53 protein-coding genes and 1 tRNA gene (2 of these 54 only partly in view) are annotated in these 55561 nt (G+C 67.1%); 26 read left to right on the forward strand and 28 right to left on the reverse strand.

Annotation, left to right across the window (positions count from 1 at the left end; all coding sequences use genetic code 11):
• The 4 genes in view from GGC47_RS04460 to GGC47_RS04475 are tightly spaced (at most 2 nt apart) and all read left to right on the forward strand, a layout consistent with a single transcriptional unit that may run on beyond the window.
• Window positions 1-627: the 3' portion of a microcin C ABC transporter permease YejB gene (locus GGC47_RS04460; protein ID WP_038360579.1), read on the forward strand. The gene continues 462 nt to the left of window position 1, outside the view; only the last 627 of its 1089 coding nucleotides appear in the window; its start codon lies beyond the left edge, outside the window; it ends in the stop codon at window positions 625-627.
• Window positions 628-629: 2 nt separating this feature from the next.
• Complete coding sequence (locus GGC47_RS04465) at window positions 630-1805, forward strand: ABC transporter permease (protein WP_051987652.1); 1176 nt, start codon at window positions 630-632, stop codon at window positions 1803-1805.
• Window positions 1802-3430 carry an ABC transporter ATP-binding protein gene (locus tag GGC47_RS04470; RefSeq protein ID WP_142019913.1) on the forward strand — a complete coding sequence of 543 codons (1629 nt, stop codon included), beginning with the start codon at window positions 1802-1804 and terminating at the stop codon, window positions 3428-3430. Before GGC47_RS04465 ends, GGC47_RS04470 begins: the two co-directional genes overlap by 4 nt.
• A gap of 2 nt (window positions 3431-3432) precedes the next feature.
• Window positions 3433-4650: a phosphopentomutase gene (locus tag GGC47_RS04475; RefSeq protein ID WP_142019911.1), complete on the forward strand. Its 1218-nt coding sequence runs from the start codon at window positions 3433-3435 to the stop codon at window positions 4648-4650.
• A gap of 3 nt (window positions 4651-4653) precedes the next feature.
• Here the strand turns inward: GGC47_RS04475 and GGC47_RS04480 are convergent, their stop codons facing one another.
• Both GGC47_RS04480 and GGC47_RS04485 read right to left on the reverse strand, forming a co-directional pair.
• On the reverse strand, window positions 4654-6111 hold the full coding sequence (locus GGC47_RS04480) for a methyl-accepting chemotaxis protein (protein WP_142019909.1): 1458 nt from the start codon (window positions 6109-6111) through the stop codon (window positions 4654-4656).
• Window positions 6108-6482 (reverse strand): hypothetical protein, encoded by a 375-nt coding sequence (locus GGC47_RS04485; protein WP_038360571.1) that lies wholly within the window; start codon window positions 6480-6482, stop codon window positions 6108-6110. Before GGC47_RS04485 ends, GGC47_RS04480 begins: the two co-directional genes overlap by 4 nt.
• A 172-nt stretch (window positions 6483-6654) precedes the next feature.
• On the opposite strand from GGC47_RS04485, the gene GGC47_RS04490 reads away from it, so the two are divergent.
• Window positions 6655-7083 carry a TadE/TadG family type IV pilus assembly protein gene (locus tag GGC47_RS04490; RefSeq protein WP_112763049.1) on the forward strand — a complete coding sequence of 143 codons (429 nt, stop codon included), beginning with the start codon at window positions 6655-6657 and terminating at the stop codon, window positions 7081-7083.
• Between the two features lie 31 nt (window positions 7084-7114).
• Complete coding sequence (locus tag GGC47_RS04495) at window positions 7115-8836, forward strand: pilus assembly protein TadG-related protein (RefSeq protein ID WP_142019906.1); 1722 nt, start codon at window positions 7115-7117, stop codon at window positions 8834-8836.
• A 5-nt stretch (window positions 8837-8841) separates the two neighbouring features.
• On the opposite strand, the gene GGC47_RS04500 is transcribed toward GGC47_RS04495, so the two are convergent.
• The 5 genes from GGC47_RS04500 to murA form a co-directional block, all read right to left on the reverse strand.
• The gene (locus tag GGC47_RS04500) at window positions 8842-9246 is read right to left on the reverse strand and encodes an arsenate reductase/protein-tyrosine-phosphatase family protein (protein ID WP_051987823.1); all 405 of its coding nucleotides are present in this window, start codon (window positions 9244-9246) and stop codon (window positions 8842-8844) included.
• A 107-nt stretch (window positions 9247-9353) separates the two neighbouring features.
• A complete protein-coding gene (locus tag GGC47_RS04505; protein WP_038360563.1) occupies window positions 9354-9842 on the reverse strand; it encodes a UPF0262 family protein in 489 nt (162 codons plus the stop codon).
• Between the two features lie 151 nt (window positions 9843-9993).
• Complete coding sequence (gene hisD / locus GGC47_RS04510; RefSeq protein WP_112763051.1) at window positions 9994-11286, reverse strand: histidinol dehydrogenase; 1293 nt, start codon at window positions 11284-11286, stop codon at window positions 9994-9996.
• Between the two features lie 171 nt (window positions 11287-11457).
• Window positions 11458-11901 (reverse strand): DUF2948 family protein, encoded by a 444-nt coding sequence (locus GGC47_RS04515; RefSeq protein ID WP_038360557.1) that lies wholly within the window; start codon window positions 11899-11901, stop codon window positions 11458-11460.
• 59 nt (window positions 11902-11960) lie between these two features.
• The gene (gene murA / locus GGC47_RS04520; protein WP_038362174.1) at window positions 11961-13250 is read right to left on the reverse strand and encodes a UDP-N-acetylglucosamine 1-carboxyvinyltransferase; all 1290 of its coding nucleotides are present in this window, start codon (window positions 13248-13250) and stop codon (window positions 11961-11963) included.
• Between the two features lie 101 nt (window positions 13251-13351).
• On the opposite strand from murA, the gene GGC47_RS04525 reads away from it, so the two are divergent.
• The 5 genes from GGC47_RS04525 (at window position 13352) to GGC47_RS04545 (ending at window position 20425) form a co-directional block, all read left to right on the forward strand.
• Entirely contained in the window at window positions 13352-13534 is a 183-nt protein-coding gene (locus GGC47_RS04525) for a hypothetical protein (protein WP_038360554.1), read from the forward strand.
• Window positions 13535-13924: 390 nt separating this feature from the next.
• Window positions 13925-14866, forward strand: a complete 942-nt coding sequence (locus GGC47_RS04530) for an enoyl-CoA hydratase-related protein (RefSeq protein WP_038360551.1) — start codon at window positions 13925-13927, stop codon at window positions 14864-14866.
• Between the two features lie 195 nt (window positions 14867-15061).
• The gene (locus GGC47_RS04535) at window positions 15062-17392 is read left to right on the forward strand and encodes a putative bifunctional diguanylate cyclase/phosphodiesterase (RefSeq protein WP_051987649.1); all 2331 of its coding nucleotides are present in this window, start codon (window positions 15062-15064) and stop codon (window positions 17390-17392) included.
• A 107-nt stretch (window positions 17393-17499) separates the two neighbouring features.
• Complete coding sequence (locus tag GGC47_RS04540) at window positions 17500-18960, forward strand: FAD-dependent oxidoreductase (RefSeq protein WP_429067028.1); 1461 nt, start codon at window positions 17500-17502, stop codon at window positions 18958-18960.
• A gap of 10 nt (window positions 18961-18970) precedes the next feature.
• The gene (locus GGC47_RS04545; protein ID WP_429067032.1) at window positions 18971-20425 is read left to right on the forward strand and encodes a sensor histidine kinase; all 1455 of its coding nucleotides are present in this window, start codon (window positions 18971-18973) and stop codon (window positions 20423-20425) included.
• Window positions 20426-20449: 24 nt separating this feature from the next.
• On the opposite strand, the gene GGC47_RS04550 is transcribed toward GGC47_RS04545, so the two are convergent.
• The gene (locus GGC47_RS04550; protein ID WP_429067035.1) at window positions 20450-21079 is read right to left on the reverse strand and encodes a S24 family peptidase; all 630 of its coding nucleotides are present in this window, start codon (window positions 21077-21079) and stop codon (window positions 20450-20452) included.
• A 168-nt stretch (window positions 21080-21247) separates the two neighbouring features.
• On the opposite strand from GGC47_RS04550, the gene GGC47_RS04555 reads away from it, so the two are divergent.
• Together GGC47_RS04555 and GGC47_RS04560 are read left to right on the forward strand one after the other, a co-directional pair.
• Complete coding sequence (locus GGC47_RS04555; protein WP_429067037.1) at window positions 21248-21589, forward strand: DUF952 domain-containing protein; 342 nt, start codon at window positions 21248-21250, stop codon at window positions 21587-21589.
• A gap of 73 nt (window positions 21590-21662) precedes the next feature.
• Window positions 21663-22751 carry a quinone-dependent dihydroorotate dehydrogenase gene (locus tag GGC47_RS04560; protein WP_429067039.1) on the forward strand — a complete coding sequence of 363 codons (1089 nt, stop codon included), beginning with the start codon at window positions 21663-21665 and terminating at the stop codon, window positions 22749-22751.
• A 6-nt stretch (window positions 22752-22757) separates the two neighbouring features.
• Here GGC47_RS04560 and GGC47_RS04565 read toward each other — a convergent pair whose 3' ends face one another.
• The 3 genes from GGC47_RS04565 to GGC47_RS04575 all read right to left on the reverse strand — a co-directional run bounded on the left by GGC47_RS04565 (window position 22758) and on the right by GGC47_RS04575 (window position 25600).
• A complete protein-coding gene (locus GGC47_RS04565; protein WP_038360541.1) occupies window positions 22758-23012 on the reverse strand; it encodes a DUF6460 domain-containing protein in 255 nt (84 codons plus the stop codon).
• 155 nt (window positions 23013-23167) lie between these two features.
• On the reverse strand, window positions 23168-23848 hold the full coding sequence (locus GGC47_RS04570) for a response regulator (RefSeq protein WP_038360538.1): 681 nt from the start codon (window positions 23846-23848) through the stop codon (window positions 23168-23170).
• A gap of 114 nt (window positions 23849-23962) precedes the next feature.
• Window positions 23963-25600 (reverse strand): cisplatin damage response ATP-dependent DNA ligase, encoded by a 1638-nt coding sequence (locus GGC47_RS04575; RefSeq protein WP_429067043.1) that lies wholly within the window; start codon window positions 25598-25600, stop codon window positions 23963-23965.
• 113 nt (window positions 25601-25713) lie between these two features.
• Between GGC47_RS04575 and GGC47_RS04580 the strand changes: the two genes are divergently transcribed.
• Window positions 25714-26487: an SGNH/GDSL hydrolase family protein gene (locus GGC47_RS04580; protein ID WP_185747765.1), complete on the forward strand. Its 774-nt coding sequence runs from the start codon at window positions 25714-25716 to the stop codon at window positions 26485-26487.
• A gap of 22 nt (window positions 26488-26509) precedes the next feature.
• Here GGC47_RS04580 and GGC47_RS04585 read toward each other — a convergent pair whose 3' ends face one another.
• A complete protein-coding gene (locus GGC47_RS04585; protein WP_142019894.1) occupies window positions 26510-27580 on the reverse strand; it encodes a ligase-associated DNA damage response exonuclease in 1071 nt (356 codons plus the stop codon).
• Window positions 27581-27603: 23 nt separating this feature from the next.
• Between GGC47_RS04585 and GGC47_RS04590 the strand changes: the two genes are divergently transcribed.
• The 6 genes from GGC47_RS04590 (at window position 27604) to GGC47_RS04615 (ending at window position 33828) form a co-directional block, all read left to right on the forward strand.
• Entirely contained in the window at window positions 27604-28563 is a 960-nt protein-coding gene (locus GGC47_RS04590; protein ID WP_142019892.1) for a methyltransferase domain-containing protein, read from the forward strand.
• A 238-nt stretch (window positions 28564-28801) separates the two neighbouring features.
• The gene (locus GGC47_RS04595) at window positions 28802-29551 is read left to right on the forward strand and encodes an SDR family NAD(P)-dependent oxidoreductase (RefSeq protein WP_112763060.1); all 750 of its coding nucleotides are present in this window, start codon (window positions 28802-28804) and stop codon (window positions 29549-29551) included.
• Between the two features lie 77 nt (window positions 29552-29628).
• Window positions 29629-32115 carry a ligase-associated DNA damage response DEXH box helicase gene (locus GGC47_RS04600; protein ID WP_142019890.1) on the forward strand — a complete coding sequence of 829 codons (2487 nt, stop codon included), beginning with the start codon at window positions 29629-29631 and terminating at the stop codon, window positions 32113-32115.
• Between the two features lie 53 nt (window positions 32116-32168).
• On the forward strand, window positions 32169-32831 hold the full coding sequence (gene pdeM / locus GGC47_RS04605) for a ligase-associated DNA damage response endonuclease PdeM (protein WP_051987822.1): 663 nt from the start codon (window positions 32169-32171) through the stop codon (window positions 32829-32831).
• A gap of 111 nt (window positions 32832-32942) precedes the next feature.
• A tRNA-Thr gene (locus GGC47_RS04610) sits at window positions 32943-33017 on the forward strand.
• 175 nt (window positions 33018-33192) lie between these two features.
• A complete protein-coding gene (locus GGC47_RS04615; RefSeq protein WP_142019888.1) occupies window positions 33193-33828 on the forward strand; it encodes a hypothetical protein in 636 nt (211 codons plus the stop codon).
• 152 nt (window positions 33829-33980) lie between these two features.
• Here the strand turns inward: GGC47_RS04615 and GGC47_RS04620 are convergent, their stop codons facing one another.
• The 6 genes from GGC47_RS04620 to GGC47_RS04645 all read right to left on the reverse strand — a co-directional run bounded on the left by GGC47_RS04620 (window position 33981) and on the right by GGC47_RS04645 (window position 43386).
• On the reverse strand, window positions 33981-34652 hold the full coding sequence (locus GGC47_RS04620) for an AroM family protein (protein WP_142019886.1): 672 nt from the start codon (window positions 34650-34652) through the stop codon (window positions 33981-33983).
• A 61-nt stretch (window positions 34653-34713) separates the two neighbouring features.
• Window positions 34714-36381, reverse strand: coding sequence for an OPT/YSL family transporter (locus GGC47_RS04625; protein ID WP_051987644.1), 1668 nt, complete (start codon window positions 36379-36381; stop codon window positions 34714-34716).
• A gap of 54 nt (window positions 36382-36435) precedes the next feature.
• Window positions 36436-40284 carry a hydantoinase B/oxoprolinase family protein gene (locus tag GGC47_RS04630; RefSeq protein WP_142019884.1) on the reverse strand — a complete coding sequence of 1283 codons (3849 nt, stop codon included), beginning with the start codon at window positions 40282-40284 and terminating at the stop codon, window positions 36436-36438.
• Window positions 40281-41066 (reverse strand): IclR family transcriptional regulator, encoded by a 786-nt coding sequence (locus GGC47_RS04635; RefSeq protein ID WP_112763065.1) that lies wholly within the window; start codon window positions 41064-41066, stop codon window positions 40281-40283. Before GGC47_RS04635 ends, GGC47_RS04630 begins: the two co-directional genes overlap by 4 nt.
• Window positions 41067-41831: 765 nt before the next feature.
• Window positions 41832-42440 carry a helix-turn-helix transcriptional regulator gene (locus GGC47_RS04640; protein WP_162720126.1) on the reverse strand — a complete coding sequence of 203 codons (609 nt, stop codon included), beginning with the start codon at window positions 42438-42440 and terminating at the stop codon, window positions 41832-41834.
• 187 nt (window positions 42441-42627) lie between these two features.
• Window positions 42628-43386, reverse strand: a complete 759-nt coding sequence (locus GGC47_RS04645; RefSeq protein ID WP_248311121.1) for a GntR family transcriptional regulator — start codon at window positions 43384-43386, stop codon at window positions 42628-42630.
• Between the two features lie 74 nt (window positions 43387-43460).
• Between GGC47_RS04645 and GGC47_RS04650 the strand changes: the two genes are divergently transcribed.
• Complete coding sequence (locus GGC47_RS04650; protein WP_370954742.1) at window positions 43461-44405, forward strand: PfkB family carbohydrate kinase; 945 nt, start codon at window positions 43461-43463, stop codon at window positions 44403-44405.
• Between the two features lie 122 nt (window positions 44406-44527).
• Window positions 44528-45667 carry a PAS domain-containing protein gene (locus tag GGC47_RS04655; protein WP_038360509.1) on the forward strand — a complete coding sequence of 380 codons (1140 nt, stop codon included), beginning with the start codon at window positions 44528-44530 and terminating at the stop codon, window positions 45665-45667.
• Window positions 45668-45782: 115 nt separating this feature from the next.
• Here the strand turns inward: GGC47_RS04655 and GGC47_RS04660 are convergent, their stop codons facing one another.
• The 4 genes from GGC47_RS04660 to pyrF form a co-directional block, all read right to left on the reverse strand.
• Window positions 45783-46904 (reverse strand): anhydro-N-acetylmuramic acid kinase, encoded by a 1122-nt coding sequence (locus tag GGC47_RS04660; RefSeq protein ID WP_370954743.1) that lies wholly within the window; start codon window positions 46902-46904, stop codon window positions 45783-45785.
• Between the two features lie 69 nt (window positions 46905-46973).
• Window positions 46974-47282 (reverse strand): DUF1330 domain-containing protein, encoded by a 309-nt coding sequence (locus tag GGC47_RS04665; RefSeq protein WP_113254238.1) that lies wholly within the window; start codon window positions 47280-47282, stop codon window positions 46974-46976.
• A 3-nt stretch (window positions 47283-47285) separates the two neighbouring features.
• Window positions 47286-47573 (reverse strand): DUF1330 domain-containing protein, encoded by a 288-nt coding sequence (locus tag GGC47_RS04670; RefSeq protein ID WP_038360503.1) that lies wholly within the window; start codon window positions 47571-47573, stop codon window positions 47286-47288.
• Between the two features lie 37 nt (window positions 47574-47610).
• Complete coding sequence (gene pyrF / locus GGC47_RS04675; protein ID WP_038360500.1) at window positions 47611-48315, reverse strand: orotidine-5'-phosphate decarboxylase; 705 nt, start codon at window positions 48313-48315, stop codon at window positions 47611-47613.
• Between the two features lie 181 nt (window positions 48316-48496).
• On the opposite strand from pyrF, the gene GGC47_RS04680 reads away from it, so the two are divergent.
• On the forward strand, window positions 48497-49270 hold the full coding sequence (locus GGC47_RS04680; protein WP_133562534.1) for a TSUP family transporter: 774 nt from the start codon (window positions 48497-48499) through the stop codon (window positions 49268-49270).
• A gap of 65 nt (window positions 49271-49335) precedes the next feature.
• Window positions 49336-49728, forward strand: a complete 393-nt coding sequence (locus tag GGC47_RS04685) for a DUF1801 domain-containing protein (protein WP_133562536.1) — start codon at window positions 49336-49338, stop codon at window positions 49726-49728.
• Window positions 49729-49752: 24 nt separating this feature from the next.
• Here the strand turns inward: GGC47_RS04685 and GGC47_RS04690 are convergent, their stop codons facing one another.
• Genes GGC47_RS04690 through epmA form a run of 3 tightly spaced genes read right to left on the reverse strand, consistent with a single transcriptional unit; the run spans window position 49753 to window position 52563 of the window.
• Window positions 49753-50418: a DsbA family oxidoreductase gene (locus GGC47_RS04690; protein WP_142019878.1), complete on the reverse strand. Its 666-nt coding sequence runs from the start codon at window positions 50416-50418 to the stop codon at window positions 49753-49755.
• 16 nt (window positions 50419-50434) lie between these two features.
• The gene (locus GGC47_RS04695; RefSeq protein WP_142019876.1) at window positions 50435-51502 is read right to left on the reverse strand and encodes a lysine-2,3-aminomutase-like protein; all 1068 of its coding nucleotides are present in this window, start codon (window positions 51500-51502) and stop codon (window positions 50435-50437) included.
• Complete coding sequence (epmA, locus tag GGC47_RS04700) at window positions 51499-52563, reverse strand: EF-P lysine aminoacylase EpmA (protein ID WP_142019874.1); 1065 nt, start codon at window positions 52561-52563, stop codon at window positions 51499-51501. The genes GGC47_RS04695 and epmA overlap by 4 nt, the downstream gene beginning before the upstream one ends.
• A gap of 177 nt (window positions 52564-52740) precedes the next feature.
• On the opposite strand from epmA, the gene efp reads away from it, so the two are divergent.
• On the forward strand, window positions 52741-53310 hold the full coding sequence (efp, locus tag GGC47_RS04705) for an elongation factor P (protein WP_038360488.1): 570 nt from the start codon (window positions 52741-52743) through the stop codon (window positions 53308-53310).
• A 91-nt stretch (window positions 53311-53401) separates the two neighbouring features.
• Window positions 53402-53920, forward strand: a complete 519-nt coding sequence (locus tag GGC47_RS04710) for a DUF1993 domain-containing protein (RefSeq protein ID WP_112763777.1) — start codon at window positions 53402-53404, stop codon at window positions 53918-53920.
• Window positions 53921-54266: 346 nt separating this feature from the next.
• Here GGC47_RS04710 and GGC47_RS04715 read toward each other — a convergent pair whose 3' ends face one another.
• The 3 genes from GGC47_RS04715 to GGC47_RS04725 all read right to left on the reverse strand — a co-directional run.
• A complete protein-coding gene (locus GGC47_RS04715; RefSeq protein WP_038362154.1) occupies window positions 54267-54917 on the reverse strand; it encodes an MBL fold metallo-hydrolase in 651 nt (216 codons plus the stop codon).
• A 146-nt stretch (window positions 54918-55063) separates the two neighbouring features.
• Entirely contained in the window at window positions 55064-55390 is a 327-nt protein-coding gene (locus GGC47_RS04720; RefSeq protein ID WP_142019872.1) for a hypothetical protein, read from the reverse strand.
• Window positions 55387-55561 carry the end of a fumarate hydratase gene (locus GGC47_RS04725; protein WP_429067062.1) on the reverse strand. The gene runs 1442 nt beyond the window's last position, so 175 of the gene's 1617 nt are visible here — the last part of the coding sequence; its start codon lies beyond the right edge, outside the window; the stop codon is at window positions 55387-55389. Before GGC47_RS04725 ends, GGC47_RS04720 begins: the two co-directional genes overlap by 4 nt.

The following is a 55561-nucleotide window of genomic DNA, read 5'->3' on the forward strand; positions in this document are numbered from 1 at the left end:
GCGGTGAAGGAGGGCTCGCGCTTCGACACATGGACGAGCGCGGTGGTCATCGTCGGCTATGCGATCCCGAGCTTCCTCTTCGCGATCCTGCTGATCGTGCTCTTCGCCGGCGGCTCCTTCTGGCAGATCTTCCCCCTCAGAGGACTGACCTCCGACAACTGGAGCGACCTCTCCCTGATCGGCAAGGTGAAGGACTATCTCTGGCATATCTGCCTGCCGGTCACGGCGATGGCGCTCGGCGCCTTCGCGACCTCGACGCTGCTGACCAAGAACTCCTTCCTCGACGAGATCAGGAAGCAATACGTCCTGACCGCGCGGATGAAGGGCCTGACCGAGCGCGGCGTGCTCTACGGCCACGTCTTCCGCAATGCGATGCTGATCGTCATCGCGGGCTTTCCGGGCGCCTTCGTCAGCGCGCTCTTCGCCGGCTCGCTCCTGATCGAGACGATCTTCTCGCTCGACGGGCTCGGGCTTCTCTCCTTCGAGGCGATCGTCAACCGCGACTACCCGGTGGTCTTCGCCAATCTCTACATCTTCTCGCTGATCGGCCTCGTCGTGCATCTCATCACCGACCTGACCTATAGCTGGGTCGACCCCCGCATCGATTTCGAGACGCGGGAGAGCTAGGGATGAGTGACACGCTGCTCGATGTCCCGCCGCCCTCTCTCCGCAGCGACGCGCCGCTCGCGCCGGTCGAGGCGAATGAAGGCTGGCTCAAGCTGACGCCGATCAACCGGCGCCGGCTCAACAACTTCAAGGCCAACAAACGCGGCTGGTGGTCGTTCTGGCTGTTCCTGGCGCTGTTCGTGTTGTCACTCTTCGCCGAATTCATCGCCAACGACCGGCCGTTGCTCGTCCGCTACAAGGGCGAGTGGCTGTTCCCGGTCGCGGTGACCTATCCCGAGGAGAAATTCGGCGGCTTCCTCGCCACGACCGACTACCGCGATCCGGTGATCGCCAAGGAGATCGCGGCGCATGGTTTCGCGATCTGGCCGCCGATCCGCTACAGCTACAACACCAACAATCTCGACCTGCCCGTCCCCGCCCCGGCCCCGCCGACCTGGCTGCTCAAGGACGAGCAATGCAAGCCGATCGCCGAGCGCAATGGCGGGGCGACCTGCCGCGACCTCGAATGGAACTGGCTCGGCACCGACGACCAGGGCCGCGATGTCGTTGCGCGATTGATCTACGGTTTCCGCATCTCCGTGCTGTTCGGGCTGATCCTCTGCGCCTTCTCCTCGGTGATCGGCATCGCGGCCGGCGCCGTGCAGGGCTATTTCGGCGGTTGGACGGATCTGATCTTCCAGCGGCTGATCGAGATCTGGACCTCGATACCGGCGCTCTATCTGCTGATCATCGTGGCAGCGATCATCACGCCGGGCTTCTTCGTCCTGCTCGGCATCCTCCTGCTGTTCTCCTGGGTTTCGCTGGTCGGCGTCGTCCGCGCCGAATTCCTGCGGGCGCGCAATTTCGAATATGTCAGGGCGGCGCGGGCTCTGGGCTTGTCCAACCGCACGATCATGATCCGCCACCTCCTGCCCAACGCGATGGTGGCGACGCTGACCTTCCTGCCCTTCATCCTGAACGGCTCGATCACGACGCTGACCTCGCTCGACTTCCTCGGCTTCGGCCTGCCGCCAGGCTCGCCCTCGCTCGGTGAGTTGCTGGCGCAGGGCAAGGCCAATCTCCAGGCGCCCTGGCTGGGCTTGTCCGGCTTCGCCGTGATCGCGCTGATGCTGTCGCTGCTGATCTTCATCGGTGAAGCGGTCCGCGACGCCTTCGACCCGCGGAAGACCTTCGCATGACGGCCCCTCTCCTTTCCGTCGAAGAGCTCTCCGTCGCCTTCCGACAGGGTGGCAGGGACACGCTCGCGGTCGACCATGTCTCCTTCCAGGTCTCCAAGGGCGAGACGCTGGCGATCGTCGGCGAATCCGGCTCGGGCAAGTCGGTCTCGGCGCTGTCGATCCTGAAGCTCCTGAACTATCCGGCGGCGCATCACCCTTCCGGCAAGGTGCTGTTCAAGGGGCAGGACCTGATCGCGGCCGACGAGGACGCGATGCGCAAGGTGCGCGGCAACGACATCACCATGGTGTTCCAGGAGCCGATGACCTCGCTCAACCCGCTGCACAGCATCGAGAAGCAGATCGGCGAGATCCTCGAACTGCATAAGGGCCTGCGCGGCGAGAAGGCGCGCGCCCGCACGCTCGAACTGCTCGGCCTCGTCGGAATCCGCGATGCGGAAAGCCGGCTCGGCGCCTATCCCCACCAGCTCTCCGGCGGGCAGCGCCAGCGCGTGATGATCGCCATGGCGCTCGCCAACGAGCCCGATCTGCTGATCGCCGACGAGCCGACCACCGCGCTCGACGTCACCGTGCAGGCGCAGATCCTGAAGCTGCTCAAGGAGCTCCAGGGCCGGCTCGGCATGGCCATGCTGTTCATCACCCATGATCTCGGCATCGTCAGGCGCATCGCCGATCGCGTCGTGGTGATGCTGAAGGGCAAGGTCGTCGAGGAAGGTCCGGTCGCGGAGATCTTCGCCAACCCGCAGCACGCCTATACGAAGCGCCTGCTGGCGGCCGAGCCGAAGGGACGCCCCGAGCCGATCGCACCCGACGCGGCAACGCTGCTCGAAGCCGGGCCGATGAAGATCTGGTTCCCGATCAAGTCGGGTTTCCTGCGCCGCGTCACCGGTCATGTGAAGGCGGTCGACGGTATTTCCGTGAAGGTGCGCGAGGGCGAGACGCTCGGCGTCGTCGGCGAGTCCGGCTCGGGCAAGACCACGCTCGGGCTCGCGATCCTCAGGCTCATCTCCTCCGAGGGGCCGATCGTCTTCCTCGGCGACCGCATCGACGGGCTGTCGAGCAAGCAGGTTCGCCCCAAGCGCAAGGACCTGCAGGTGGTCTTCCAGGACCCCTATGGCTCGCTCTCGCCGCGCATGTCCGTGGCCGAGATCGTCGCCGAAGGGCTCGGCGTGCAGCAGCAGGGCCTTTCCTATGCGCGGCGCCGCGAGATCGTGGCGCAGGCACTCGCCGATGTCGGCCTCGACCCTGCAGCGATGGACCGCTATCCGCACGAATTCTCCGGCGGCCAGCGCCAGCGCATCGCGATTGCGCGGGCCATGGCGCTCGATCCGAAATTCGTGGTGCTGGACGAGCCGACCTCGGCGCTCGACATGTCCGTGCAGGCGCAGATCGTCGATCTGCTGCGCGGGCTGCAGGCGAAGCGCAAGCTGGGCTATCTTTTCATCAGCCATGATCTCAAGGTGGTCAGGGCGCTCTCGCACCGGCTCGTCGTGATGCAGAACGGCAAGGTCGTCGAGGAGGGCCCGGCCGAGGAGGTCTTCGCCCGGCCGCGCGAGGCCTATACGCAGGCGCTGCTCGCCGCCGCGCTCAATCTCGAGCCGGCCGGCGGCGACGCCGTCAGGGAGTGAGCATGGCGCGCGCGCTGCTCATCGTGCTGGATTCGGTCGGCTGCGGCGCAGCCGAGGACGCGGGCGCCTATGGCGATGCGGGCTCCGACACGCTTGGCCATATCGCGCAGGCCTGCGCGGAAGGACGCGGCGACCGGGAGGGGCTGCGCAGCGGGCCGCTGAACCTGCCGAACCTGTTCCGCCTCGGCCTCGCCCATGCCTGCGAGGCCTCGACGGGCCGCCCGCTCGCCGGCGTCGCCAAGCCGGCCCAGCCGCAAGGGCGCTGGGGTTACGGCGTCGAGGTCAGCCAGGGCAAGGACACCCCCTCCGGCCATTGGGAGATCGCCGGCTGCCCGGTGAGCTTCCGCTGGGGCTATTTCACCGCGCTGGAGAACTCCTTCCCGGCCGAACTGATCGCTGGAATCGTCAAGGAAGGCTCCCTGCCCGGCATCCTCGGCAACAGGCATGCCTCCGGCGTCGCGATCATCGATGAGCTCGCGGCAGAGCATATCCGGACGGGCAAGCCGATCTGCTACACCTCGGTCGACTCCGTGCTGCAGATCGCGGCGCATGAGGAGCATTTCGGTCTCGACCGGCTCTACGCTCTGTGCAGGACGGTCCGCACGCTGGTCGACCCACTCCGGATCGGCCGCGTCATCGCCCGGCCCTTCACCGGTTCGCCGGAAGAGGGCTTCACCCGCACCGGAAACCGCAAGGACTTCGCCATCCCGCCGCCGCAGGAGACGATCCTCGACCGGCTCGCGGCGCTGGCGCGGCCCATCGTCACCGTCGGCAAGATCGGCGACATCTTCGCCCACCGCGCAACCGGCGTGGAGATCAAGCCCTTCGGCAACGCCGCGATGGTCGAGGCGGCGCTCGAAGCCTGGGACGGGCTGCCCGATGGCGGCTTCTGCTTCGTCAACCTCGTCGATTTCGACACCGAGTTCGGCCATCGCCGCGACGTGCCCGGCTATGCCGCGGCGCTCGAAGCCTTCGACCGGCTGGTGCCCCATCTGGAAGCGGCGCTGCGCCCTGGCGACATCGCCGTGATCACCGCCGACCATGGCAATGATCCGACCTGGCCCGGCACGGATCATACCCGCGAGCATGTGCCGATCCTCGCCTTCGGCCCCGGTATCCCGCTCACGCCGCTCGGGCGGCGCGAGAGCTTCGCCGACATCGCCGCCAGCCTCGGAATCTGGCTCGGGATCGGGCCGGTCGGACCCGGCCGTCACTGGTAGGGATCAGGCGGCGGCGACGCTGTTGCAGAAGACCGCGACATCCTGCCGGATGGTCTGGGCCTGCCGCGCGAGACCGGCGGCCGTCTCCTGCAGATTCTCGGCCGCGCCATGCGTCTCGACCGTCATGGCCTCGAAGCCACCCGCGATGTCGGCGCTGCGCTGCGCGCCCTCGAAGGACAGACGCACCTGATAGGCGATCTCGGAGGTCGCCCGGCTCTGCTCGTCCACCGACAGCGCGATCGCATTGGCGACGCTCTCGACCTCGCCGACGGCCTCGACGATCTCGCGGATCGCCCGGAGCGAGCGCTGGGTCGCATCCTGCATCGCCCCGATATGGGCCGATACCTCGTCGGTCGCCTTCGCGGTCTGGGCGGAGAGCGTCTTGACCTCGCTGGCGACCACGGCGAAGCCGCGCCCCATCTCTCCGGCGCGCGCCGCCTCGATCGTCGCGTTCAGGGCCAGCATGCTGGTCTGGGAGGCGATGCCGCGGATGATCTCGACGACCGCGCCGACATCCTGGCTGCGTCCGGCGAGATCCTGGATCTCGCGGCTGGCATGGCGCGCCAGCTCGGCCGTGGATTTGGAGCCGTTGGCGGATTCGTCGGCATTGCGGCCGATCTCCGCGATCGAGGCCGCGAGCTCGGTACTGGCGGCCGAAAGCTGGTCGATGCTCCCCATCGTGCCCGCCGCGGCGTCGGCGACCAGCGCGGTCTGTCCACGCGCCCGGTCGGAGGTCTGCGTCAGGGCACTTGCCTTCACCTTCATGTTCTCGGCCGAATGATCGAGCATCGCCATGGCCTGCTCCATCTGGTGGCGAAAGCGCGAGACGAGCGCCTGCAGCGCCTGTGTGCGGCGCCCCATCTCCTCCGACAGCGCCTTCTCCTTTTCCGTCGCCCGCCTTTCGCGCTCGGCCACTTCCTGCGCGTGGGCGAGGCCCGCCTCGCTCTCCTGGAGCCGGCGCTGCAGGAAAACCGCGAAGGTCGCGAGGAACGCGGTTTCGATGACCACGATCACCGCATGCAGGAGAACCCGCAGAATGTTGCCGCCCTGATAGAAGACGGCGGCCGGCAGGACATATTGAAGAACCAGATGGTGCAGCGCGGTCAGGGCCGCGCCCAGAATGATCGGCCGCCAGTCGCAGAAGCCCGCCAGAAGCGCCAGCACCGCGAAATAATACATATGCATGTCCGGCTGCCACGGATGGCCGGCGAAGCTGTAGACCAGTGCGGACACCTGCCCGATCAGAACCACCACGATGGCCAGCTGCGTCACCAGCGCCATGCCCGCCACACGGTAGAGAACCGGCAGGATCGCGGCCGCGATCGCGATGATCAGGACCGGCGCGAGGCCGGACTGGCCGTGGATCCAGAAGCTGAGCATGAGCAGCGGCACATGAAGCAGCGCCAATGCGATCAGCGACAGGCCGACGCGACGCCGGACGAGCCGTAGAGACCAGTTCATTGCCGCTCTTCCGCTAAAGATTGACTGTCGAGACAGCCTGCGAGCCCCGCCAGCCGCAATGAAAACCAGGCACCGCGCGGCAATTCTCCCGAGCGGGAGCCCGGAACCGTCACCACGATGGAGCCGAGCCGCCCCGTTCGCAGCACGCGCTCGCCCGCCTCGAAACTGCGCGCCAGCGCTTCGTCTCTCGCCATCCAGAAGGGGAACACGATGGCGACGGGCTCGTCGCGGCCATCAGCGCCGGGCAAGCTCGCAAAAACGCCGATGCCGACGAACACGCTGAGCACGGCAAGCAGGAGCGCAGCTGGAGCCGTGAGCTCCTGGCTGCGGCCGTCGGCCGGGGGGATTTTCGCGGCACAGACGGCAGGCATGGGCGTGGCATTTCCGGGCGCAAGCAACACGCTCCACGCAACGGCAACCCGGTAAAATTTTACTTAAGTTCAAAATCTTTCACCAAGCAAAATCCCGCTTAAATCCGCCTGTTAAGGGTTCATAAACGCGAAAAATACAACCTATGAGAGCGATCTTTGCTGGAGCTCTTCTATGGCTGCTTCGCTAGAACGTTTGACAAGGGACGAAGGCGGGACGAGCGCCATCGAGTTCGCCTTCGTCGCGCCGGTGCTGCTGATCCTGCTCTTCGGCATCATGGGCTACGGCTACGTCTTCGGCATCTATCACAGTATTCAACAGATCGCGGCCGAGGCGGCCCGTTCTTCCGTGGCGGGGCTGAGCGATACCGAAAGGGCCCAGATCGCGAAGGACTACGTCGCGGCCAACGCCCAGGCCTATGCCTTCATCGACCCGTCGAAGGTGAAGGTCCGCACAAGCCAGACCGGGCCACAGCAGCAAAGCTTCGAGATCGCGGTCAGCTACGACATGAGCGGCACGGTCTACGACCAGCTCAGCCGGCTGGCAGCGCTGCCGCCCCCTCTGATCGAACGCCGCGCGGTGGTGCAACGCGGCGGCTACTGAATTCGTCATTTCGGGCTGGGGAGGCCTCGATATGCGCAAATTCCGGAATTTCGCAAGCGACGAGCGCGGCGCCACCGCCATCCTCTTCGCCTTCTCGCTGGTCGCCCTGCTGGGCTTCGGGGCGATGGCGGTGGATGTCGGCAGCTTCTTCTACGAAAAGCGCAGGCTGCAGACGGCAAACGACCTCGCGGCGCTGGCCGCGGCGAGCGACATCCCCCGGGCGCAGGCAGCCGCACAGGCGAGCGTGACGCAGAACGGCTTCCAGAACGGCAACATCCGGGCCATCCAGCCGGGCGTCTACACCCCCGACCCGGCCAAGGCTGCCGAAGACCGCTTCGTGTCGGGGCCGGCCGCCACGGCGAACGCCGTCAGGATCGACATGCGGATGACGACGCCGCTGTTGCTCGGGCGCGCCTTGGCCGCCTCCACCACGACGAAGCCGGAGCCCGGCGCCAAGCTGGCGCCGATCCAGGCGAGCCTCGATACGGGGGAGGTCCCGATCGGCAGCAGCGCCATCGCCTATCAGGATGCCCAGGCGTCCTTCGCGATCGGCTCGCGCCTCGTCAAGCTCGAGGGCGGCTTGCTCAACGGCCTGCTGAGCAGCCTGCTCGGCGGCGGCGTCTCGCTGTCGGTGATGGACTACGAAGCGCTGATCAAGGCGCGGGTCGATCTCTTCGATTTCTCGAAGCATCTGGCGACGCGGCTCAACCTCACCGCGGCCAGCTATGACGACGTGCTGAAGGCAAATGCGCGGCTTGGCGACGTGCTCTCCGCGATCGTCGACGCCTCGCGCGACAATGACGCACGCAGCGGCACCGCCACCGCCGCGCTGGGCAAGCTCGCCTCGGTCGCCGCCAGCGGCCTGCCGGTCGACCTGTCCCAGCTCGTCTCCTTCGGCCCGGCCGGCGACCGGCCCGCCTCGGGGCCGAAGCCGCTCGCAGCGTCCGTCTCGGCGCTCGACATCGTCTCGGCCGTGGCGCAGATCGCCAACGGCAAGCGCCAGATCGATGTCGGGCTTGCGCTCAACCTGCCGGGCATCGCCGCGATCAACCTCAAGCTCGGCATCGGCGAGCGGCCGGTCGGCAGCCCGATGGTCCGGGTCGGCCGGACGGGATCGAGTGTCCATACGGCGCAGACCCGCCTGCTGCTGACCGTCGACCTCATCGGCTCGGGTGCCGCCTCGCTCGTGCGGCTGCCGGTCTATCTGGAACTCGCCGCCGCGACCGCGAAGCTCAACGCGGTGCAGTGCTCGCCCGGCGACGTCTCGACCTCGCGCGTGACGCTGGGGGTGAGGCCGGCGCTGGTCGATGCCTGGATCGGCCAGGTCTCGATGACCGAGTTCAACAATTTCAGCACCGCGCCCAACCCGCCGGCCGCGACGCTGGTCAACGTCGCCGGTCTCGCCAAGGTCAGCGCCCGCGCCCATGTCACGATGACCAATCTCGCCGAGACGCCGGTCAATTTCAGCTATGCCGAGATCCTGCGCGGCGACAAGAAGACGACCTCGACCCAGGATTTCGTCGCGACGCTGCTCGGCCGCCTCGTCGGCGATCTCGAATTGCGGGTCGAGGCGCTGGGTCTGGGCATCGGCCTGCCCGGGCTCGACGGGCTGGTCAGCGGCATCGTCGGCAAGGCCGTGACGCCGCTCGACCAGTTGCTCAACGGCGTTCTCGGCACGCTCGGCATCGGGCTCGGCCAGGCCGATAGCTGGGTGACGGGCGTGCGCTGCGGCGGGGCGGTGCTGGTGCGGTAACGCCCTCAGCTCCTGAGCCTTTCCTTGATGCGCCGGGTCAATCCGTCACGCAGGTCACGATAGGCGTCGAGTTTCTGCTCGCGCGAGCCCTGGACGAGGGTGGGGTCCATGGTCGGCCAGTATTCGACCTCGGCTGCCAGCGTCCGGGTCAGCTCCAGAGCCCTGTGGTGAGCCTCCGGCGAGAGCGACACGATGAGGTCGAAGTTCAGACCTTCCCACTCCTCCAGCTCCTCCACCGATTTCGGCTTGTGGCGGCTGAGATCGATGCCGATCTCGTCGAGAACCTCCCGGGCGAAGCCATCGACCTCTCCCTTCCGCGCACCGGCCGACTGGACGTAGATCGACTTGCCGAAGAAATGCTTGGCCAGGGCTTCCGCCATCGGCGAGCGCACGGCGTTCATCGCGCACATGAAGAGCACGCTCTGGACCTTGCGCGGAGCGGTCCATGCATTCGGCGCATTTTCTTCAGGCGAACCGGTAGCCACTTCGCTCGAAAATGCTTTCTGCTCCAAGCGCGTCAGCCTTTCCAGTGCAGCGCATAGATCAGCGTGAACAGGCGCCGGGCGGTATCGAAGTCGATCTCCACCTTGTTCGACAAACGATCGACGAGGATGGCCGCCGCCTCGTCGTGCAGGCCGCGGCGGCCCATGTCGATCGCCTCGATCTGCTCGGGCGTCTGGGTGCGGATCGCGGCATAGTAGCTCTCGCAGATCAGCTCGTAGTCCTTGACGATGCGCCGGAACGGGCTGAGCGAGAGATGGTGCGTGACGACCGCAGACCCGTCCGACTCCTTGATGTCGAAGACGAGGCGGCGCTCGACCAGCGCGAGATGGGCGAGGTAGGGCCCGCCCTCATGACCCGGTACGTTGAAGCGGTTGCGCTCGATCAGATCGTAGATCGCGATGGCGCGCTCGTGCTCCTGATCGGGCGAGCCGCGCCCGAGCGAGGATTCATCGAGGGTGACGCCGACGAGGGACTGCTTTTCCGAAGACGGGACGGCCGACATCGCTCCTCCTGTTACGGCACGGCCCTTTCGGCAGCGCCGAAAGAATGCGCCGGTCAGATTGCAACGCGATCTGACCGGATCACGCTTTCTCTATCAAACATCGAGAGACGGATTCACCGATCGGGCCGATTCAATCCGACCGAATCCGTCTCTAGAGATTGAGCCTGATCGTCACGGAACGGCCATGCGCCTGCAAGCCCTCCGCTTCGGCCAATTGCGTGGCGGCGGGTGCGAGCCTGCGCAGCCCCTCCGGCCCGCATTTCAGCAGCGAGGTGCGCTTCATGAAATCGCCGACGCCGAGGCCGGATGAAAAGCGGGCCGAGCGGGCGGTCGGCAGCACATGGTTGGGGCCGCCGACATAATCGCCGATCGCCTCGGGCGTATGACCGCCGAGAAAGATCGCGCCGGCATTGCGGATGAGGCCGGCAAGATGCTCGGGATGTTCGGTGATGATCTCGAGATGCTCCGGCGCGAGGCGGTCGACCAGCGGCACGGCCGCCTCCAGATCGGCAACGAGCAGGATCGCGCCGAAATCCTGCCAGCTCTTTCCGGCGATCCCGGCGCGCGGCAGCGTCGCGAGCTGGGCCGCGACGGCCTTCTCCACCTCGGCGGCGAGCGCGGCATCGTCGGTCATCAGGATCGACTGGGCGGAAACGTCGTGCTCGGCCTGCGCCAGAAGATCGGCGGCGATCCAGTCGGGATTGGCGGTCCGGTCGGCGATGACGAGGACTTCGGAGGGGCCGGCGATCATGTCGATGCCGACCTGGCCGAAGACGCGGCGCTTGGCGGCCGCGACATAGGCATTGCCGGGGCCGACGATCTTGGCGACGGGCGCGATCGTTTCCGTGCCATAGGCCAGCGCCGCGACGGCCTGCGCGCCGCCGATGCGGTAGACCTCGTCGACGCCGGCGAGCCGGGCCGCTGCGAGGACGAGCGGGTTGGTCTCGCCGCGCGGCGTCGGCGCGACCATGACGATGCGCGGCACGCCGGCGACCTTGGCGGGGATCGCGTTCATCAGCACCGAGGAGGGGTAGCTCGCCGTGCCGCCCGGCACATAGAGGCCGACGGCCTCGATGGCGCTCCAGCGCCAGCCGCTCTCGACGCCCGCCTCGTCCTTCACCCAGGAGTCTTCGGGCTTCTGACGGCGGTGATAGGTCTCGATGCGCGCACGCGCCGTTTCCAGCGCTTCCAGCAGCTCCGGCGAGCAGGCCGCGACGGCGGCGTCGATCTCGGCTTCGCTGACACGCAGCGTCCGCGGCGCCAGATCGAGGGCATCGAAGCGGCTGGTATAGGCGATCAGCGCCGCATCGCCCCTGGCGCGGACCTCGGCGATGATGTCGGCGGCAACGCGATCGACCTCCTCGGAGACCTCGCGCTTGGCGGAAAGCAGTGCCGCGAAGCCCTCGGCAAAGCGCGCATCGCGGTCGTCGAGCCTGATCGGCATGGATATCCTCGCTATTGGCAGACCGGACCGCGCTTCCGGGGAAAAAGCCGAACCAGCAACCGTCATCCCAGGCGGACCGACGCGGCCGAAGCCGCTTGTCCGGGATGACGCGCGTTCTTTAGACGAAGGGTGGCGGCGATTAAAGTTGTCGCCGGAGGAAAAGCGGCGCGCTCAGGTGTCCGGATGGCCGGGCGTCGCCACCGCTTCCCAGACCGGGCCGAGATCCTTCATCTGGGCCTCGACGCATTCGACGGAGAGCCGGATTGCGGCCCCTTCCGAGAAGTGCAGCGTCACGTCGCCGGCAGGCTCCGCGCTGTGGTCGAAGGTGATCGCCAGCAGGTTCAGCACCTTGCCGGGCTCTGCTTGATCGAGCCTGGCGCTGCGGACGGCGAGCACGCGGTCGAAATGCAGGGCGGCCAGCCGGCGGCGACGCTTGCCATGCGCCGCGCCTTCCCAGTCGAAGCGGCGCGCCGCGAGGGCGAAGCGCTTCTCGGACGGCAGATAGACGATATCTGCGGTCTTCAGCACCGCATCCTGAAGATGGGCGGAGACAATGGCGAGGTCGTCGGCGTCGAGCGCGACGAGCTTCAGCGGTTCGGCGGCATCGTCAGACATGAGATTGTTCTGACGAGCCGCCTCAAGAAAATCAACAACCTAAAATCGGGAGCCCGCAATCAGCTGCTGATGCGCTCGACGACGGCGCCGCAACGGCCGAGCTTGGCCTCCAGCGCTTCGAAGCCGCGATCGAGGTGATAGACACGGTTGATCGTGGTGTCGCCCTCGGCGGCGAGACCGCCGATCACGAGCGAGACCGAGGCGCGCAGATCGGTCGCCATCACCGGCGCGCCGGTCAGCTTCCGGACGCCCTCGACATGGGCGACATCGCCGTCGAGCCGGATCCTGGCACCGAGACGGGCAAGCTCCTGCACATGCATGAAGCGGTTCTCGAAGATGGTCTCGCGGATGCGCGAGGTGCCCTTGGCCTTGGTCATCAGCGCCATGAACTGCGCCTGCAGATCGGTCGGGAAGCCGGGGAAGGGATCGGTATCGACATCGACGGCATCGATGCCGTGGCCGTTGCGGCGCACGCGGATGCCTTCGTTCGTCTCGCTGATATCGACGCCGGCCCTCACCAGCGCGTCGAGCGCCGATTGGAGCAGATCGGCGCGGGCACCCTCGAGCATGACATCGCCACCGGTCATGGCGACGGCCATGGCATAGGTGCCGGTCTCGATGCGATCCGGCAGGACGGCGTGGTGGGCGCCGCCCAGGCGTGAAACGCCGGTGACGACGATCCGCGAGGTCCCCGCCCCCTCGATCTTGGCGCCCATCTTAACGAGGCAGGCCGCGAGATCGGTGACCTCGGGCTCACGCGCCGCGTTCTCGATCACGGTCGTGCCCTCTGCGAGGACGGCGCCCATCAGCGCGGTATGCGTGCCGCCGACCGTCACCTTCGGGAAGACGATCTCGCCGCCCTTCAGCCCCTTCGGCGCCCGCGCCAGCGCATAGCCGTTCTCGATGACGATCTCGGCGCCGAGCTTCTCCAGCGCCATCAGCAGCAGGTCGACGGGGCGGGTGCCGATGGCGCAACCGCCCGGCAGCGAAATCTTGGCCTCGCCCATGCGCGCCAGGATCGGCGCGATGACCCAGAAGCTCGCCCGCATGGTCGAGACCAGCTCGTAGGGCGCGCAGGTGTCGACGATCTGGCGCGCGGTCAGCGAGATCGTCTGACCGGTCTCGGCCGACTGGCCGATGCGCTTGCCCGCGACGGTGCGGTCGACGCCGTGGTTGGAGAGGATGCGCGACAGGGCGGTGACGTCGGACAGACGCGGGACATTGGTCAGCGTCAGCGTCTCGTCCGTCAGCAGGCTCGCGATCATGAGCGGCAGGGCGGCGTTCTTGGCGCCGGAAATCGGGATGGCGCCATTGAGGCGCTGGCCGCCGGTGATGCGGATCTTGTCCATCGTCAGGTCCTGCTCGGCCGGCGGGGTCAAGGGCCCGCGGCGCGTGGAAATCGGGAAAATCAGGTCCGCGGAGTGTCGGCCTGAGCTGGCGGCGCCGGTTCATGCGCTTGCGCCTCCTCCACACGGCGAGCGCGAGCCTGCGCCTTGCGGCGCTTCAGGTTCTCGCGAAGGGCGGCGGCAAGGCGCGCCTGCTTCTCGTCGTCGGCGGTCTGGCGAGTCACGGCATCAACTCGGCATCGGTGTTTGAACGCGGGAACGCGGCGAATTCGCGGCATCATGGTTAGCCGGACAGCCGGCCGCGGACAAGCGCGGCCGCGAAGCGGGCCGTGGGACGCAGCTGTGCCATGGCGGCGCCGGTTCCGTGCCGTTCCGTGACAACGCATGGACAGCCGCGCGCTCGCTGCAATCGGGCGCGCCCGAAGGTTTCGCAGACAGCCGCAACGAAACCATTTTTAGCCCATTAATCAACAAATCTCGCAATTTTATTGCGCGAGCTTTGGCCGAGCTCCGAGGCCCGTTTTTTGCCGGGTGGACGCGACAGACGCGCATCCGAGGGAAACCATGACGATACGTAAATCGGAAATATTAATGAAATTAACCATTTCCGCCGGAATGCGTTTACAGTTTGTTAAGCTCGTTTACCCTGACTATGTCGATATTGCGGGGATTGCGTCATGCTCGAGTCCTTCACGATGAATGGAGATCATGCCGGCTCTGCGCTCATCGAGAGCTGCGAGGTGATCGACGCCATTCGTTACAAGGCGGGATTTCTGCCAGAGGTGGAAATCGCCTATGAATCGGCGATCAAAACGCTCTGGGTGACGATCCGACCCGAGCTGAAACCAGTCTTCACGCTGCAGTTGCTCGACAGCCTGGTGAAGATCCAGAGCGCGATCGTCGCGCTCTGGGGCGCGCCCGACCAGTATCACCGTGCACCGGTGCGCTTCCTCGCCTTCCGCGGAACCGGCCCCTTCTTCACGCTGGGCGGCGATCTCGACTTCTACCTGGATTGCCTGGCGAAGAACGACCGCGCGGCCCTGGCGGAATATGCGCGCCTCTCAGCCGAGGGCGCGATCTGGAACACCGGCGGCCTGAACGGGCTCGTGGTGACGCTGTCGACGATCCATGCCAAGGCGATCGGCGGCGGCATCGACGCGCCGCGCTCATGCAACGTCATGATCGCCGAGGAACAGGCCTCGTTCGTCTATCCGGAGATCAAGTTCAACCATTTTCCGATCACGGCCGTAGCGATCCTGTCGCGGCGGATGGGCCCGCGCGCGGCGGAGAAGCTGCTGATGTCCGGCGAGGAAATGAGCGCCGAGGCCTTCATGGAGGCCGGCGGGCTCGAGGCGGTCGTGCCGACCGGGACCGGCGAGGCCTGGATCCGCAAGTACTGCACCGATACCCTGCCGATCCACGCCGCCAGGACGGCTCTCTTCAGGGCCTTCAACCGCCGTGCCGGCGATCTGCGCGAGGAATTGTCCCATCTCGGCCAGATCTGGACCGACTGCATGCTGCGCCTGAGCCCGAGCGCGATCTCGAAGCTGCAGCGCATCGCGCAGACTCAGGACCGGATGCTGGCGCGCGTCTATCAGCGTCAGGCGGAAACCGCCTGACGCCTACCGCCGACTGTAAAACTTCCGACAATTCAATCGGGAGGATATATGGCGTTGCGTCATCCGCACGCCTGATCGAAGATTGGACCAGAATCTCACGAAGCATTTACTTCTACTCGCCTACAGCTTCAGATCACGTGGGACGTCCGGAAATCTCACGCATCGAGCCGCCAGAGGTGGCAAAGGCAGGAGTGAATGGCAGACGCTTTCCAGCGTTTGATCGCCACAGGACAGCGCGACCGGGGCGATGATTTCGACCTGACCGGCTATACCCTGCTGGTCAATTCCCTGTTCTCCTCGCCCGCCTCCATCATTCCCGGCGGGATCGCCGGCATCCTCACGCCCTTTCTCTGCTGGATTTCGACCGGGTCCGACATCTTCATCCAGCTGACGTTGCTGGTGGCCCTCGTCGTCGTGCTGCGCATCTCGACCGTCATCACCTATCGGCGCCGCAACCACGCGCATGACAACTATGCCCAGACGCGGCGCTGGGATCGCGACTATTTCCTCGGGGCGACGGCCTTCAGCGCCGTGCTCGGCTACAGCTGCTACGTCGCGCTCGTCCACACCGACGACCCCGCCGCTCACATCACCTCGGTGTCGTCGACGATCGCATTGGCCTCGGGCTATGTCTCGCGCAATGCCGGGCGGCCGAAATTCGTCGCGGTCCAGCTGCTGACCTTCTGCGTCCCGATGGCCATTGGCCTGATCGCGGCCAGCAATCCCTATTACAAATATATCGGCTATTTCGCCTTCCTGTACGTGGCGGCCAATATCGCGATCACCAACTCGCTCCATCGCAATCTGCTCGCGCTGAGCGACGCGACGAAGCAGTCGAAGGCGCTCGCCACCGCGCTGCATTCGCAGAACCTGACGCTGGATGCGGCGCTCAACACCATGATCGACGGGCTGGCGATGTTCGACCGCAGCCTCAAGCTCGCCGTCAGCAACGCCCCGCACAGCGCGCTCTACGGCCTGCCGGAGACGCTTGCCCTGCCCGGCACGCCGCTGACGGCGATCGCGCGCTTCCTGGTCGAGCGGCAGGTCATCAGCTCCGAGCAATTGCGCGACATCCGGTCGGCCCTGGTCACCGTGCAGTCGACGCAGCAGGCCGCCAGCCAGGAGGTCGTCACCCGTGGCGGCCTCGTGCTCGTCGTGACCTTCGCCCCGGCCGCCGAAGGCGGCATCCTGATGCTGACGGAGGACGCGACCGAGCGGAAGCGGACGGAAGCCCGCATCGAGCAGATGGCCCGCTTCGACGAATTGACCGGACTTGCGAACCGCTTCGAGTACAACCGGCATATCGACGAGGCTTTCGCGCGGCTCGAGCGGACGGGCGAGACCTTCGCGTTGCTCTATGTCGATCTCGACGGCTTCAAGCAGGTCAATGACAGCCTGGGGCACGATATCGGCGACCAGGTCCTGATGGAGACCGCCAGCCGGCTGCGCAGCGCAATCCGCAGCAACGACATGCTGGCGCGCTTCGGCGGCGACGAGTTCCTGCTCATCCTGCCCTCCGCCGACCATGCGGTGGTCACGGCCGTTGCCCAGCGCATGATCGACAGCATGACGCGCTCCTTCGACGTCGACGGGAAGACCGTCTACGTCACGGCCAGCATCGGCATCGCGATGGCGCCCGTCGACGGCGCGTCGTCGGCCGACCTGCTGCGCCACGCCGACACCGCGCTCTACAAGGCGAAATCCGCCGGCCGCAACATGCTGATGTTCTTCAACCCGGCCATGGCCGAGGAGATGATGGAGCGGCACGAGATCGAGGTCGACCTCCGCAAGGCCAGCGTCGACGGCTCGCTCGAACTCTTCTACCAGCCCATCGTCGACCTGAAGACGCAGGTCGCCGTGTCGCGCGAGGCGCTGATGCGCTGGCGCCATCCGGTTCGCGGCATGGTTCCTCCCGGCGTCTTCATCCCCATCGCCGAGCAGTCCGGGCTGATCGCGGCCATGGGCGACTGGGCCATCCGGCAGGCCTGCAAGGACGCCGCCGGCTGGGAGCCCGGAATCAGCGTCTCGGTCAACGTCTCGCCGCTGCAATTCCGCGAGCCGCGGCGCCTCATCGACACGGTGAAGGAGGCGCTGATCGCCTCCGGCCTCAGCTCGCGGCGGCTGACGCTCGAGATCACGGAATCGCTGCTGATCGAGGACAACAAGCTCACGCTCTCCGTGCTCGAGGAACTCAGGGCACTCGGCGTGAGCTTCGCCCTGGACGATTTCGGCACGGGCTATTCCGCCCTCGCCTATCTCTCGACCTACCCGATCGCGCAGGTCAAGATCGACCAGAGCTTCGCGCGCGACGTGCACAACAGCGAGGCCCCCAAGGCCATCATCGAGGCGGTCTGCCAGCTCGCGCGCCGGCTGCAGATGAACGTGGTGGTCGAAGGCATCGAGACCGAACAGCAGCGCATCGCGGTGCAGCTTCTCGGCGCCCATCGCGCCCAGGGCTATCTGTTCGGCAGGCCGGAGAGCCTTTCCAACCTCAAGCAGGGCGGCGGCAACCGCAGCGTCGCCTGAGACGTCCGAACGATCTCCCGTCAGGCCGGCCTTTGCCAAATCGGCCTTGATTCCGCCCACTCGACAACGCATCAGCGATGGGGACAGCAGGCGGAGCGGATCACCCGGTGAGCGATGCCAAGGCCAAGGCGGCGAAACCCGCCGCGTTGACACCCGATCTTTGCGTCATCGGCGCCGGCGCCAACGGCATCGCGCTGGCGATCGCGGCAGCGGCCTTCGGCGCGCCGGTCGTGCTGATCGACCGTCAGGCGACGGGCGGGCGGGCGACGTCGCTCGCCATGAAGGCGCTGGTCGAGGCCGCCGCCCGCATCCAGGACATGCGCGAAGCCGGCCGGCTCGGCGTCCCGGTCGAGGTGCCTGAGGTCAACGACGCGCTGATTCACGACCATGTGCAACGGGCGCTGGCCACGACCGCCACCAACCAGCAGCCGGAGCGGCTCAAGGCACTCGGCATCCATCTGATCCAGGGCGAGGCCCGCTTCATCGACCGCGGCAGCGTTCAGGTCGGCGACATCGCCATCAAGGCCCGCCGCTTCGCCATCGCGACCGGATCGCGGCCGGACATCCCCGCATTGCCGGGGCTGGCCGAGCTCAATCCGGCACTCATCCTGAGCGAGGACGCGCTGTCCGAACTGACGCGTCTGCCGGGACGGCTGGTCGTCCTGGGCGGCAGCGGCCCCGCCGTCGCCCTCGCCCAGGCTTTCCGTCGCCTCGGCAGCACCGTCGCGCTGATCTGCCCTGCCGGGATTCTGCCGGAGCATGATGCCGAGGCGGTAATGATCCTGCGGCAGAAGCTGCTGCGGGAAGGCGTGACGCTGCACGAGGACACCGAGGCGATGCGGGTCGAGAACCGCCGGTCCGGGCTCAAACTGACCCTCGCCGGGTTGTCGGGAGAGGCGACGCTCGAAGCCTCGCATATCCTCGTCGCCGGCCGCAGGCGGGCCGATATCGAAGCGCTCGACCTCGATCTCGGCGGCATCCGCAGCGATGCGGACGGCGTGGTGGTCGACCGCAGCCTGCGGACGGCCAATCGCCGGGTCCATGCGCTGGGGAGCTGCGCCGGCGGCGCCGCGGCCGGCTCCCGCGAGCTTGCGGGCAACGACCATGTCGGCATCGTGCTGCGCAACGTCCTGTTCCGTCAAAAGGGCTCGCTCGATCCGAGCGGCAATCCCCGCATCGCCTGGAGCCGGCCGGAGATCGCCTCCATCGGCGACTGGCGCGCCGTCAAGGATGCCCGGCCGGGCACGCTGCGCTTCCTGCGCTGGCCCTTCGCCGAGGTGCCGGCCGCGGCCGCGGCCGGACGGACCGAGGGCTATGTCAAGCTCGTGACTGACCGGAAAGGGCGGCTGCGCGCCGTCACCATCGTCGGCGATGGCGCAGGCGAGCTGATCGCGCCCTGGTGCGTCGCGCTGAACGCCGGGCTCGACGTCAAGGCCATGGCCGGGATCGCCCTTCCGGAGCTGGCGGCCTCCGATGCGTCGCGGCGTGCGGCGCTCAGCTTCCTCGCCTCCGCCACGACGAGCCCGCGCCTGCGCAGGCTCATCGGCTTTCTGCGCCGTTTCGGCTAAGATTGGGTCGATGCATCCACCCGGCCTGCCCAGACACAACCTGTCGATCAGCGTACCGCGCGGCCTGACCCGGCTCGGTCTTTCGGCCAAGCTCCTGCTCGTCACCGTGCTGTTCGTGATGCTGGCGGAGGTGCTGATCTACGTCCCCTCCATCGCGAATTTCCGGCGCAATTGGCTGAACGACCGGATCGCCGCAGCGCAGGTCGCAGCGCTGGTGCTGGAGGGCGCGCCTGAGGACGGGTTGCCGGAAGGCAGCGAGAACCGGCTGCTCATGGGTGTCGGCGCACGCTCCATCGCGGCCCGCGTCGCCGGCGCCCGCCGGCTGCTCAGCCTGGATTCGATGCCTCCACCCGAGGTCTCGCGCTCCGTGGACCTGCGCAATCTCGACTGGTGGACCTCGATCCGCGAGGCGATCTCGGTGCTGGTCGCGCCCGCCACCATGCCGATCCGCGTCGTCGGCGAGGCCGTCGGCGGGGCGGATTTCGTCGAGATCGTCATCGACGAGGCGCCGCTGCGGCGGGCGATGCTGAAATTCTCCTGGAGCCTGCTGCTGATCTCGCTGCTGCTGACCGGGCTCACCGCGCTTGCCGTCTATATCGCGCTCAACGCGCTGATCGTCGGGCCGATCCGGCAGCTCGCCGCCAATGTGATGGAGTTCGAGGCCGATCCGGAAAACCCGCAGCGGATCATCGAGCCCTCGCTCAGGGCCGACGAGATCGGCGAGGCCGAGCGCGCGCTCGCCCGCATGCAGGGGACGCTCGCAGACGAGCTGCGCACCAAGAAGCATCTCGCCGAGCTCGGGCTCGCCGTCAGCAAGATCAATCACGATTTGCGCAACATGCTCGCCGCAGCGCAGCTCATGTCGGACCAGCTCGTCGAGACGCGCGACGCCAAGATCAGGCGCTTCGCGCCCCGGCTGATCGCGACGCTGGGACGCGCCATCGAATTCTGCCAGGCCACCCTCGCCTATGGCCGCGCGGCGGAGGCGACGCCCGCGATCAGGCAGGTTCAGCTGCGCCAGCTCGTCGCCGAGCAGGCCGAATTGCTGGGGCTCTCCGACAACAGGCACTTGCGCTTCGACAATCAGGTTCCGGCCGAGCTCGTCGCACCCTGCGACCCCGACCAGATGGCGCGCGTGCTGACCAATCTCATGCGCAACGCCATCCAGGCCCTGACCCAGGCGGGCACTGAGGGCGACAACCAGCCGATGCTGACTGTGAGCGGGATGCCGGCGAACGGCTCGGCCACGCTGCGCGTCATCGACAATGGCCCGGGCGTGCCGCTGCGGGCGCAGGCCAATCTGTTCCAGGCTTTCCGCGGTTCGGTCACGCCCGGCGGCACCGGTCTCGGCCTCGCCGTCGCGGCCGAGCTCGTCCGGCTCCATGGCGGCACCATCGAACTCGAACCCTCGCCGGTCGGAGCCGTCTTTCGGGTCTCATTGCCGCTGCGCCGCAACGGGCACTGAATCGCGGCGCGCGATGTCCCGCCGCTACTGGCTCGCCCAGATCACGCGGGCCATGAAGGCGATCTCGGCGAGGTTCAGCACCCTGTCGGAATGCTCCGGATTGAGCGAGGCGAGCTCGACGGTCTTGGCGGTCTGGCGCTTGAGCTGCTTGGCCAGCACCTCGCCTTCCACCGTCTTGACCACGACCCGGTCGCCGCGCCGGACCGTCGCGGTCGGCGAGACGATGATGGTGTCGCCGTCGCGATAGAGCGGCAGCATCGAATCGCCCGAGATCTCCAGCGCATAGGCCTTCTCGTCGGTCACGCCGGGGAAGGCGACCTCCTCCCAGCCCGTGCCGGCCGGAAAGCCGCCATCGTCGAAGAAGCCGCCCGAGCCGGCCTGGGCGAAGCCGATCAGCGGGATGGTGCGTGCCGGCGCGGGCGCGCGCTTGAGCACCACGCTCATGAACTCGTCGAGCGAGGCGCCGGTCGCGGCCAGGATCTTGGCGATCGATTCGGTCGAGGGCCAGCGCTCGCGGCCATCGGGCCCGACGCGCTTCGAGCGGTTGAAGGTCGTGGCGTCGAGCCCGGCCTTGCGAGCCAGCCCCGAGGCGGTGAAGCCATAGCGCTGGGCGAGCGTGTCGATCGCCCCCCAGATCTGGTCATGTGACAGCATCGCTCAGGGCCTCGCATGGCTCTTGCCGTTCGGCGGGGATAGGCAATAGGAAATATCCCCTATCTCATAAGATTTCAATCCGATTCTTGCCACATTCAAGGCATGGCTTGCGGAAAGCTCCTGCCACTGGCCATACCGTCCCTGACCGTTCTCGCGCGAGACTCAACGATGCCGCTGATCTACAAGATATGCTCGACCACCCTCTGGCGCGAAGCCGAAGAAAAAGGCCGGTTCGAGGGTGCGCCCGTCGATCTCGCCGATGGCTACATCCATTTCTCGACCGGCACGCAACTCGCCGAGACCGCCGCGAAGCATTTCGCCGGACAGGACGGACTGCTCCTGATCGCGGTCGAGGATTCGCGGCTCGGGACCGCGTTGCGCTACGAGCCGTCGCGCGGCGGCGCGCTGTTTCCGCATCTCTATGCGTCGCTCGATCCCAAGGCCGTGCGCTGGGTGATGCCTCTGCCGTTGAAAAACGACGGCAGCCACGCGCTTCCGGCTGAGATCTGAGCCCATCACCGCCTCGCGGCTGCGGCGAAAAATCCATATCCAACAGCGCGTAGGATGCTCTAAAGACCCCGGCATGCTCTCAAGCCTCTTCCATCTCGCCCGCCCCCTGATTCACCGGATGGACGCGGAGGCGGCGCACCGGCTGACGGTCGCGGCGCTGGCGGCGGCCCCGGCGCTGAAGCCGGCTCCCGACGACCCCGTGCTGGCGATGGAAGCCTTCGGCCTCTCCTTCCCGAATCCGGTCGGGCTTGCGGCCGGCTTCGACAAGCATGCCGAGGCGATCGACGGCGCGCTGGGGCTGGGCTTCGGCTTCGTCGAGGCAGGCGGCGTGACGCCGCTGCCGCAGCCCGGCAACCCGCGCCCGCGCGTCTTCCGGCTCGTCGAGGACGAGGCCGTGATCAACCGCTACGGCTTCAACAGCGAGGGCGTCGAGGCCATGGCGCGGCGTCTCGCGGCCAGGCAGGGACGCGGCGGCATCGTCGGGATCAATCTCGGCGCCAACAAGGATTCGGCCGACCGGGAGGCGGATTACGCGATTTTGGCGCGGCGTCTCGCGCCGCTCGCCGATTTCCTCACCATCAACGTCTCCTCACCCAACACGCCGGGCCTGCGCAACCTGCAGGCCGAGAGCGCGTTGGACGATCTCGTGGCGCGTACGCTCGCAGCCCGCGACGAGGCCGCGGCCGGGGGCAAGCGCACGCCGGTCCTGCTCAAGATCGCGCCGGACCTGACACTGCCCGAGCTCGACGGCATGGTCGCGGTCGCGCGCAAGCGCGGCATCGACGGCATGATCGTCTCGAACACCACCGTCGCGCGGCCCCAAAGCCTGCGCAACGCGGCGAAAGCCGAGACCGGCGGGCTTTCCGGCAAGCCGCTCTTCGCCGCCTCGACCAGGATCCTGGCCGAGACCTTCCTGCGCGCCGAGGGGCAGTTCCCCTTGATCGGGGTCGGCGGCATCGATTCGGCCGAGGCCGCCTTTGCCAAGATCCGGGCCGGCGCGACCCTGGTGCAGCTTTATTCGGCGCTGGTGTTCAAGGGGCCGGGGCTGGTCAAGGAGATCAAGACGGGGCTGGCCGCGCAGGCACGCCGGGCGGGGCTGCCGCGCCTCACCGCCCTGATCGGCCGCGACGCTGCCGCGATCGCGCGTGGCGAGGGGCTTTAGCCGCAGCTACTTCCGTGCCGCGAAGAGCCGCATCAGCAGCCAGAGCGGCACGACGACCAGCGCGCCGGCGATGAGCCAGTCGCCGACCTCGCGGATGGCGCCGAAGCCGAGCCCCGTGATCGAGCGGATGAAGCGGGAGGCCGCCTCGAAGAGCCCGCGCGGCGAGAGGCCGAGAAAGGCCATGGCGGCGCCGACGAGCAGCGAGATGAAGATCAGCCTGACGAGGACGCTGAGCGGCGAGCCGCCGATGAACCGTTCCATGAAAGCCCTGGCATCCTGCTACGCGCCCACGGATCTGCGGGGCGCTTTCCACCTGTCTTAACCTGAAACCCGCCGCGCTTGAACGGCGCCTGAACGCCGTTTGCACAGCCGCGCTGCGTCCGGGCGGGAGCCCCCCCGAGGGGGGCCCGGCAGCCTCAGGCGGAGGCGCCGGCTCCGGTGGTCGCCCAGGCGGTGCCGGCGATCTTCGAGGCGGCGATGACGGCCTGCGTGCGGCTGTCGACGTCGAGCTTGGTCAGGATCGCCGAGACATGCGCCTTCACCGTCGCCTCGGAGACGCCGAGCTCATAGGCGATCTGCTTGTTGAGCAAACCTTCCGACAGCATCATCAGCACGCGCACCTGCTGCGGCGTCAGCGTCGAGAGGCGGCGGACCATGTCGGCCACCTCGGCATCGACGGGGGCTGCGAGATCGACGCCGGGCGGGGTCCAGACGCCGCCGTCGAGCACGGCGCGGATCGCCTCGCCCATCTGGGCGACATCGGCCGTCTTGGGGAGGAAGCCGAGCGCCCCGAACTCGATGCAGCGGCGGATCACCGCCGGGTCGTCATTGGCCGAGACGACGATGACCGGGATCTCGGGATGGTCGGCCCGCAGGAAGAGCAGGCCGGAGAAGCCCTGGACGCCCGGCATGGTCAGATCGAGCAGGACGAGATCGGCATCACCGCCGCTCGCCAGCGCCTCGGTCAGGGCTTCGAGCGAGCCGACCTCGCTGACCTCCGCGCCCGCAATGGCGTGCGAGACGGCCTGTCGCAGCGCCCCGCGAAAGAGCGGGTGGTCGTCCGCGATGACGATCCGTGTCGAAGGCTGCTTGCTCATCGCGCCACTCCGTATTGTCCTTATTGCGACCCTGTGGTTGCGACTCTTTTATTTTGCCTCAGGCGCGAGGCGGATCACAAGCATTGCCAGCGCATGGGCGCAACCCATCCGCCGTCAGCCATTGGTCGGCAATAGCGCTTCCAGCACCTCTATATGGTCGGCCTCACCAGGCGGCTTGTCCCAGCGGATGCGGTTGATGCGGGGAAAGCGCATGGCGAGCCCGGATTTGTGCCGCGTCGAGCGCTGCAAGCCCTCGAAAGCAACCTCGAAGACGAGGCCGCTTTCAGCCGTATGCACCACCTCCCGCACCGGGCCGAAGCGGTTCAGCGTGTTCTTGCGGACGTATTTGTCGATCTCGAGCAGTTCCTCGTCGGTGAAGCCGAAATAGGCCTTGCCGACCGGCACCAGCTCGAGACCGCCCTCCTCGCCCACCCGCCAGACGCCGAAGGTGTAGTCGGAATAGAAGGAGGAACGCTTGCCGTGGCCGCGCTGGGCGTACATCAGCACGCAGTCGACCAGCCGGGCATCGCGCTTCCATTTCCACCAGTAGCCCTTGGGTCGGCCCGGCAGATAGGGCGAGTCGCGCCGCTTGATCATGCAGCCCTCGACCGCTTCCGCATCGGCGCCCGCCCCGGCCGAGGCCGGATCGGCCCGCGCCGTGGTCAGTTCCTGCCATGACCCGAAGGGGATCAGCGGCGAGAGATCGAAGCGCGGGCTGGCAAGCCGCGACAGGAAAGCCTCCAGCCGCTTGCGCCGCTCCTCGAAGGGCAGGTGGCGGATATCCTCCTCGCCATCGACCAGCAGATCGTAGACCCGGATATGGGCGGGGAACTCGCCCAGCATCTTCACTGTGACGGTCTTGCGGTTGAGCCGCTGCTGCAAGGTGTTGAAGCTCTGGACAGCGCTCTCGCGCATCACCAGCAACTCGCCGTCGAGCGCGCCATCCTGCGTCAACTCCTCGACGAGATCGGGAAAGGCGTTGGCGATATCTTCGCCAGTGCGGGAATAGAGCCGGGTCACGCGGCTTCCGTCACCGCGCCGGCCGCTGGCGGCCTGGACGCGGATACCGTCCCATTTCCACTCGGCTGAGAATTCGGCCGGGTCGAGCTTGTCGAAATCGCCGTCCTCGATCGGATGCGAGAGCATGACCGGGCGAAACGGTGCGGGATCGCGGGCCTCCGGCCGCGGGCCCCTGCCCTCCAACCAGGCGAAGAGCGCGGCATAGGGCGGCTCCAGCCCGTGCCAGACCTGCTCGACCTCGTCGGCCGGCACGCCGCCGAGGCTCGCCGCCGCCGTCTTGGCGAGGCGGGCGGAGACGCCGATCCGCAAGGCGCCGGTGATGAGCTTCAGGAGCGCCCAGCGGCCGGTCTCATCGAGCGCGTCGAGCCAGGAGGCGACGAGGCGCGGCAGGTCGGTCTTGCCGGCCTCGCGCAGACTCTCGACGACCTCGGGCAGATGCGGCACCGCGTTAGTGCCATGCCGGGCCGGCCACATCAGTGCGACCGTCTCCGAGAGATCGCCGACATAGTCGTAGGACAGCGCGAACAGCACCGGGTCGGTGCGCTCGGCGATCAGCGCGCGGATCAGCCCGGCCTTGGCGTTGCGGAAGACGAGCCCGCCCGTCATCGCCGCCAGCGCATAGCCGCGATCGGGGTCGGGCGTGGTGCGCAGATAATCGGCGATCAGCGCGAGCTTGGCGTTGCGGCGCGGCTCATAGGCGAGGCGGTCGAGCAGCCAGGCGAAGCGATTCATGGTGTCACCGCGTCGCCACATCGAATCGTTGCATGCTTCTTGCAGCGCATCGTTCAGATACCGTTCATGAAGCAAACCTTAACGGCAGCAGTGTAGCCAGGAGACAGACGCCAATGCGTGCCGCGATGCGGTTTCTTGCCTTGCCTGCCGTCATCGCTGCCACGCTTTCGGTCGGAGCCCCTGCCCAGGCAGCCGGCTTCTCCTGCCGCGAGACGCCGATCGTCCAGTCGCGTGCGGTTCTCGCGCCGCTGGCCGACAAGGTCGCGCAAGGGCGCCCGCTCACCATCCTCGCCATCGGCTCCTCCTCCACCGAGGGGATCGGCGCCAGCGCCAAGGACAAGACCTATCCCGCCCGTCTTCAGGCTTTGCTCGGCAAGGCCTGGTCGAAGGCGCCGGTCGAGATCGTCAATGCCGGCATTGGCGGCGAGACCGCGCCGCAGACGCTCGCGCGCCTCGAAACCGCGCTGGCCGGGCGCCATTACGATCTGGTGATCTGGCAGGTCGGCACCAACGACGCCGTCAAGGGCGGCGATCTCGAGGCCTTCCGCGGCATGGTCAGCGAGGGCATCCGGCTGGTGAAGCAGGCGAACACCCCTCTCGCCATCCTCGACCCGCAGTTCTTCCCGACGGTGCGCGACTCCGACAATTACAAGCGCTTCGTCGCGGCTGTCGGCGATGTCGCGCGACGCGAGGCCGTGCCGGTCTTCAGCCGTTACCAGACGATGCGGGAATGGCACGACAGCGATGCCGAGGCCTTCAAGGCGGCGCTGTGGAGCGACGGCTTCCATATGAGCGATGCGGGCTATGACTGCCTCGCCCGCGACATGGCGAATGCGCTTGTCGGCATGACCGCGCCGAGCCGCCCGGTCGTCGCCTCGGCGCGCTGATTCACTCTCCCAGCCGTCGTTTTCACGCCACCGGCGCATCGGCTGCCTCCCCTTCCGACTCCGCCTCGCCCTCGTCGCCATAGCCGACGAGATGCAGCGGCTTGGCCTTGAGGCCCGCCGTGCCGCACCAGTGGACGAGCGCCTCGGCCTCGCCATGGGTGACCCAGATTTCGCCGGCCTGAACCTCGCGGATCGTCGCCAGCAAATCGTCCCAATCGGCATGGTCGGAGATCACCAGCGGCAATTCGACGCCCTTCTGGCGGGCACGCGCCCTGATCCGCATCCAGCCCGAGGCGAAGGCGGTGACGGGGTCGGGGAAGCGACGCGCCCAGAGATCCTGCGTCGCGCTGGGCGGGCAGATGACGATCTCGCCACCGAGCGTCTTGCGGTCCATGCCCGCGACCAGGCGGATCTCGCCGAGCGGGATGCCTTCCGCTTGATAGAATTCGGTGATCGTCTCGACGGCACCGTGGATGTAGATCGGCTTTTCGTAGCCGGCCTCGCGGATCAGGGCCATGACGCGCTGCGCCTTGCCCAGTGAATAGGCGCCGACGATATGCGTCCGCTCCGGGAAGAGCCTGACGGATTCCAGGAGCTTCCCGACCTCGCCATCGGCCGGCGGATGGCGGAAGACCGGCAGCCCGAAGGTCGCCTCGGTGATGAAGATGTCGCAAGGCACCGGCTCGAAGGGCGCGCAGGTCGGATCACGCTCGCGCTTGTAGTCGCCGGAGACGACGATCCGCAGGCCGCGGCTTTCGACCACGATCTGGGCCGAGCCGAGGACATGGCCGGCGGGAACGAAGGTGAAATCGACCTCGCCGATGCGGACCACCTCTCCGGGCACCGCGACCTGCCGCGAACGGCTGAAACCCTCGCCATAGCGCAGCGCCATGATCGCGAGCGTCTCGCGCGTCGCCAGCACGCTGCCATGGCCAGCACGGGCATGGTCGGAATGGCCATGGGTGACGAGCGCACGCGGTACCGGGCGCACCGGATCGATATGGATATCGGCCGGCGGGCAGAAGAGCCCGGCCGGGGTCGGCACGAGCAATTCGGCGGGGCGCCAGCGCGGGCTTTGTCTGGCCAGTGTCATTCTCCTCGGCTAGACCGGCTGGCATGAGCGAGACCGGCCAGACCACGCATCATTCCAGCTCCGGCGACCCGATGCTCGACCGACGCTACGCCTGGGCGGAAGCCGCGCTCAAGGAGGGCGACGCGCAAGCGGCCGTCGAGATCCTCGACCAGACCTTGGCCGGGGCCTATCACTTTACCGCTGCCTGGCATCTCTACGGCCTCGCCAAGGAGGCGCTCGGGCACAGGGAGGACGCCGCCACGGCCTGGCGACAATGCCTCGACCTCGACCCCAACGACCATTTCGGCGCCAGGCTCGACCTCGCCCGCATCGGCGCCATGCCGGCCGAGGAGGCGACCTCGGAGAATTTCTCCGGCGCTCTGTTCGACGGTTACGCCGAGCGCTTCGACAGCCACCTGACCCAGACCCTGCACTACAATGCCCCTGCTCTGCTGAAGGATGCGCTGCGGCGCTGCTGCGACAACGCCGCGCGGCCCTTCCGGTTCGACACCGTCTACGATCTCGGCTGCGGCACCGGGCTGATGGGCGAGGCGATCCGCACCGAGAGCGGTTTCCTCGCCGGCTGCGATCTCTCGCCGCGCATGATCGCGCGGGCCCAGGTCAAGACGCGGGAGGATGGCGCGCCGCTCTACGACAAGCTCGCCGTCGCCGGGCTGACCGCCTTCCTGGCGAGCCGCCCGGACCAGTCGGCCGATCTGGTGATCGCGGCGGACGTCTTCGTCTATCTCGGCGAACTCGCGCCGAGCTTCGCCCAGAGCGCGCGGGTGCTGCCGACCGGCGGGCTCTTCGCCTTCACGGTGCAGAGTCATGCGGGCGAGGGCGTGGTCGTCGGCGATGACAGGCGGTTCGCGCATGCGGAAGGCTGGCTGCGGGAGCGGCTGGGGGAAGCGGGGCTTACCCCCCTACTCGTCGAGCCCGCCAGCACGCGGCAGGATCGCGGCGTGCCCGTGCCGGGGCTGCTGGTCGTGGCGGAGCGGCGGTGAAGGCATCCCGCCGGGGATGACCCCCGGCATTTCCCGGGCCGTCCAAACAGCTGGATCGCGCCGGTTTCAGCGACCGGATGGCGGGCAGGCGCAGAATCTCGCGAAAGCGGATCGCCCGAAGACGGGCATCCTCGCCCGCAGGCCGTGCAACTCCGTATACACATTGACGGCCCTTGAAGCGGCGGCTTTCGCCTGAGCAATAGGGACATCCACACATCGTCTCAATGGGAGTGCCCGCATGGCCAAGGAATTCACCGGCAAGCGCGTGATCGTGATGGGTGGCAGCCGTGGCATCGGGCGCTCCATCGCGCTGGGCTTTGCAGCAGGCGGCGCGTCCGTTTCGATCTGCGCCCGGGGCGCGGGGCCGCTGGAAGCGACGCGCCGGGAGATCGAGGCGCTCGGAGTCACAGCTCACGCCGCCTGTGTCGACCTCGCCGACGCGGAGGCGATCGCGACCTATGTGCCGGAGGCAGTGAAGGCTCTCGGCGGTCTCGACATCCTGGTCAACAACGCATCGGGCTTCGGCCATTCGGATGACGACGAGGGTTGGGCCGCGTCCTTCAACATCGACATGATGGCGGTCGTCCGCGGGAGCCATGCAGCCATCCCGCACATGAAACCGGGTTCGTCGATCGTCAATATTTCGTCGATCTCGGCTCTGCGAGCCTCGTCGCGCTCGGCACCTTACGGCGCGATCAAGGCGGCGGTCATGCATTACACCGCCAGCCAAGCGAAGATGCTGTCGCGGAAAGGCATTCGGGTCAATTGCGTCGCGCCGGGCTCGATCGAATTCCCAGGCGGCTCTTGGGAAGATCGAAAGACATCGAATCCCGAGCTCTATCAGGCGACGCTGGCCAACATCCCCTTCGGCCGCATGGGAAAGCCCGAGGAGGTCGCCGCGGTCGCGCTCTTCCTTGCCTCCGACAAGGCCAGCTGGGTCACGGCCCAGACCGTTGTTGTCGATGGGGGGCAGCTCGTAGGCCCCTGATCGCGAATCGGCGACGAGCCGCCACAACGCGTTATTCTCCTTTCGTTCTCCTGAGCCACCCCCTATCTTCGGCCGGCATGGCCGCGCCCTCCCCGCTCCCTCCCGCCTTCGAGGCCTGGTTCGCCAGCCGCGGCTGGAGCGTGCGGCCGCATCAGCTCGCCTTGCTGGAAGAGGCACGCGCCGGGCGCTCGACGCTGCTGGTGGCGCCGACCGGCGCCGGCAAGACGCTCGCCGGCTTCCTGCCTTCGCTGGTCGAGCTCGCAGAGCGCGGCGGCCGGCATGACGGGTTGCACACGCTCTACATCTCGCCGCTGAAGGCGCTCGCCGTCGATATCGCCCGCAATCTTGAAGCGCCCGTGCGCGAGATGGGATTGCCGATCACAATCGAGACGCGCACCGGCGACACCTCCGCCGCCAAGCGCACACGCCAGATCCAGCGCCCACCCGATATCCTGCTGACGACGCCGGAGCAGCTCGCGCTGCTCGTCTCCCACCGCGACGCCGCGCCGTTCTTCTCATCCTTGCGCCGCATCGTGCTCGACGAGTTGCACGCGCTCGTCACCTCCAAGCGCGGCGACCTGCTTTCGCTCGATCTCGCGCGGCTGAAGGCGCTGGCGCCGCAGGTCTCGGCCGTCGGCCTCTCGGCGACGGTGCGCGAGCCCGCCGATCTCCAACGCTATCTCGGCGGCAGCGAGACGCCGGCCGGGCTGGTCACGGTCGCGGGCGGGGCGAAGCCGCGCATCGGCATCCTCGATACGCAGCGGCGCCTGCCGATCGCCGGCCATACGACCCTGCACGCGATGGCCGAGGTCTACGAGGCGATCCGCACGCACAAGCTGACGCTGGTCTTCGTCAACACGCGCATGCAGGCGGAATTCGCCTTCCAGGCCTTGTGGAACCTGAACGACGACAACCTGCCGATCGCGCTGCATCACGGCTCGCTCGACGCCCAGCAGCGCCGCAAGGTCGAGGCCGCGATGGCGGATGGGCGGCTCAAGGCCGTGGTCTGCACCGCGACGCTCGATCTCGGCATCGACTGGGGCGATGTCGACCTCGTCGTCAATCTCGGCGCACCGAAGGGGGCGAGCCGCCTGATCCAGCGCATCGGCCGCTCCAACCATCGCATGGACGAGCCCTCCGAGGCGCTGCTGGTGCCCTCCAACCGTTTCGAGCTGCTGGAGTGCCGCGCCGCGCTGGAGGCCGTCCACGAGGCCGCGCAGGACACCCCGCCGCCGCGCATTGGCGCGCTCGACGTGCTCGCCCAGCATGTGCTCGGCGTCGCCTGCTCGGACGGCTTCCAGGCGGATGCGCTCTATGAGGAAGTCCTCACGGCATCCCCTTACGCCGGGCTTGCCCGCGCGGATTTCGACGCGGTCGTCAATTTCGTCGCGACCGGCGGCTATGCGCTGAAGAGCTATGAGCGTTTCGCCAAGCTCCGGCAGGACAAGGCCGGTCTGTGGCGCGCCAGCAATGCCCGCGTCATCCAGCAATACCGGATGAATGTCGGCACCATCGTCGAGGCGACGATGCTGAAGGTCAGGCTCGGCCGGGCGCGCGCCGGCAGGCCTGGACAGCCCGGCATGATCACGCGCGGCGGCCGCGTGCTCGGCGAGATCGAGGAGTATTTCGCCGAGACCATGGTGCCGGGCGACACCTTCGTCTTCGCCGGCGAAGTCCTGCGCTTCGAGGGCATCGTCGAGAACGAGGCGGTCTGCTCGCGCGCCACCGCCGGCACCGATCCGAAAATCCCCTCCTATGACGGCGGCAAGTTTCCGCTCTCGACCTTCCTGGCCGAACGCGTGCGCGCCATGCTCGCCTCACCGAACCTCTGGCATACGCTGCCGGAGGAGGTTTCCGCCTGGCTGCATGCGCAGAAGCTGAAATCACGGCTGCCCAAGCCCGGCGAATTGCTGGTCGAGACCTTCCCGCGCGGCGGCCGCTTCTATCTCGTCGCCTATCCGTTCGAGGGCCGCCTCGCGCACCAGACGCTCGGCATGCTGCTGACGCGCCGTTTGGAGCGCGCCCGGATGCGCCCGCTCGGCTTCGTCTGCAACGATTACGGCATGGCCTGCTGGACGCTCGGCGACATGACGGCGGCCATCGCCCGCGGCGCGCTCGATCTCGACGACTTGTTCGCGCAGGACATGCTCGGCGACGATCTCGAGGAGTGGATGGCGGAATCGGCCCTGATGAAGCGCACCTTCCGCTCCTGCGCCATCATCGGCGGCTTGATCGAGCGGCGCTATCCCGGCCAGGAGAAGAGCGGCCGGCAGGTGACGATCTCGACCGATCTCGTCTACGACGTGCTGCGCCGGCACGAGCCCGACCATATCCTGCTCAAGGCGGCGCGGGCCGATGCGGCGACGGGCCTGCTCGACATTCGCCGGCTTGGTGAGATGCTGACACGGATCAGCGGCCGAATCGTGCATCAGCCGCTCGACCATGTTTCGCCGCTCGGCGTCTCGGTGATGCTCGAGATCGGGCGCGAGGCGGTCTTCGGCGAGGCGGCCGACGAGATCCTGGCGGAGGCAGAGGCGATGCTGACGGAAGAGGCGATGGCGTGACGGTTGCCGCGCCAGGACCAAACAGAGCGCTGGCGACAACGGGCGAGGCCTTCATGCTGGGCCGGCTCGCGCTCGTGCCGGACATTTCGGGCGCGCTCTGGCTGCCGGAGGAGCGCACGCTCGTCGTCGCGGACCTGCATCTGGAGAAGGGCTCGGCCTATGCGGCGCGCGGCGTGATGCTGCCGCCCTATGATTCGACCGCGACACTGGCCGCACTTGGCCACGCGATCCTGCGCCATCAGCCGGCGCGCGTGATCGCGCTCGGCGACTCCTTCCACGACCGGCAGGCCGAGGACCGGCTCGCACCGCAGACGCTCGCTGCGCTGCACCTGCTGCAGCAAGGCCGCGACTGGCTCTGGATCACCGGCAATCACGACCCGTCGATCAGCCACCGCGTCGGCGGCGAAAGCGCGGCAGAGATCAGCCTCGCCGGCGTGACGCTGCGCCATGAGCCCGATCCGGCCGAGAACGGCTACGAGATCGCCGGGCATCTGCACCCTGCCGCCAAGGTCAGGATGCGCGGGCGGGCGGTCCGGCGGCGCTGCTTCGCGCTGTCGACGCGCCGCTGCGTGATGCCGGCGATGGGCGCCTATGCCGGCGGCCTCAACCTGCGGGACGCCGCTTTCCGGCCGTTGTTCGGCGGGCGGCTCAGCGCGCATCTCATCGGCGACGGCCGTCTTTTCCGAATTGATCCACGGTTATTGCTGCCGGATTGAGAGAGCGGGTTGCGTCCGCCCCGCGCTTATGGCATCAGGGCGCCGCTTCGCAACGATGCCGCGCCGCAGCCGCCCTCCGGGACGACCCAGCGCGACTTGGCTGACGATCCTGCTGCCGTAGCTCAGTGGTAGAGCACTCCCTTGGTAAGGGAGAGGTCGAGAGTTCAATCCTCTCTGGCAGCACCAGCCATTCTGTAGTTTTCCAAGCAGTTGAGAGCATACAGGCGCTTGCGCCCCCCCCTCACGGACATCACAGAGGTGTTCAAAAGGTCCGCTTTGGGAGGCCGAAGTCCACCTCTTGCCTACGCAATCCCTGAGTTTTTCAAATTGTATAGCCAGCGGGCCGCGTGTGGAGGTCGGGATGCTCAGCTTTACCCTAGACACCAACTGCCTGATCGCGGTCGATGAAGGCCGGCCAGAACGAACTGCGGTGATGGAGATTATTGCTGCTGCCAAAGAGGGGCTCGCGGACGTTGCGATGGTAGCCTCTTGCGCATCTGAACGGCAAGTTGGCGGCCGCTACCTCTCTACAATCGACGAGCTTCGGGAGCGCATGAAAGCCTTAGGCTTTGGTCACATCGTGCTCCTGAAGCCCATCATGACGTGGGACCTGAGCTTCTGGGACCATGGCATCCTAGCATCGGAAGAACAGCTCACTCGGCAAGAGCTGATTTTCCGCACCCTGTTCCCGAACACGGAGCCGGATTGGCCCGCCTTCGCCAAGGCAAGGAACCTCCCACCGGATGATCTCACCACGCGCGCAGCATGGCATTGGAGAAATAAATACTGTGATGTGCAGGCGATATGGGCTCATGACAATTACGGAAGAGATTTCTTCGTAACGACGGACCGCGACTTTGATCCAATCCGCTCAGCGGCCGCTTTTTCAACTCTCCAGGTGGTTACGCCGGAGGCTGCCGCTGGGCACTTGCCGCCCCGTACAGGTCGGAATTTGCCTCCCTCACGCGGGGCTCCCAAACGATCAAGAATTCGCTAAAAATTGTTTATTTTCAATTAATTGCTGTCACACCCCCTGCCTCAGCCCTCTTTCGCAGTTCGACCATTTTTCAACCGATTTAAATAACTTATGATCGGCTGGAGGCCCGGCAGCGGCACGCCCTGATTGTGATCGAGGCCTCCATTTTCGACTCAGACCAATTCCGAGACGAGCTTGGACACCAGGCTGTTGGAGAGGATGACCGGCAAACCGGCCGCCGCGGCCGCCCGCCGGTGGCTTTCGACGAAGCCCATACAATCCATCAGCAGGATTTCCGCACCGCGCTCGCGGAGGTCCCGAGCGGCGACGGCGACGGCGTCGAGATCGCCTTGATAGGGCGAGGCGGCCGCGTAGAGCGGCGCCGGATCGAGACCGGCCCATTTGCCGGCCTCGCTGTCGATCTGCTCGACGAGCGGCACGATGATGCCGAGCCGCGCGCCGCGCGCCAGCGCCGCCACCGTCGGCGGCAGGATGCGGTCGGGCTCGATGAAGCGGGCCTTTCGGGTCGAAAGCTTCTCGAAATGCCCGGTGCACAACATCAGGATGGTGGTGCAGCCCGCGGCTTCCAGAGCGTCGAGCTTGTGCTGGGCGGCAGCTTCCGTGCGGGCGCGATCGATCACGACCGAGGAGCCGTCCAGCAGGCGGGTGATCAGCGGGGCCTTGCCGGGAAGCGGGGTGAAATCCCGCGCGATCTCATCGCGGCCGAGGCCATCGAGCACGCCGGCATGGATGCGCGGAAGACCGGCGTCCAGCACCGCATCGAGAATCGGGGTGATGTCGGCGCGCGGCGCCTGCCCGATGGTGAGCGTTCCAAGCTTGCCCATGGCGATGATCCTCTTCCGGACGCGAAAGGCCCCGGGATGCTGGTCCCGGGGCCTGTTTTGGTCAGGGCTTGGTGACGTTCTTGATGACCGAATCGAAGAACGAGAAGATCGCGTCGCCGGCGATGATGCCGGCGGCAAAGACCTCCATGTCGCCCTCGCCGCTGTCGCCGCGCAGCTTCTCCCAGATCAGCCGGCAGACGATGCCCGCCAGCACCGCCCAGCCCGCCATCGGAAAGCTGATCAGCAGGCCGGTGGCGAAGAGCACGCCGATCTGCCGCTTCGGCCCGCCGATGAACTGCAGGATCGCGCCGGGGATGGCCCAGAGGAACAACTGCCAGGCGACGCCCGGCGCCACACCGGCCTTGATCGTCGCGGCATAGACCTTGTCGACGGGCGCCACGAGGTTCCGGTCGAAATAGGACTGGTAGGAGAACAGCACCACGATGCCGGCGATGACGAAGGCGAACATCGCGGCGAAGAGCTGCTGGCGGCGGCCTTCGCGCTCGAAGGCCGGATCGACGCCGTGGCCGCGCAGGATGTAGCCGGCCTTGAGGTCGTAGCCCATATCGGCGAAAGCCGGGCCGGTCGCCGCCGAGAAGCCGACCAGCAGCGCCAGCGCCGGCATCGGGAAGCCGATGAGCATGCCGATGATCAGCGTGATCAGCGCCACCGCGAAGGCCGGGAACCAGCCGGAATGCATCGCGGCGAGGCCGACGATCAATTCATGCACATAGGCCGCGAAGGCGGCGTAGAGCACGAACAGGATCAGCATGCCGATCGACATGTCGCTGATCAGCCCGCCGACCAGCGCGATGAAGACCGCGATGACGAGATAGCCGATGGTGCCGAGGCCGAGCGCGCGGCGGACTTCGGTGTCGGTGACGCCCTCTTTGGCAGCCCCGGATGTCTCGCCACGCTTGAAGAGCAGCATTCCGACCTGGATCAGGGCGACGAGGCCGGCGCCGATCATGAAGCCGTGCGGAATATAGGCGGCCATCAGATCCCCCTTGGGGATGATGGTCTCGAAGAGCGGGCCGCCGAAGAGCTGGCCGGAATAGCCGCGCAGCAGCAGGCCGATGCCGAACATCGTCAGCGCCCAGACATTGCCGATGAAGGCGACGCCGAAGGCCGACATCGGAATGCCGCTCACCGCCGTCGAGCCGGCGAAGCCGATCCAGGCCAGCGGCACCTTGACGAAGGAGACGACCACGCCGGTGAGGAAGCCGACGCCCATCAGCGCCGCCTTCCGCCCGCCCTCGTCGCCGGCCTTGATCGCCTCGGCGGCGGCGACGCCCGGCGGCCAGGCGCCCTGGGCCGGGAAGACGCGGGAATCGAACATCCGGTAAAGCAGATAGCCGTCGAGCAGCATGGCGAAGAAGGCGCCGGCCAGCATCGGCAGCACCAGATCCGGCCGATTGAGCAGCCAGGGAATGCCGACCGGCAGGAGCAGGCTGTTCGCAGCGCCGAAGGTGGCCGAGGAGATCGCGCTCTGAGCCAGGTTCTGCACATGGATCGAGCGGTAGCGGGCGAACATGGCAAGCGGCACCCGCGCCAGCGCCATCGCCGCCAGCGCACCGATCAGCGAGGTGTTCGCGGTGATGCCGAGCGACACCAGAAGCTGCATGCCGATGATCGAGCCGAAGACGCAGAGAATGGCGATCAACGCCAGTGTCGCCGGCTCGAACAGACTCGGGTGCCGCTGAGGCACTCCGTTGTTTTGGTGTGTCATGCCTCAGTCCCCTCATTGCCCCTGTCGGGCTGTTGTCAATCTCGATGTCTGCCGTCAGGCAACAAGGATGCCGGCCTTGGCCTCGCCCACATCCTGCGTGGCATGCGCTCCCTGCACGCCGTAATCGCGCTTGGCCGCATCCGGAGAGACCAGCCCCAGCGCGATGTCGCGGGCGATCGCCTCCCGCGAGCGCTCGGAGGCCGGGCCGTAGCCGGCGCCACCAGCGAGCACGAGCTCGACGATCTCCTGCGGCTGGCGGACCTGGACGAGCTCGCCGGTGCCGACGTCCTTCAGGACATGGCCCTGCTCGTCGATCACCCGGCCGGAAGCCCCGCCACCGGCCTTGCCGCCGAACAGGCCGGGAATCGGGTTGTTGACACCCTCCGGATAGAGCGAGACCAGCGTCGGCAGCCCGTCATCCGAAAGCTTGCGCAAACGCACGCGCTGGCCGAGGCCGCCGCGATGCTGACCGGCGCCGCCGGAATCGGTGAGATAGGCCTTCTCGACCACCAGCACCGGAACCCGCGATTCGAAGGTCTCGATCGAGGTGTTCGCAGCGGAGGTCGGGTAGAGCAGGCCCGACTTGCCGTCGCCCTGGGCCGAACCGCCCTGGCCGCCGCCGCAGAAGAGCATGTCGGAATAGGTGTCGCCGGCCGAGTCCCGGCCATAGACACTCGCCGCCACCGGCAGGCCGGTGAAGGCCTGGACCTGCTTCGGCGCCGCTTCCGACAAGGCGCGGAAGATGTTCGGCGCCAGATACCAGCCGGTGCGGGTGCGCAGGTTGACCGCCAGCGGCTTGTCGCAGTTCAGGATCGAGCCCTTCGGGGCCTCGACCGTGAAGGCGCGGTAGCAGCCGGCATTGCCGCGGACATTCGGCGTCAGCATGCATTTCAGCGGATAGGTCGCATGCGCCATCGTGTAGTTGAGCGTGCAGTTGAGGCCGCCCTGCGGCAGCTGCGGCGGGGCGCCGGCGAAGTCGAGATGGATCGTGTCGTCCTTCACCGTCAGCGCCAGCGGATAATGCATCGGCGTGCCCAGCGGGTTGTTCGAGGCGGTGCCGTGATAGATGCCGTCCGGAATGGAGCGGATGGCGTCGCGCATCGCCTTCTCGGAACGGCTCTGCACGACATGGGCGAGCGCGCGTAGATCCTGCATGCCGTAATCGGTGAGGAAGGACTGCAGGCGCTCGGCGCCGATGGCGTTGGCCGCGACGAAGGAGTGCAGGTCGCCGAGCACCTGCTCGGAATTGCGCACGTTCTCGGCCAGCAGGCGCACCAGCGTCTCGTTGATCCGGCCGGCCTCGTAGAGCTTCATCGGCGGAATCTGGAAGCCCTCCTCGTAGATCTCGCGGGCCCGGAGCGAATCCTTGGTGCCGCCGATATCCGAGACATGGCCGACCGTGCCCATCAGGCCGACGACGCGGTTGCCGAGGAAGACCGGCGTCACCACCGCGATGTCGAAGAGATGGCCGGCGCAGAGCCAGGGATCGTTGGTGATGAGGACGTCGCCGGGCTTCAGCGTCTCGGCCGGATAGCGCTCCAGGAGCGCCTTGACCGCGCGCGGCAGCGTCAGGTTGAACACCGGCATGGCGCGGGGCGAATGCGCCAGCGTCTCGCCTTCGGGGTCGAGCAGTTCGCAGGCGAAATCCTGCGCTTCCGAGATCACCAGCGAGAAGGCGGTGCGGCAGACCGTCAGCCACATCTCCTCGACGACGTTGATCATGCGGCTCCACATGATCTCGAGCGAGATCGGATCGGCCTCGATCCGGCGCGCGGCCTCGACCAGCGGCATATCGGCGGTGATCGTCGTCTCGGCCGCATTCGGCTGGGCGACATGGACGATGAGGTTCAGGACATCGTCGATGGCGACGCTGTCGCCGGGCGGCACGATCGTGGTCGCCTCGCGCTCCTCGATGATTGCCGGCCCCGTGACGGTGTCGCCGGAGCGGAGCGCATAGCGGTCATAGACGGTCGCCTCGCTCCAGCCGCCTTCAAACCAGGCCTTGCGGGTGCCCTTGATCTTGTTCTTGGCATCGCCGCCACCGGCCGCGCCCGAGAGCGAGAGCGTCGGCACCGGGCCGGCGCAGCGGACGCGGAAGTTGATCGCCTCCAGCCGGGCGCCTTCGTAGACCGAGGTGTAGCGGGCGGAATAAGCCTTGCTGAACGCCGCGCGGATGGCCTCCAGGCTCGACGCATCGATGGTGCCGCCCGGCAGCGGCACGGAGATGTCGTGCATCTGGCCGACGAGGCGCATATCGGCCGTGCGCTCGACCGTGACGTCGCCGGACTTCACGCCGGCCTCGGTCAGGTGCTTGCGGCCTTCGACTTCGAGATCGCGGAGAACGGCATTGACGGCGGCCGCATCGAAGCCTTCCGAGAACTCGACCGGCAACGAGCGCACCATGTCGAAGGAGAGCGGCGCGGCGAGGAAGCCGAGCGCGGAGGCCGCACCCGAAGCCGGCGGGATGATGACCTGCTTGACGCCGAGAACGCGGGCGACGTCGACGGCATGGGCCGGACCGGCACCGCCGAAACCGACCATGGCGTAATGGCGGGGATCCTTGCCCTTCTCGACGAGATGGACGCGGGCGGCAGCGCCCATGCTCTCGACCACGACCTTGTGGATGCCCCAGGCGGCTTCCTCGATCGAGAGGCCGAGCGGCGCAGCGACGGTCGAGACGGCCTTGCGCGCCGCCTCAAGGTCGAGCGCCATGCGTCCGCCCAGGAAGAAGCCGGGATCGTAATAGCCGAGCACGAGATTGGCGTCGGTCACGGTCGGCTTGGTGCCGCCCATGCCGTAGCAGGCCGGGCCGGGGTCGGAGCCGGCCGAATGCGGACCGACCTTGAGCAGGCCGACCTCGTCGATCGCGGCGATCGAGCCACCGCCGGCGCCGATCTCGATCATGTCGATGACGGGCGCCTTGATCGGCAGGCCGGAGCCCTTGGCAAAGCGGTTGACGCGGCCGGCTTCCAGCATCGGCGCGATCTCGGCGCGGCCGTCCTCGATCATGCAGGCCTTGGCGGTGGTGCCGCCCATGTCGAAGGAGATCACGTCCTTATGGCCGGCGAGCTCGCCGAACAGGGCCGTGGCGAGGCCGCCGCCAGCCGGGCCGCTTTCGAGCAGGCGAATCGGGAAGGTGCGCGCCGTCTCGGGCGAGACGAGGCCGCCGGCCGAATGCATCAGGCGGAGCGCACCGGTGAAGGCGCGGGCCGCGAGCTCGCGCTCCAGCCGCTGCAGGTAGCGGCGCATCAGCGGCTGGACATAGGCATTGGCCGCCGTGGTGACGAAGCGCTGGTACTCCCAGATCTCGGCGACGACCTCGCTCGATAGCGAAACGGTCAGCTCCGGACAGGTTTCGCGGACGATCCGGCCGGCTTCCTGCTCGTGAGCGGGGTTGCGGTAGCTGTTGAGGAAGCAGACCGCGATCGCCTCGCAGCCGGCGGCTTCGAGCTCGCGGGCGGCCTTGCGCACGGCGTCCGCGTCGAGCGCGGTGACGACCTGGCCGTCGCGATCCATGCGCTCGGCCACTTCGAGGCGATGTTCGCGCGAGACCAGCGGATCGGGGAAGGTCAGGAACAGATCGTAAATGTCGTAGCGCTGCTCCGTCCCCATCTCGAGGATGTCGCGGAACCCCTTGGTGGTGATCAGGCCGAGCTTCGAGCCCTTGCGCTCGATCACGGCATTGGTGACCAGCGTCGTGCCGTGGACGATGTCGCCGACATCGGCGAGCGTGATTCCGGCCATCTCGACGAGTTCACCGAGACCGATCAGCGCCGCTTCGGAGGGGTCATGCGGCGTGGTCAGGCGCTTGTGCAGGCGGACGGAGCGCTCCTGCGAATCGTAGAGGATGAAATCGGTGAAGGTGCCGCCGATGTCGAAGCCGATACGCCAACGATTGCTCATGGAGCGGTCTCCGCGATGGAAAGGTTCAAGGGATAGAAGCGCTTGTCCTGGGTCAGGGCCGCGATCTCGGCGGCCCCCTCTCCCAGCGATCGGATGATGGCGAGGCGCTCGGCCGGCTCGACGATGGCGGCCGGAAAGGAAATGCAGAGCGCGACCTCGTCGCCCGTCTCGGGATCCCCGACGGCGACCGAGACGGCATGCACCCCGCGCACCGCCTCGTCGTCGGATTCGGCATAGCCCTCGCGGCGGGTCAGCGCGAGGCGGGCGAGCAGGTCGTCGATATCCTGCGGGGCGGTGACCGAGGGCGGGACGAGCCCATTCGGATAGAGCGCCCGGACCTCGTCGTCGCTCAGCCGGGCCAGCAGGGCGCGCCCGGTGCTGGAGGCGAAGGCGGGCAAGCCATCGCCGATCGTCGTGACGACCCTGAGCGCATGTCGGCCGGAATGGGCGGTCACGCCCATCACCTCGGCGCCGCGACGCACGCTGATATAGCCGGTATGGCCAACCGCGTCGGAGATGCGGCGGACAACCGCATCGCTACGGTCAACCAACGATGCGGCGAAACGATAGAACTGGCCAACCCGGCAGAGCAGCACGGCCGGACGGTAGCGCTTGCTGTCGCCGACCGTTTCCAGGAGCCCCTCGTCCCGCATCGCCCTGAGCAGGCGCGAGGCGTTGCTCTTCGGCATGCCCAGCAGCGTGACGAGATCCGTGACGGTGACATCGTGCCGCGTGCTGGAAAAGCAACGAAGCACATCCGCAGCCGCCGACAAGATCGACATTCGCACGCCTCAGAAAATGTTCCAAAAAATGGAACTTAAGTTCCATTAATAGAAACATGGCACCGAACGGGCGCAGCGTCAATCGGACGCGGCGGCTCGGATCGCTGAAAGATGGGGCGACCGCCGGGTTGGGCATCGCGGCCTCGGGCACCCGGCAAGTCGCGCACCGAAAACCCCGTCCAGGCCTCGCCTGCGGGGTTTTCGGGCTTCAACATCCGAGGGATGCGCGGAGCCTGGCGGCGTTCGCAGTCGACGGCTGCGTGCCGATGTCGATGATGTCGAACAGCGACGACCTCGCGCTGCCCGGCCCCGCGCACGGGTATCTGGGGGTCCGCCTCGCTTGATGACGCCCGACAAGGGCGGGGGCCTGCCTGTTCGGCCCGTGCGAAGTCGGCACCTCCGCGCCACCAAAGAGAGGATCACCGTGATCGCGTCCTGTCGGACGCGCGGCGATCCAGCGGACCCGCAACGGCCCGGGAGCGCGAAACCCGCAATCCCATCCGGCCGCACGATGCCTCGCGAAGCCCCTCGGTCGGCTGCGACGAGGCGAGAATAGGCATGGGGCGGAAGGGCGGGGATAAGTTTGCCTCTTCCCTTCTCCCCTTGCGGGAGAAGGTGGCAGCGCGAAGCGCTGACGGATGAGGGGGCTCTCAACCTTGATCGTCAGCGCCCGATACCATCGACCCTGCCGGGCCCCTTCTCCCGCAAGGGGAGAAGGGAGGGGCGCGTCCTATGTCCGCGTCATAACGAACACCGGCAGCACGCTCAGCGCGGCTCCTCGACATAGGTGGCGACGAAGCGGACGAGCTCGCTCTGGCGGGCAGTGCCGGTCTTGGCGAAGAGGCGCTGGAGATGGGTGCGGGCGGTGGTCGGGGCGATGCCCAGGCGCTTGGCCGCGACGATGGTGTCGAGCCCCTCGACGATCAATGCCAGCATGCGCTCCTCGGTCGGCGTCAGCCCACAGGCTTCCGCGACCTGATCGAGCTTGCGGCCCATGGCAACCTCGGGATCGTCGACCGAAAGGACGAAGAGGTCGATGCTTTCGAGATGAACGGCGTCGATCGCGACCTGCCGGCCGCAGCGGAGCGCCAGCGGCAGCCGCGTCTCTCCGGCCATGCTGCCGGTGCGGCAGCGCTTCAGCCAGGAATGGAGCCGCGCCATGAATTCCTTGTCGGCGGCGGTGAAGCGGTCGGGGGCGCCGAGCCCCTCGCCTGACAGGGCCCGGGCGCCGCGGTTGCTGAACTGGATGTTCAGATTGGCATCGATGACGAAAACGGGTTTCGAGGCATGGCAGGCGGGTTCAGGCATGGTCTCGCGGCGCGCCGAAAGGGGCGGGTAATTCGCGTGGCTGGAAACCGAGAAGTGGAGCGACATCGAAACATCCATCCCTGTTGTCTCGGATCGTCGCGACGCCCCCGCAGCGGCCGGTTCATCCAGCCGGGGCGGGCAGAGCGCGCGTCCGCATTCCTTCGTCGCGCCGGAATGCGAGCAGGTTCAAAGCGGATGCTGTTTTTTGGACTGGTATTGGACTGATTAAAATGCGAGCGACCTGCCGCCGCCGTCAAATATGGAGCGAGAGCCGGTAAGTGTAGCTGTCGCCGCGGAACAGGCCCTCGACATATTCCAGCATCTCGCCATCGGCGCCATAGCTGCGGCGCTTGATCAGCAGGCACGGAACCGGCCTCTCGAAGCCGAAGATCGCGCATTCTTCCGGCGTCGGCGCAGCCGCCTCGATCGTCTGGTCGCAGCGGATGAGAGGCGCTCCGAGATCGGCCAGCATCGCATAGACCGAGCCGCTGAGATCGGCCTGCGCCAGCCCGGGAGCCCGCTCGAGATTGTACCAGGCGATCTCGCGCGACATCGGCATCCCGTCGCCCGAGCGGACGCGCACGAGCTTGAGGAGATCGATATGCGAGGAGTGGCCGAAGATCGAAGCGATGGAGCGGTCGTTCACGATCTCCCGTTCGAGAATGCGCGACGACGGAACGCGCCCCAGCTCGCGCATCTCCTCGGTGAAGCCCTTCAGCCGGTCCATGCCGGGGTGCAGACGCGGCCCCGGCCCCTGCACGATGGAGCCCAGGCGCCCCTGCGCGCTGAGCAGCTTCCTTTCCCGCAAGGCGTTGTACGAGCGCTGCACGGTGGTGCGGCTGATCTTCAGCCGCTCGGCCAATTGCCGTTCGGCCGGCAGCGTCGTGCCAGGCGGCAAGGTGCCGTCGCCGATCAGCCGCGTCAGCTGGTCTTCCAACTGCTGATAAAGCGGTTTGGCCGTGTCGTCGCGTAGGTCCAGCAGGTCCTGGAACACCGGCTTGGGCGTAGGCAATTCAAGCTCTGTCGATGGTTGCATGAGTGTGGCACAACCCGGGTAGCAGCAGTCGAGCGGGGAAATCAAACGCCATGACCGACCGGCCTGTCTTCGTGCTCGGAAGCTTCGTGGTTGCCTGCACGGCAACAGTGCCGCGCGTGCCGCGCCCCGGCGAGGCGCTCGCTGCCGAAATCGTAACGATCGAACCCGGCGGCAAGGGCCTCAATCTCGCGATCATGGCCCGACGGCTCGGCATGACGGTCGATGGGCTCCTCGCCATCGGCGACGATCTGGCCGCGGCCTTCGCCGCTCCGGCGCTGCAACGCGCCGATCTGCCGCAGGCCATGCTCGTCGAGATCGCCGGGCCGACCGGCAGTGGCGTCGGCTTCATCGACCCCCGCGGCGAGACCAGCGTGGCGATCGCCAGCGGCGTCAATTTCGCGATCACCCGCGCGCATATCCGCGAACGCGCCGGCGCCATCGCCGGCGCGGCTCTCGCATTGGCACAATTCGAGACCTCCGACGAGGCGGTTGCCGAAACCTTCGACATCGCCCGGCGGGCCGGCGTCCCGACATTGCTCAACCCCTCGCCGTTCCGGCCGGTCACTCCTGAAATCCTGCAGCGGACCAGCATCCTCATCGTCAACGAAACCGAAGCCGGAGACCTTGCCGCCGCCATCGGCCACGACCCGGCCATCACGGTCGATCCCGCCCACTTCGCGGGCACGCTGGCGCCGGCCATCATGGCGCTGGGGCCCGACCTCGTCGTCATGACGCGGGGCGCTGCCGGTGCCGTCGCCGCCCCCCGCGACGGAGCGGCGCTCTCGCAGGCCGGCATCGCCGTCGCCACCGTCGATGCGCTCGGCGCGGGGGATGCCTTCGCCGCGACGCTTGGCGTCAGCCTAGCCCGGAAACACGGCCTCGCCGAGGCTCTGCGGCTGGCTGCCGCGGCCGGGGCGCTGACGACAACACGCCATGGCGTGTTCGACGCCTTGCCGACAGGCGAGGCCATTCGGGCGCTGCTCGGCAAGAGCTGATCGAGCGATCGACAGCCTGCTAAATTTTTGGATTGCTTTTGGACTTCACGAAAGCGACGCGTCCTGCTAGCTTGACGTTGCTGCCGCCGGGCCCCGGCAGCTGTCGCGAGCGAGGTAGCGTCATGCCGGCACCGAATCTCGATACCGTCATGTCCGCCGTCGATCAGCTCCTGAGCGGAGCGATGGATGAAGAGCAGATGCCTGCCGCCGCCGAAACGCTGCGACAGCTCTTCAATGGCTCGAAAGCCTGTTTCGCCAGTGTCGGACCGAATCCCGAGGACTGGGTGGCCTATGCCACCAATGTCGACGAGGCGCTGCAGGCGCGGTGCTTCGGCGACCTCGCGCAGGATTTCGTCGAGATGGGTTTTGCCCTGCGCAACATCCCTCTCGGCCAAGTCTATCACGACCATGAGGTCTACGGCCGCGAAAGGCTGCACAGCAGCCGCATCTGGCAGGAATGGATGCAGCCACAGGACATGCATGGCGGCATGGCCTGCCGCCTCGCGGAGAACGGCGAGGCGTTCTGGTTTTTCGACGTGCAGCGCGGCCGCCACCAGGAGGGTTTCGACCGGGAGGACGTCGCCCTGCTCGGCAAGCTCTATCCGGTCCTGCGCCGGATCGCCGAGGTCCGGCGCCATCTCGGCCGGGTCGCGATCCAGCGGGACGAGGCGCGCGGCGCCCTCGACAGCCTCGCCATGGGCATCGTCATCGTCGATCAGGACCTGCGCATCATCTACGCGAATGAAGGCGCCGACGAGATTTTGGCCGAGCCCGACGGAGCGCTCTCGCTCCGGCAGGGGCGCGTCTTCGCCCGTCAGCCGAGCGACCACCGGCAGTTCAGGCAATTGGTTGAGGCCGCGGCGCATGGCGGCCGCGACCCGCTGGGCCAGCAGCGTAGCAGCCTGATTCTGCGGGGCGACGACCGCGCTCATTCGCTGTCTGCCTGCGTCATGCCTGCGGCCCTCTCGCTCGCGCCCGCTGGATCGCACAGCAAGGTCATGATCGCGCTCCGCCGGCTCGAGATGGCGACCGACATCGTCGCCTGCTCGCGCCAGCTCTTCGACCTGACCGAAACCGAAGCCAAATTCGCCTCCGCCCTGGCGAGCGGATTGTCACTGACGGAAGCGGCCGCTGCTCAACGCGTCAGGATCTCGACCGCACGGACCCATCTGGCGCGGATTTTTCAGAAGACCGACACCCGCCAGCAAAGCCAGCTCGTCTCCCTGCTGCGCAGCGCGGACCTCCCCCTCCGCTCTCGTTGAGAACAGTTCGGCGAAGCGCTTTTGCTTCGCGGGCTGGCTCGTTCAGGAGCACAGGGCAAAATTAGTCAGCTTCAGCCTAAATCTTCATCATCCAAATGACGGAGAAGACAGGTTTTTAGACTGAGACGGCCGGCCGGTGCAGATGCCCGCCGGTCAGCGGCTGCGGCACGCCCGTGGTCGAAGGCAGGCTGAGGGGCAGGCCACGGACAGAGCGGATCGCGAAATAGGCGAAGATCTGCGCCTCCAGCGCATCGCCGTTCCAGCCGACGGTCTCGACCGGCTCGACCGGCACGCCCAGGCGCTGACCGAGCCTTTCCATGAAATGCCGGTTGAGCCGGCCGCCGCCGCCGACGAGCCAGCGCCGCGGCGCGACCGGGACATGGCGCAGCGCCGCGACAATGCTTTCCGTGGTGAAGGCGGCGAGCGTCGCGGCCCCGTCGGCGTCCGAGAGCGGCTCGACCACCTGAGCGCGACGATGAAAGTCGTTGCGGTCGAGCGATTTCGGCGCCGGCCTGTCGAAATAGGGATTGGCCATGAAGCCGGCGACGAGATCGTCATGGACCCGGCCGCTTGCGGCAAGCGCGCCGTCGGCATCGTAGGGGCGGCCGAGCCGGCGCAGCATGAAGTCGTCGAGGATCGCGCTGGCCGGCCCGGTGTCGAAGGCGATGACGGTGTCGCCGTCGACATAGGTGACATTGCCGACCCCGCCGAGGTTCAGCACCATCACCGGCTGCTCCAGCCCCTGCACCAGCGCGCGATGGTAGAGCGGCGCGAAGGGGGCGCCTTCGCCACCGGCCGCGACATCGGCATCGCGGAAACGGTCGACCGTGGGGATGCCGAGCGCATCGGCCACGGCCTGCCCGTCGATGAGCTGGCGGGTGAAGCGGCGCTCCGGGCGATGATAGATCGTCTGGCCGTGCAGCCCGACGAGATCGACGCTGCCGAGATCGAGCCCCTGCTCCTCGGCATAGCTGCGGATGGCGGCAAGATGATCGGCTGTGACCGCCGCCTCGAGCTCCGTCAGAGGTTCGGAGGAGGCGCGCTCGGCATCGGCGATGACAGCCTGCAGGGCGCGGCGCGTCTCGTCGCGGTAGGGATAGGAGGCGCCGGGACCGAAGGAGAGCCGGTCGCGCCCGTCGCTCGTCACCAGCGACACGTCGATGGCATCCATCGAGGTGCCGCTGATCACGCCGATGGCGGTCAGGATTGCGGACGGGTCAGAGAGACGATCCGCCACCTGCGGCTCCTTGCAGTGCTGCGATGACATCCCGGGCGACCGAAGAGAGACCCGGAATTCGGATTCAGCTCACTCGCCCGGCTGCGGGCCGTCATAGCCGCCGATGATGACGAGATCGGACTTGCCGGCGGCGCTGAGATGCTTCACCGCCTCCTGATATTCCGGCGAGGCGTAGCAGGCGCGGGCCGTCTCCTCGTCCTTGAACTCGATGACGACGTTGTGCTTGCGGCCCTCGCCGCGGGCGAGCTTGTACTCGCCGCCGCGAACGAGGAACTTCGCGCCGTATTTGGCGAAGGCGACGGCGTTCAACGAACGGTACTTGGCGTAAGCCTCATCATTCTCGACGTCGACGCGCGCGATCCAGTAACCCTTCGCCATGGCTCAGGCCCCCTCGACCGCGACGAGGTCGATCTCGCCCGCACCTTCACGCAGCTTGCGGGCCTCGGCATATTCCGGCGAGAAGAGATAGGCGCGCGCCGAGGCGAAATCGTTGAACTCGATGACGACATTGCGAGCGCGGCCCTCGCCTTCGCCCACCGTCATCTGGCCGCCGCGCACGATCGGCGTGCCGCCATAGATCTTCATCACCTCGGAGGACTTGGCGGCATAGGCCGCCCATTTGGTCGCATCCGTCACCTTGGCGCGGCCGATGACATATCCCTTGGGCATGGTGCAATCCGTTCGCTGAATCGGTTTCGGGCGGAGATTACGAAGCCGCGACGATCTCGTCCATGACCGCGCCCGCCGCCGCACGCGGGTCTGCCGCGCGGACGATGGGACGCCCGACGACGAGATGGTCGGCGCCGATGCGGATCGCCTCGGCCGGTGTCAGCGTGCGCTTCTGGTCGCCGGCAGCACTGCCGGACGGGCGGATGCCCGGCGTGACGATGAGCATGTCCTTGCCGATCACGTCGCGGACGATCTCGGTTTCGGCCGCCGAGCAGACGATGCCGTCGATGCCGGCGATGCGGGCCTGTTCGGCGCGCAGCCGCACGAGATCGCGCACCGCAAGCCCATAGCCGGCATCGCGCAAATCGCCGTCGTCATAGGAGGTCAGCGCCGTGACCGCGAGGAGCTTCAGCGCCGCGTCGCCCCGGCCCTCGACCGCGCCGCGCATGGTCTGCGGATAGGCGTGGACGGTGAGGAAGGTGACGCCGAGCTTGGTCAGCGATTCCACGCCTTCGGTCACGGTGTTGCCGATGTCGTGCAGCTTGAGATCGAGGAAGACCTTCTTGCCCTCGGCGACGAGCTGGCGCGCGAGGTCGAGCCCACCGGCGAAGGCGAGGCGATAACCGATCTTGTAGAAGGTCACGCCGTCGCCCAGCGTCGAGACGAGGCGGTAGGCGTCCCAGACTGTCGGCACGTCGAGGGCGACGATCAGGCGGTCGCGGACATCGTTGATCTTCTGCATTTGGCGGCTCCCTGAGTTTCGAGGGAAGGCGCATGATTCGAAGCAGGAGGCAAGGGCGCAAGCCACCGCGACGCCTCACAGAACAATCTCCTACGCATTGGTGCTTTTCCGAAAACAATATTCCCCAAAACGGGCCGATCCTCTAGGCGTCGTTCTCCGTTCTTCCGGAGGCCGCCTCACGATGTCATGGACCGCGCTGACCGGCTTCCTGCTGCTGACGGGCGTCGCGGCCTATGCCCAGACGCTGACGGGCTTCGCCTTCGGGCTCATCACCATGGGCGGGGTCGGCCTGACGGGCCTGCTGTCCCTGCCCGATGCGGCCATGCTCGTCAGCGTGCTGACCCTGGTCAATGCCTGCCAGATGCTGCTGAAAGGCTGGCGCGACGTCGCCTGGCGGACATTCGGGCTGGTCACGCTTGCGAGCCTGCCCTGCCTCGTCCTCGGCTATGAGCTGCTGATCTGGCTGGCGGATAGCCGCGCCGATGTCCTGCGGGTGGCGCTGGGCCTCACCATCATCGTCTCGAGCCTCCAGCTCGCACGCAAGCCTCAGCCGCTCCAGCGCGAATCCGGCCGTTTCGGCTTTCTGTTCTTCGGCGGCGTCGCCGGGTTGATGGGCGGCATGTTCTCGACCTCGGGGCCGCCGCTGGTCTACCACCTCTACAGGCAGCCGCTGGCGCTCGCGACGATCCGGGAAACCCTCGTCACCATCTTCGCGCTCAATGCCACGGTCCGCACCGGAATGGTCGCCGCCTCGGGCCAGGTTCCGTCAGCCTCGACGCTCACCGGCCTGATCGCCGTCCCCGTCGTGATGATGGCCACCCATCTGGCACGGCGCTACCCGCCGCCGCTGTCGCAGCGCGCCATGAGGCAGATCGTCTTCGCGCTGCTCTTTCTCTCGGGCGTCGCGCTGGGTGCCCCGGCGCTGATCCACCTGACGGCTCAGTTCGGCCGCTAGAAACTGTTATGGACCTTCGACAGGCATCGAGCGCAGGCGAAGAACGAAGGGAAAGGCGGCGCATCATGAGCAAGGCCGATACCGGTGCATCCCCATCCGAGCTGATCGACGCACGGATCGCGGAGCTGGACGATTGGCGCGGCCGGACGCTGGCCCGCATCCGCAAGCTCATCAAGGAGGCGGTTCCGGATGTCGCCGAGGAGTGGAAATGGCGTGGCGTCCCGGTCTGGTCCCGGGACGGAATCCTCTGCACCGGCGAGACCTACAAGACCGTCGTGAAGCTCACCTTCGCGAAAGGCGCTTCGCTCGACGATCCCGCCGGCCTGTTCAACTCCAGCCTCGACGGCAATGTCAGGCGCGCGATCGATATCCACGAGAGCGAGACGCTCGACGAAGGCGCCTTCAAGGCGCTCATCGGCGCAGCCGCGGCCCTGAACGGCGCCACCCGAAAACGATAGGCCGGAACCGGCCGCCGGAGCGCTTCAGAACTCCGGCATCTCCGGCTGCTGCTGCGCGGCCAGCACCTGCTGGAAGACCTGCGCCCAGACATCCGGCGGCTGCGCGCCGGAGACGGCGAGCTTGCCGTCGACGATGAAGAACGGCACGCCGGTGACGCCGACCTCGCGGGCGTGGTTCTCAAGCCCGATCACGGTCTCGCGCAATTCGTCATTGGCGAGTTCGTCGCGCGCGGCCTGCTCATCGAAGCCCTGCTCGACGGCGATCTGGACCAGCGTCTCGAGATCGCCGATGTCGCGCCCCTCCTGCCAATAGGCCTTGAACAAGGCCGCCGTCATGTCGCCGCCGCGCTGGACGGTGGAGGCGGCCGCCACCAGCATATGGGCCATGCGCGTGTTGACGCTCTTCGTCACCTTCGCCCAGTTGAAGGTGACGCCGCTCTCCAGCGCCGCCTCCGACAGCCGAAGCTCGATCTCCCGGCGCTTGCCCGGGCCGAACTTGGTGTCGAGATACTGCGTGCGGTCCATGCCCGCCTCTGGCATCTCCGGGTTGAGCTCATAGGGCAGCCAGGTGATGGCGAAGCGCTCGTTCAGGCCGAACTGGGCGAGCGCCGTTTCCAGCCGCGTCTTGCCGATGAAGCACCAGGGGCAGGCGATGTCGGAGACGATCGCGAGCGGCAGCTTGTCCTGCATGTCGATATCCTTCGTATCAGACGGGCGGATAGAGATGCCGCCCACCCTGTCGGTCTTCGGCGATGGCCTCCACACCGGGCGTCTCGCAGCCGGAAAGGAAGGCGGGACCGACCGGAATCTTGCCGGCGCCGCCGGGAATGTCGAGGATATAGGTCGGCTGGCACAGCCCTGAAAGATGGCCGCGCAGGCTTTTGACCAGCGCCTGCCCCTCCTCCAGCGTCAGGCGGAAATGCGAGGTGCCCGGCGCGAGGTCGGGATGGTGCAGGTAATAGGGCTTGATCCGATTCTCGACGAAGGCGCGCATCAGCGCACCCAGCGTCTCGACATCGGCATTGACGCCCTTGAGCAGCACGGACTGGCTGAGCAGCACATGGCCGGCATCGGCCAGCGTCGCGATGGCCGCGCGGGCGTCGTCCGTGAACTCGCGCGGATGGTTGGCGTGGATGGCGATATAGCTCGCCTTGCCAGAGATGCGCAGCGCCCTCGCATAGTCCGGCGTGATCCGGCCGGGATCGACGACGGGCACGCGGGTATGCCAGCGCGCGACCTTGATATGCGGGATCGCGGCGAGGCGTTTCGCCACCTCGCGGATGCGGCGGGCGGAGAGGATGAAGGGATCGCCGCCGGTCATGATCACCTCCCAGATCTCGGGATGGGAGGCGAGATAGGCGAGCGCTGCGTCGAGCTTGGCGCCGGTCAGCGCGTCACCGCCGGGGCCGACCATTTCGCGCCGGAAGCAGAAGCGGCAATAGACCGGACAGGCATGGACGAGCTTGAGCAAGGCGCGGTCGGGATAGCGATGCACCACGCCTTCGACCGGCGAATGGGCGTCGTCGCCGATCGGATCGGCCAGTTCCTGCGGCAGCGTCGTGAGTTCGGCGGCATCGGGAATGAACTGGCGCGCAATCGGATCGGCCGGGTCAGTGGGATCGATCAGCCCGGCGACGGCTGGCGTCACCGAAACGGCATAGCGCTCCGCCACCTTCTGCAGGGCTTCACGGCGCGCGGGCGCGGCAAGCCCGGCCTCGACGAGCGCGTCAATGCTGCGCAGCGGCTGGCCGCCAGGGGGCAGGTGAACGGTCATGCGCCTCCCCTGCCCGGTTCCGCGACCGGCGTCCAGAGCACGTCCTCGATCCGGCGTGCGCCGACGCAAAGCATGACGAGCCGGTCGAAGCCGAGCGCGATGCCGGATGCGGCCGGCATCAGCGAAAGCGCCTCCAGGAAATCGTCGTCGACAGGGTAGCGCTCGCCATAGATGCGCTCCTTCTCGTCCATGTCGGCCTCGAAACGGCGGCGCTGCTCTTCCGGGTCGGTGAGCTCGCCGAAGGCATTGGCGAGCTCGACGCCGCAGGCATAGAGCTCGAAACGCTCGGCCACGCGCGGATCGCCGGGCTTGGGCCGGGCGAGCGCGGCTTCGCTGATCGGATATTCGCAAAGCATCGTGGCGTGGCCGCGGCCGAGATGCGGTTCGATACGCTCGGAGAGCACGCGGCTGAAGATGTCGGACCAGCTATCGTCATCGGCCAAGCGAATGCCTGCCGCGATGGCCTGCGCGGCAAGCGCAGCGCGGTCGGTCACGCCAGCGGGCGAGACGGTCGCGAGCAGGTCGATGCCGGCATGGCGGGCGAAGGCGTCGTGCAGCGTCAATCGCTCGGGCTCGGCGAAAGGATCGGCCTCCGCATCGCGCCAGCGCAGCTGGGTGGTGCCGGCGACACGGGCGGCCTCGGCCATCAGCGCCGCGCAGTCCCGCATCAGGGCGTCGTAATCCTCGCCGGCGCGATACCATTCCAGCATGGTGAATTCGGGATGGTGCAGCGCCGTGCGCTCGCGGTTGCGGAAGACGCGGGCGAAATCGAAGATGCGTGTCTCGCCGGCCGCGAGCAGCTTCTTGGCCGCGAATTCCGGCGAGGTGTGCAGGTAGTAGGGATGCAGCTCAGCGGCGTTGTCGATCAGCGTCGTACCGAAGCCGTGGAGATGCGTCTCGTTGCCGGGCGAAAGCTGCAGGATCGCCGCCTCGACCTCGACGAAATCGCGAGCCTCGAACCAGCGCCGCAGCGCCGTCTTGATCCGCCCGCGCGCCAGAAGCGCCGGCCGGCGGTCGGCATGGATGTCGGGCCGCCAGAATGGCGTGGGGGACGAACTCATCGAATCTCGCGTCGGAACCGTCGGAAAGCTTTCGTTTCGCGCGCGAATGCGGTAGTTGCGCGGCAATTGAATTCGCATAGAGCATTGCGCGAAAAAGTGGGAACCGGTTTTTCGCAAGCGCAAGGCTCTGAACTTTAGGATTCGCGCGGGCGCGCCGCGCACCAGAAGGACATTCACGTGGTCAAGGTCATCGCCTCTTCCGTCCGCAAGGGCAACGTCCTCGAGCTCGACGGGCATCTCTGCACCGTCATTTCGGCCGAGAGCTTCTTCCCCGGCAAGGGCACCCCGACGACGCAGATCGACATGCGCCGCATCGCCGACGGCGTGAAGATGACGCAGCGCTACAAGACGACCGAGCAGGTCGAGCGCGCCTATGTCGAGGACCGCGACTTCACCTATCTCTACCAGGATGGCGAGCAGTACGTCTTCATGAACCCGGAGACCTACGACCAGATCCATGTCGACAAGGACGTCGTCGGCGATGCCGCTCCCTATCTCCAGGAGAATATGAAGGTCTCGCTCTCGGTGTTCGAGGACAAGGCGGTGGCGATCGAACTGCCGCAGCGCGTCACGCTCGAAGTCGTCGAGACCGAGCCGGTGACCAAGGGCCAGACGGCCTCCTCCTCCTACAAGCCGGCGATCCTCTCCAACGGCGTGCGCAGCGCCGTGCCGCCGCATGTCGGCGTCGGCACCCGCGTCGTCGTGATGACGGCCGACGGCTCCTATGTCGAGCGCGCGAAGGATTGACCTGCTGGCGCAGAGCGCCGGGGAAAATTCTGCTCTATAGCTTTACGCAGCGGGCCCTTTCCGGGCCCGTTGTCGTTTCCCGAGGATATCCATGCCGCTCACAGTCCAGGCCGCCGCCCTTTCCGGCTTCGTGCAGACGCTCAAGGCGCTCGACGCCATTCTCGACAAGGCCGTGGAACAGGCCGAGAGCCGCAAGATCCAGCCGGAGGTGCTGCTGAGCGCCCGGCTCGCGCCGGACATGCTGGCCTTCACCCGCCAGATCCAGCTCTGCTGCGATTTCGCCAAGAACGCCGTCGCGCGCCTTTCGGGCGGCGAAAACCCGCGCTTCCCCGATGAGGAAAAGAGCTTCCCGGAGCTGAAGGAGCGCATCGCCAAGACGCTGGCCTTCATCAATGCGGCCGACGGCGCGGCGCTCGATGCAGGCCTCACCCGCGAAGTCACCTTCCCGCGCGGCCCCTCCGCGACGGCGACGATGACCGGCGTGGCCTATCTCTCCTGCTTCGCCATCCCGAATTTCTATTTCCACGCCACGACCGCCTACGACATCCTGCGGCAGAACGGCTTCCAGATCGGCAAGCAGGACTTCCTGAAGGGTGTATTCGAGGCCTGATCGCATCTTTTGCGAGTGGCCTTGAAATAGCCTTGTTAGCCTCCCATATAGGGATCACGACGGTGTTGAAGGCGGCTCTGCTGCTTTCCATTGTCGGTGAAGACGGCCATGGGCCGAACGTTTGACGCCGGATGTACGCGCACCCGTTCAGGACATGGCCGTTGGTTCATTCCGAGGCCCGTAGCGGATATCCGCTGCGGGTCTTTTCGTTTCCAGGGTCCGGTTTCCTTCGGGAAATGCTCCGTCATGGTCTGGCTTGTGCCGACCAGCCACGTCTTCCTTCGTCAAAGGCCATGTCCAGGACGTCGACGCTTGCCACAAGGGCGAGCATCCACGTCGCGGTCTTTCACCCCTGCAAGAACGGATTGTTCCGGCGCTCCTCGCCCAGCGTGCTGGCCGGGCCGTGGCCGGGCAGGAACTGCACGTCGTCACCGAGCGGCAGGAGCTTCGTCTTGATGCCGGCAATCAGCGCCGTGTGATCGCCATAAGGGAAATCGGTGCGGCCAACCGAGCCGGCAAAGACCGTGTCGCCCGCCAGCAGGAAGCGCAGGTCTTTCTGGAAGAAGGTGACATGGCCGGGCGAATGGCCCGGCACATGCGCGACCTCGAAGGTCAGATCGCCCAGCGAAACCGTGTCGCCATCCTTCAGCCAGCGCGTCGGCACGACCGCCTTCATGTCCAGAATGTCGAAGCGCAGCCCCTGCTCGGGCAAGCCGTCGAGCAGGAACTTGTCACCCTCATGCGGACCGACGATCGGGACCGACAACGCCTCGGCCAGCTCCGTCGCGCCGCCGGCATGGTCGAGATGGCCATGGGTGAGCCAGATCGCGACCGGCGTCACGCCGAGCTCCTTCACCGCCTCCTTGAGACGCGGCACGTCGCCGCCCGGATCGACGATGGCGGCCTGCTTCGTCTTCGTGTCCCAGACGATCGAGCAATTCTGCTGGAACGGCGTCACTTGCAGGACGGCGATCTGGAGCGGCGGCTGGTCGGTCATGGGAAGCCTTTCGATCATTCGGGAAGGTTCCTACCACGTCATGACGTCATTGCGAGCGCAGCGAAGCAATCCAGGAAGACTGGGTTGAACTTCCCAGTTCCCCTGGATTGCTTCGTCGCTGCGCTTCTCGCAATGACGCGCAGGCCTCACCGCCCGCCGCAGCGATTGGCGATGAGGGCGCGGTAGTTGACCAGCTCGGAATCCATCTCCGCGATATTGCGCTCGCGCTCGGCGCCACCCTGGCAGGTGGCGAAGATGGCCCGCGACTTCTGCAGATAGACGACATGCTCGCGATAGGCCCGGCACTGGGTCGCCGGGTCCGCACTGGCCACGGCGGCGAGCCGGGTCTGCTGCTGACGGAAGCCGGCCTCGTTCTGGAACAGGTCGCGCGAGCAGGTCGCGGGGCGCGGCTGCTGGGCCAAGGCGGGACCGGCCAGCAGCAACGCCAAGGCGAGCGAAAGCGAAAGCCTCATCCGAGGTTCAGCTCCTTGAAGAAGTCGTTGCCCTTGTCGTCGATGACGATGAAGGCCGGGAAATCCTCGACCTTGATCCGCCAGACGGCTTCCATGCCGAGCTCGGGATATTCGAGCACCTCGACCTTGCGGATGCAGTCCTTCGCGAGACGCGCGGCCGGGCCGCCGATC

This window comes from Allobosea sp. OAE752 (assembly GCF_050433265.1).
GTDB classification, from domain to species: Bacteria; Pseudomonadota; Alphaproteobacteria; order Rhizobiales; family Beijerinckiaceae; genus Allobosea; species Allobosea spartocytisi.

Excerpts from the sequence above, each read along its gene's own strand:
- GGC47_RS04465 (WP_051987652.1), top strand. The coding sequence starts at position 630 with ATGAGTGACACGCTGCTCGATGTCCCGCCGCCCTCTCTCCGCAGCGAC.
- GGC47_RS04470 (WP_142019913.1), top strand. The coding sequence starts at position 1,802 with ATGACGGCCCCTCTCCTTTCCGTCGAAGAGCTCTCCGTCGCCTTCCGA.
- GGC47_RS04475 (WP_142019911.1), top strand. The coding sequence starts at position 3,433 with ATGGCGCGCGCGCTGCTCATCGTGCTGGATTCGGTCGGCTGCGGCGCA.
- GGC47_RS04480 (WP_142019909.1), bottom strand. The coding sequence starts at position 6,111 with ATGAACTGGTCTCTACGGCTCGTCCGGCGTCGCGTCGGCCTGTCGCTG.
- GGC47_RS04485 (WP_038360571.1), bottom strand. The coding sequence starts at position 6,482 with ATGCCTGCCGTCTGTGCCGCGAAAATCCCCCCGGCCGACGGCCGCAGC.
- GGC47_RS04490 (WP_112763049.1), top strand. The coding sequence starts at position 6,655 with ATGGCTGCTTCGCTAGAACGTTTGACAAGGGACGAAGGCGGGACGAGC.
- GGC47_RS04495 (WP_142019906.1), top strand. The coding sequence starts at position 7,115 with ATGCGCAAATTCCGGAATTTCGCAAGCGACGAGCGCGGCGCCACCGCC.
- GGC47_RS04500 (WP_051987823.1), bottom strand. The coding sequence starts at position 9,246 with ATGTGCGCGATGAACGCCGTGCGCTCGCCGATGGCGGAAGCCCTGGCC.
- GGC47_RS04505 (WP_038360563.1), bottom strand. The coding sequence starts at position 9,842 with ATGTCGGCCGTCCCGTCTTCGGAAAAGCAGTCCCTCGTCGGCGTCACC.
- hisD (WP_112763051.1), bottom strand. The coding sequence starts at position 11,286 with ATGCCGATCAGGCTCGACGACCGCGATGCGCGCTTTGCCGAGGGCTTC.
- GGC47_RS04515 (WP_038360557.1), bottom strand. The coding sequence starts at position 11,901 with ATGTCTGACGATGCCGCCGAACCGCTGAAGCTCGTCGCGCTCGACGCC.
- murA (WP_038362174.1), bottom strand. The coding sequence starts at position 13,250 with ATGGACAAGATCCGCATCACCGGCGGCCAGCGCCTCAATGGCGCCATC.
- GGC47_RS04525 (WP_038360554.1), top strand. The coding sequence starts at position 13,352 with ATGCGCTTGCGCCTCCTCCACACGGCGAGCGCGAGCCTGCGCCTTGCG.
- GGC47_RS04530 (WP_038360551.1), top strand. The coding sequence starts at position 13,925 with ATGCTCGAGTCCTTCACGATGAATGGAGATCATGCCGGCTCTGCGCTC.
- GGC47_RS04535 (WP_051987649.1), top strand. The coding sequence starts at position 15,062 with ATGGCAGACGCTTTCCAGCGTTTGATCGCCACAGGACAGCGCGACCGG.
- GGC47_RS04545 (WP_429067032.1), top strand. The coding sequence starts at position 18,971 with ATGCATCCACCCGGCCTGCCCAGACACAACCTGTCGATCAGCGTACCG.
- GGC47_RS04550 (WP_429067035.1), bottom strand. The coding sequence starts at position 21,079 with ATGCTGTCACATGACCAGATCTGGGGGGCGATCGACACGCTCGCCCAG.
- GGC47_RS04555 (WP_429067037.1), top strand. The coding sequence starts at position 21,248 with ATGCCGCTGATCTACAAGATATGCTCGACCACCCTCTGGCGCGAAGCC.
- GGC47_RS04560 (WP_429067039.1), top strand. The coding sequence starts at position 21,663 with ATGCTCTCAAGCCTCTTCCATCTCGCCCGCCCCCTGATTCACCGGATG.
- GGC47_RS04565 (WP_038360541.1), bottom strand. The coding sequence starts at position 23,012 with ATGGAACGGTTCATCGGCGGCTCGCCGCTCAGCGTCCTCGTCAGGCTG.
- GGC47_RS04570 (WP_038360538.1), bottom strand. The coding sequence starts at position 23,848 with ATGAGCAAGCAGCCTTCGACACGGATCGTCATCGCGGACGACCACCCG.
- GGC47_RS04575 (WP_429067043.1), bottom strand. The coding sequence starts at position 25,600 with ATGAATCGCTTCGCCTGGCTGCTCGACCGCCTCGCCTATGAGCCGCGC.
- GGC47_RS04580 (WP_185747765.1), top strand. The coding sequence starts at position 25,714 with ATGCGTGCCGCGATGCGGTTTCTTGCCTTGCCTGCCGTCATCGCTGCC.
- GGC47_RS04585 (WP_142019894.1), bottom strand. The coding sequence starts at position 27,580 with ATGACACTGGCCAGACAAAGCCCGCGCTGGCGCCCCGCCGAATTGCTC.
- GGC47_RS04590 (WP_142019892.1), top strand. The coding sequence starts at position 27,604 with ATGAGCGAGACCGGCCAGACCACGCATCATTCCAGCTCCGGCGACCCG.
- GGC47_RS04595 (WP_112763060.1), top strand. The coding sequence starts at position 28,802 with ATGGCCAAGGAATTCACCGGCAAGCGCGTGATCGTGATGGGTGGCAGC.
- GGC47_RS04600 (WP_142019890.1), top strand. The coding sequence starts at position 29,629 with ATGGCCGCGCCCTCCCCGCTCCCTCCCGCCTTCGAGGCCTGGTTCGCC.
- pdeM (WP_051987822.1), top strand. The coding sequence starts at position 32,169 with ATGCTGGGCCGGCTCGCGCTCGTGCCGGACATTTCGGGCGCGCTCTGG.
- GGC47_RS04615 (WP_142019888.1), top strand. The coding sequence starts at position 33,193 with ATGCTCAGCTTTACCCTAGACACCAACTGCCTGATCGCGGTCGATGAA.
- GGC47_RS04620 (WP_142019886.1), bottom strand. The coding sequence starts at position 34,652 with ATGGGCAAGCTTGGAACGCTCACCATCGGGCAGGCGCCGCGCGCCGAC.
- GGC47_RS04625 (WP_051987644.1), bottom strand. The coding sequence starts at position 36,381 with ATGACACACCAAAACAACGGAGTGCCTCAGCGGCACCCGAGTCTGTTC.
- GGC47_RS04630 (WP_142019884.1), bottom strand. The coding sequence starts at position 40,284 with ATGAGCAATCGTTGGCGTATCGGCTTCGACATCGGCGGCACCTTCACC.
- GGC47_RS04635 (WP_112763065.1), bottom strand. The coding sequence starts at position 41,066 with ATGTCGATCTTGTCGGCGGCTGCGGATGTGCTTCGTTGCTTTTCCAGC.
- GGC47_RS04640 (WP_162720126.1), bottom strand. The coding sequence starts at position 42,440 with ATGTCGCTCCACTTCTCGGTTTCCAGCCACGCGAATTACCCGCCCCTT.
- GGC47_RS04650 (WP_370954742.1), top strand. The coding sequence starts at position 43,461 with ATGACCGACCGGCCTGTCTTCGTGCTCGGAAGCTTCGTGGTTGCCTGC.
- GGC47_RS04655 (WP_038360509.1), top strand. The coding sequence starts at position 44,528 with ATGCCGGCACCGAATCTCGATACCGTCATGTCCGCCGTCGATCAGCTC.
- GGC47_RS04665 (WP_113254238.1), bottom strand. The coding sequence starts at position 47,282 with ATGGCGAAGGGTTACTGGATCGCGCGCGTCGACGTCGAGAATGATGAG.
- GGC47_RS04670 (WP_038360503.1), bottom strand. The coding sequence starts at position 47,573 with ATGCCCAAGGGATATGTCATCGGCCGCGCCAAGGTGACGGATGCGACC.
- pyrF (WP_038360500.1), bottom strand. The coding sequence starts at position 48,315 with ATGCAGAAGATCAACGATGTCCGCGACCGCCTGATCGTCGCCCTCGAC.
- GGC47_RS04680 (WP_133562534.1), top strand. The coding sequence starts at position 48,497 with ATGTCATGGACCGCGCTGACCGGCTTCCTGCTGCTGACGGGCGTCGCG.
- GGC47_RS04685 (WP_133562536.1), top strand. The coding sequence starts at position 49,336 with ATGAGCAAGGCCGATACCGGTGCATCCCCATCCGAGCTGATCGACGCA.
- GGC47_RS04690 (WP_142019878.1), bottom strand. The coding sequence starts at position 50,418 with ATGCAGGACAAGCTGCCGCTCGCGATCGTCTCCGACATCGCCTGCCCC.
- GGC47_RS04695 (WP_142019876.1), bottom strand. The coding sequence starts at position 51,502 with ATGACCGTTCACCTGCCCCCTGGCGGCCAGCCGCTGCGCAGCATTGAC.
- epmA (WP_142019874.1), bottom strand. The coding sequence starts at position 52,563 with ATGAGTTCGTCCCCCACGCCATTCTGGCGGCCCGACATCCATGCCGAC.
- GGC47_RS04710 (WP_112763777.1), top strand. The coding sequence starts at position 53,402 with ATGCCGCTCACAGTCCAGGCCGCCGCCCTTTCCGGCTTCGTGCAGACG.
- GGC47_RS04715 (WP_038362154.1), bottom strand. The coding sequence starts at position 54,917 with ATGACCGACCAGCCGCCGCTCCAGATCGCCGTCCTGCAAGTGACGCCG.
- GGC47_RS04720 (WP_142019872.1), bottom strand. The coding sequence starts at position 55,390 with ATGAGGCTTTCGCTTTCGCTCGCCTTGGCGTTGCTGCTGGCCGGTCCC.